Raw genomic sequence first — 57,671 nt, 5'->3', positions numbered from 1 at the left:
ATGGAATTGTAAATGGGTTAGGATGGAGCACTAATGAGGCCAGTAAAGATATCCGTTTGTTACAAAGTGGAAACGTGGGTTTCTATATATTTATGATGGTATTCGGTATCGTCGCATTGCTATTGTATACATTTTTCTACATATAAAAAGGGTTCAAAATAAATAATGGAACAACTTTTACTACTTATATTTTTACCGCTTGTAGGTGCAATTATTACAGCATTTACTGGTAAGTCGGCTAAAATCGTTTCTACCGTTTTTTCGGTGGCTTCTTTGTTGTTGGCTTTGGTTGTCGCCGGTAATTTCATTCCAGATGCAAGTACCCAGTTTGAGGTTAACCTGCCATGGATTGCTGATTTGGGTATTAATTTTAACGCAGGTATTGATGGCATTAGCCTTTTGGTGGTATTGCTTACTAATTTACTGGTACCAATTATCATTTTATCAAGCTACAATCATGAGTATAAAAATCCGGCTGCATTTTATGCGCTGATCTTATTCATGCAAACAGGCTTATTATTGGTGTTTACCGCATTGGATGCTTTCTTGTTCTATATCGGATGGGAGGCAGCATTAATTCCAATCTACTTTATCTGTGCTATTTGGGGTGGAAAAGACCGCATCCGGATCAACATGAAGTTTTTTGTGTATACCATTGCAGGTTCGTTGTTTATGTTGATGGGGATTATTTACCTATATCTTCAAAACCCAGCGCACAATTTTAACATTCAGGCTTTTTATGCTTTAAACTTAGATAGTGCCCAGCAAGGATGGATTTTCTGGGCGTTTTTTATTGCTTTTGCTATTAAGATGCCGATTTTTCCTTTCCATACCTGGCAGCCTGATACCTATACTGCAGCACCTGCACAAGGAACCATGTTATTATCGGGTATTATGCTAAAAATGGGTATCTATGGAGTAATTAGGTGGTTATTGCCAATCGTTCCTAATGGAGTTCATGATTGGGGTCAGTTGGCTATAGTTTTATCAATTATTGGTATTGTTTATGCTTCGCTGATTGCTTTTACCCAGAAGGATGCTAAACGTTTGGTTGCCTATTCGTCTATCGCTCACGTTGGATTAATATCAGCAGGTATCTTCGCTTTTAACCAGCAAGGTATGCAAGGCGCAATGGTACAGATGTTGAGCCATGGTATTAATGTAGTGGGTTTGTTCTTTGCTTTGGATATTATCTTCTCTCGCGTTAAAACCAATAAAATTGAAGAATTAGGTGGCATTGCAAAAGTAGCACCACAGTTGGCGCTTACTTTTCTGATCATTGTTTTGGGCACCGTGGCTTTACCAGGAACGAACGGATTTATTGGTGAGTTTTTATTACTAATGGGCGTTTATAACTACGGAATCTGGGCTGCAGCCATTGCCGGTTTAACCATTATCTTCGGAGCGGTTTACATGTTGCGCATGTACCAGAACGTCATGTTGGGCGAAACCAATAGCTTGACCATCACTTTCACGGATATAAATGGAACCGAAAAATTGGTTCTTTATACCATATGTGCATTAATTATTGTTTTGGGTGTATATCCGAAACCAGTTTTGCATTTAACAGAGGCATCTGTACAACATTTATTAGAACAGGTAAATCAAAAACTAAACACAGTAAATTAAGCAATGAATATTATTATAACCATTAGTATAACAGCTTTTATAGTGCTTTATGCAGGTTTGTTTAAAGCAACTAAAGCATTACTACCACTTACCGTTGTTGGCTTACTTACTGCATTGGGATTTACTTTTTCTGTATGGAATGGCAATGCTGTTCATTTCGGAATGATGCAGACAGATAATTTCGCACTGGCATTTTCAGGGATCTGTATTATTGGTACGCTTTTAATCTTTTTATTAACACAGAACTACTTCCACGCCAAAAGCGATAACATAGCGGAGTATTATACTTTGGTTCTTTTCGCGCTGGCGGGCATGATCATGATGGTGTCGTATAAAAATATGGCTATGTTATTTGTAGGCCTGGAAATCATGTCGGTGAGTTTGTATATTTTGGCGGGTATCCGTAAAAAGGATTTTGCCTCTAACGAAGCTTCATTAAAGTATTTCTTGATGGGGGCTTTCTCAACCGGTTTCCTGTTATTTGGAATCACCTTAATTTATGGAGCTACAGGTTCATTCGATTTAGATAAAATACAAGCTTATCTAGTAAATAATCAGGCAATTTCACCAATATTTTATCCTGGTGTTATCCTAATGATGATCGGTTTGAGCTTCAAGGTTGGAGCTGCTCCATTCCACTTTTGGACGCCAGATGTTTATGAAGGTGCTCCATCCTTAATCACCACTTTTATGAGTACGGTGGTTAAAACTGCAGGTTTTGCTGCATTCTTAAGGTTATTTGCTGATGCATTTGCGCCACTCCACGATTTTTGGGTTGCGCCATTAATGGTGATCGTTTGTTTAACCTTATTTATAGGTAATGTAACTGCACTGTTCCAAAAGAACTTCAAGCGTATGTTGGCATATTCAAGTATTTCCCATGCTGGTTATCTGTTGTTCTCGTTAATTGTACTCACCAAAAACTCTGGAAATAACGTACTGGTGTATGCAGCGGCCTATACTTTCGCATCAATTATTGCATTTGCGGTATTAATATTAGTAAAACAAAAAACAGGAAGCGATAACTTCGAAAGCTTTAATGGTCTGGCTAAACGTAATCCATTCGTTGCATTATGCTTAACCGTAGCGATGCTTTCGTTGGCTGGTATTCCACTTACAGCTGGCTTTATTGGGAAGTACCTGATGTTCCTGAATGTTATGACCGAATATAGAGCCCTGCTTGTTGCATTTGCAATTTTAAATGCACTGGTTGGTTTCTATTATTATTTTAGGGTAATTGTAGCCATATGGTTTAAAGATGGTGCAGAAACAGAACTTTCAACCCCCTCACAATATAAGGTGGTTTTGTTGGTTTCTGTTGTCATAACATTGGTATTGGGTATTTATCCTGCAATTATTTTAAACCTGATATAGGTATGCTGTTGTTTAATAATTATTTGTAGTTTTACGAATAATTGAATATGCACGATTTTTGGAGTAACCTGCATCAGCTACTTGATCCCGAGAAATTATTGAGGGAGGGAGGGTTCTATTTAGTCGTATTTGTTATCTATGCAGAAACTGGCCTGTTTTTTGGCTTTTTTCTTCCTGGTGATTATTTATTGTTTTTAGCAGGAATGTTTGTGGCAACAGGCAAGCTGGATGTAAACATTGCAGTACTCCTGGCTGGTTTATGTGTAGCAGCCATTTCCGGCAATTTTACAGGTTATTGGTTCGGACGTAAAACTGGTCCGGTATTGTATACCAGAAAAGACAGTTTCTTTTTTAAAAAGAGATATTTAAAAGCTGCAAAGGAGTATTATCAGAAACAAGGGGCATTTGCCTTAATAATGGGCAGATTTGTACCCATTGTTAGAACTTTTGCACCGATTTTTGCAGGGGTTGTAAAACTAGACTTTAAAAAATTTGCCTTATATAATGTCTTAGGTGGAGTACTTTGGATCTGTTCCTTAACTTTGCTTGGTTACTTTTTGGGCAGACGATTTGAAAAAGAAATAAACGATTATTTATTATATATTATTATTGGCTTTATCCTTATTACAACTATTCCATTATTAATTACCTTTGTAAAAAGTAAAGTAGTGAGTGGTACTGAAGAGGATAAAACAGATTTAAATTAAAAATGGCAAAAGACGATCATCACGCATGGCATAGCGTATCTCCTGGAGATAATGTTCCAGAAATTGTAAACGCAATTATTGAAATCCCTAAAGGCTCAAAAGCAAAATACGAAATAGATAAAGAATCTGGCTTAATTAAGTTAGACAGGGTCCTTTTTTCATCCGTAATGTATCCTGCAAACTATGGTTTTATTCCGCAAACTTATTGCGATGATAAAGATCCTTTAGATATTTTAGTACTTTGTTCAGTAGATGTTTATCCAATGACATTGATTGAAGCTAAAGTAGTTGGCGTAATGCACATGGTAGATAATGGTGAACAGGATGATAAAATCATCGCTGTAGCTGCTCACGATATGTCAGTAAACTATATCAATGATTTAGATGAGTTGCCTCCACATCAAATGAAAGAGATTGTTCGTTTCTTTCAGGATTATAAAGCATTAGAAGGTAAGAATGTAACTATCGAACATTTACTTGGTGTTCGCTATGCGCATAAAGTAATAAAAGAAAGCATAGAACTTTATAACACAACATTTAGAGAATTAGCATAATGGATTTACCCACGGTCTGTTTGTTTTTAAATTTAGAGCTTAGTGCAATCCTGCCTGCAAACGGAGTTTTGGCTGCAGTACAGGAAACTGATACCACAGCTGTTGGCTGGAGATTATTCCTTGCATTATTTTTGGTGTTACTTAATGGATTTTTTGTTGCAGCAGAGTTTGCGATTGTAAAAGTTAGGGCATCACAGATTGAAATTAAAGCAAAGACAGGCAGTCGGGTTGGCAAAATGGCCAAAGGGATTATTCATAATCTCGACGGATATTTAGCAGCCACACAGCTAGGCATAACGCTTGCATCACTTGGCTTAGGTTGGGTAGGTGAAGGCGTTATGCATACCATTTTCAAAAACCTCTTCGATAGTTTAGAATGGGGTTTAAGTGATGCTTCTATCCATACTGCATCAACAATTGTTGCCTTTTCGCTCATCACGATTATGCATATCGTATTTGGTGAATTGGCCCCAAAATCTTTCGCTATCCAAAGGCCTGTAGCTACAACACTTTTCGTTTCTATACCGCTTCAGTTATTTTATGTAGTATTTAAACCATTTATTTGGACACTTAATAGCCTTGCTGCCATCATCCTTAAACCATTTGGTATTGATACATCTGCCGGGCATGAGTCCATTCACAGTACCGAAGAATTACAGTATTTACTCGATCAGGGTAAAGAAAGTGGTGCATTGGATAATAATGAACATGAGCTGATTAAAAATGTATTTGATTTTAATGAGCGTGTGGTGAAGAATATCATGGTGCCTAGAACGAAAATATCGGGTATTGAACTCACTTCACCAAAAGAAGAAGTGATTGATACCATTATCAAGGAAGGATATTCGCGATTGCCGGTTTACGATGATATTATGGATAAAATTGTAGGAATTATCCATGCAAAAGATATTTTACCATTAGTTGCAGCAGGTAACCAGCACTGGACATTAAAAGATATTATCAGAAAACCATATTTTGTCACAGAAACTAAAAAAATTAACGATCTGATGAGCGAGCTGCAAAGTAATCGAATACAGATTGCTATTGTATTGGATGAGTTTGGTGGTACAGCTGGTATGGTTACCCTGGAAGATATTGTAGAAGAGCTTGTAGGTGAAATACAAGATGAATATGATGAAGAAAAACCGTTGGTTGAAAAGGTTTCTGATAATGAATTTATAGTAAATGCATTCGCTACCGTATATGATGTGAACGAATATCTGCCTCACGATTTACCGGAGGATGAAGACTTCGATACCGTTGGTGGATTGGTCTCACACGTTTTTGAACGTATTCCGGAGGTGGGTGAAAGCAATGAATCATATGGGTACCTGTTTACCATCTTAAAAAAGACAGAGCAAAATATCGAAACCATCAAATTAGAACTGGTAATCAATAAAGAAGATATGGTTGATAATCATTAATTTCAACGATGCACATTTTTTATACACCAGATATCACCCAAGATACTTACACACTTAACGAAGAAGAAAGTAAACACTGTGTTAGGGTGCTTAGGCTAACTATTGGGGCTGTTGTTAATTTAGTTGATGGTAGGGGAGGCTTCTACACTGCTGAAATTACCTCCGATAATCCGAAGAAAGTTTCTTTATCCGTTTTAAAAGTAGAAAAGGAATTTCATAAAAGAAACCATTATTTGCATATAGCTGTTGCGCCAACCAAAAATATCGACCGCATCGAGTGGTTCTTAGAAAAAGCTACAGAACTAGGTATTGATGAAATTACACCAATTATTACTGACAGATCGGAGCGGAGGGTGGTTAAAGAAGATCGCCTCAATAAGGTAATTACCTCTGCCGTAAAACAATCTATTAAAGCTTATCACCCCAAATTAAATGATGCCATTGCCTTTGAGGCTTTCTTAAAAGAACCCTTTGATGGCAATAAATTAATTGCGCATTGCATCGATAACGGAGAAAAACAATTTATATCCGAATTGGTCGTTCCACAACAAAAATATTTAATTCTTATTGGTCCTGAAGGTGATTTCACGCCAGATGAAGTTAATTTAGCTTTGAACAAAGGCTTTAAAGCATTAACTTTAGGTGATAACAGGTTACGCACAGAAACTGCGGCATTATCTGTTTGTTTTGAAATCAATTACCTTAACCGATAATCAGTTTGAAGTTTTCAATTTCCAGTTTTCAGTTTCCCAAATTCATGAGATTGGCTTTTAGCTTTGGTCTTTTAGCTTTTAGCGTTAATCTCACTGCTTTTATTCCACCAACCTATCGTATGGCTAAATTAAAGTATAATGGAGGTGGAGACTGGTACGCAGACAGAACGGCTCTACCCAATTTAATTGCTTACTGTAACGCCAATCTGAAAACCAACTTTTATCCTGAAGAAAGCATAGTTGAAGTAGGCTCAAAAGAAATTTTTAATTATCCGTTTATTTATATGACAGGACATGGAAATGTTGTTTTTGGCGACCAGGAAATTAAAAATTTACGGCAATACCTTACAGGTGGTGGCTTTCTTCATATAGATGATAACTACGGCTTAGATAAATTTATCAGGCCTCAAATGAAGAAGGTATTTCCTGAACTAAATTTTGTAGAATTGCCAGCCAACCACGCTATTTATAATCAAAAATTCAAATTTCCCGCAGGCTTGCCAAAAATCCATGAGCACGATAATAAACGTCCGCAGGGATTCGCTTTGATTTACAAGGGTAGGGTAGTTTGTTATTATACCTATGAGTGCGATCTTGGGAATGGCTGGGAAGACTTTGGTACTTACCCTGAAGATACACAGGAAACGAGAACAAAAGCGTTAAAAATGGGCGCAAATTTGGTGCAGTATGCTTTAACACAATAAGCCATGTATAAGGTAAAAGTAAACAATCAGTTTTTATTCGAAATTGACAATAAAGATTCAGCTTTTTTGGTAAATGGAGAGCAAGTTCATTTCAATCTAAGTAAGATTGGACATGACAATACACATGTGCTCTATAAAAACAGGTCTTTCAATACGGAACTTGTTGATATAAATAAGGTTGAAAAAACATGTAAAATAAAGGTAAATGGAAATATTTATCAGATCAGTATTGAAGATCAGTTTGATGTTTTATTAAAGCAACTCGGTCTGGATAATTTGACTACCAATAAAGTCTCTGAAATTAAAGCGCCTATGCCTGGTTTAGTGCTAAAAATTTTGGTTGAAGAAAATGCCGAGGTGAAAAAAGGCGATAATCTTTTGATACTGGAGGCGATGAAAATGGAAAATATCTTAAAATCATCAACAGATGGCGTGGTTAAAAAGATCTTGATTAAACAGGGAGATAAAGTAGAGAAAAATCAGATCTTAGTTCAGTTTAAGTAGACAACTGGCAACTTTTCTCAAACTGGATTCATGATTGCCTTACAACATACGTTTTTATCACGTACCTATTAATTCCTGTCGTCACCCTGAATTTATTTCAGGATCTTTTAAAATATGTTATTTAGTTAGATTTTTCCACGCATGCACAGGCGGGCATTACGCAACGTAAGAAAAATCGGTAAGCTCCAGTCGAGATGACAATTCCCGACGAAACATAACGCATAAAAAAAGTCCCGGTTTTACCTCGGGACTTTTCTTTATTATCTACCTCTACTTACCCTGTAAGGTTTTTGTGGAGGATTTTTAAAACTTCTTTTACCCGCAGTACTAATTTCAGGAGCACCAAGCATAGTCATGGCACAACGGAAACCGACTTCAGCCGATGATTCATCCTGTTGCATAAAGCGGCGGGTTGCTGGGTTTAACCAGTAAGCCATATCATTCCATGAACCACCCTTATACACTCTTGATTTATCGTTTACGAGTGTTACACCTTCTTCATTTAATAAAGTGTTTTGTCTATCACGATAACCTCTTTGATCGGCTTGATAAGTGGTAGATGCGGCAGGCGATTGTGGATCAGTTGATTTTGAAATCGAATCAGCACGTTTCGCTTGTGCCTGTTTTTCTGCCCAGGTTTGTTTTCTTCCAGCATAGGCGTTTTCTTTAATCGGATTACCATATTTATCCAATGCAATTTTTCCACTTTGCGGATCTGCTAATTTTTTATTGGTAAAATAGTTACCACGATAAGGGTTAAAGGCGTCCGCATCTGTAAATGTACCCGTTCTGTAAACATCATTTACCCATTCATTTACGTTTCCTGCCATATTATATAAACCGAAATCGTTTGGAGCGTATTGAATAACCGGAACAGTTAAATCTCCTTTATCGTTCAATGAACCACCAACACCCATATAATCTCCAGGAGCCCTTTTAAAGTTGGCCTGAATCATACCTCTGGTTTTCTTTTTGGCTGAACTAACACCTAAGCCATTCCAAGGATAAATTTTATTCTGGTTGATGTTCTCATATTCTGTGTTGCCAATCAAGCCCAAAGCAGCGTATTCCCACTCGGCTTCAGTTGGTAAGCGATATGGTTGCATAATTACACCATCTTCTAAGGTAGCTGTTCTTCTCGGCTGATTATTTCTACCGGTGCCTCCTGCCGTTCCTCCCGCTGTGGTTGTTGCGGCACCTGATTTAGTATTGTAATCAATAAATGCATTTTTACCTTTATCGTCATACTGGCCATTTAAATAGGCATCTGTATTAAAAGGTTTATCTGGTTTAGGCGTAACGGCAGCAGTGGTTGCAGTAGTTTTACCTTTTCCATTCCCTGCAAGCGTTTTGTAATCAGTCAAAATTCCTTTTTCACGTAAAATAAACTCATTTGCTCTTGAAGTTCTCCACTCACAATAACGAGAAGCCTGTTCCCAGGAAACACCTACTACAGGGTAATCACGGTAAGCCGGATGTCTTAAATAGTTGTCTACATAAGGTTCATTATAAGATAATGCCTGGCGCCAAACCAAAGTATCTGGAAGCTCATTGTAATAATATTCCTGATCTTCAGGATAATTGTATCTGATCCAGTGTAAGTATTCTAACCAATCGGTATTTGATACCTCGGTCTCATCCATGTAAAAAGAGGGTACAGTTACCTGTCTTTTGTAATTATAAATGTTGGGTTCAACGCCTGGTATTTCGATGGCACTGCCACCAACAACTAAAACCCCACCCTCAATTGGAATTAAACCTGGCCCTGGTGCCCTTTTATACTGAGTAGCTACCGAAAAAGCACCAGATTGGTTGTTTTTGCTTTTTCTATTTGCATAAGGAATGCCTGTTTTGCTCGAACTCGCACTTTTTGAGCTACAACTCGAAAGGATGGCAGCTAATGACAAACAAGTAAAAGAATATAGTATTAGTTTTTTCATATGAAGCGACTGGATATAGCCTGGTGGCCTTTCAACTGATAAAATTAAACAAATTTTAAATGAATATATAAATAATACGGCAATAAATATTTAGTATATTTTTGAATGATAACTCATTATTTTTTTGATATGGCTTCTTTTTCCTTTTAAACGAAACTATTGCTAAATAATTATAAATAAGCGATATAAAGTTATTTATTTGAAAATTTTATTGGCTTTCTTACTCGATTGTAGTTTAGTTTTGTAATGTTTATCATATTATATTTTAATTAATAATCAAATCTCAATTATGATACACGATTGAAATGCATTATAATAAACATCTTAAATATACTTATGTTTAAATATATATTAAGATTAGTCACATTTGATTTTTAACTTTCTAAAGATGAATCTGGTTTGCCACAAGATTTATCGATAATAAATGAATTCATTATTTTTGCTAAACGCCTATTAGTTTTATACTTAGAATTTATGCACGACCAGCCCTATGTAAAAATCGTATGTTTAATTAGTAAATAATCTGAGAATTCGTATTTTGGTGAAATATAAGCTTTGGTTTTACGTTACTGATGTATTCTCCAGTGATTAGTAAATACCAAATCTAAAATTACGTACCTTTAAAAGGATGAATTTCAAGTACATCAGTAAACTTGCTTTTTCTGCACTCTCAATGGCATTGGTGTTTGGTGAAACAAATGCCCAGGTAACCATAGGTAATACCCAAACAAACGGTAGCGAAGCAAACAACATTGTAACAGCAGTTCCATTTCTGCTCATTACACCCGATGCCCGTGCTGGTGCAATGGGTAATGCCGGTGTGGCCGTGGCAGGTGATGTAAATTCATCCAGTATTAACGCTTCTAAACTTGCTTTTTTAGATAAACCTTACGGATTTTCCGTGTCTTATAGCCCATGGTTAAAGAGTTTGGTGCCAGATATTAATCTCGCTTATTTAAGCGGATTTTATAAGCTTGACGACCGCAACACTATTGGTGCAGCTTTAAGGTATTTTTCTTTGGGCTCCATCCAGCTTACCGATATTAACCAACAGGATCTTGGAATTGCCAATCCTAATGAACTTGCTTTTGACGTTTCTTTTGCGCGTAATTTTGGTAAAGAGTTTTCATTAGGTGCTTCATTAAGGTATATTTATTCGAATTTGGCTTCTGGTCAATTTTCTTCATCAGGGCAGGTCCGCGGCGGAAATGCTGTAGCCGTTGATGTTTCTGGTTTGTATAAAACAGCCACTACACTATTTGGCAGGGAGGCTGTGCTTTCTGCCGGTGCCAATATATCCAACATCGGAACAAAAATGAGCTATTCTGATGGTGGGGAGAATTTCTTCTTACCTACTAATTTTAAAATCGGGGGCGCATCCACATTTACTGTTGATGATTTTAGCACTTTCACTTTTGCGCTTGATTTTAACAAATTATTGGTGCCAACACAGCCTATATATGATTCCAACAACAACATTGTAAGCGGAAAAAATCCAAACCGTTCGGTACCTGCCGGAATTTTTGGTTCATTTAGCGATGCGCCCGGAGGTTTTAGCGAAGAGTTGAAAGAGGTAGGAATTTCAACAGGTTTAGAATATTGGTACAATCAACAGTTTGCGGTTCGGGCAGGTTATAACTATCAAAGCCCGATGAAAGGTGATAGCCGGTATTTTACCTTAGGGCTTGGTTTAAAATACAATGTTTTTAACATCGATTTCTCTTATTTAATTGCAAATGCACAGACTAGTCCGCTTGCAAATACCTTACGTTTTGGTCTATTGTTTAACTTTGGCGAAAATAAAGCAAAAGTTAAATAAGATTAAAGCAAATAAACATGAAAATTAGAGTAGGTTTCGGATTTGATGTACATCAGTTAAAAGATCAACATCCTTTTGTTGTTGGCGGTGTTACCTTAGATCATTATAGAGGGGCTTTTGGGCATTCAGACGCTGATGTTTTACTTCATGCCATTTGTGATGCACTTTTAGGTGCAGCTAACCTTCGTGATATCGGTTTCCATTTTAAGAATACAGATAATAGGTGGAAAGGCATCAGTAGTTTGATTCTGTTGAAAGAAACAGTGAAATTACTGGCTGAAAAAGGCTGGCGAATCGGAAATATTGATGCCATGCTTTGTTTAGAAGCACCTAAAATTAATCCCCATATTCCCGCCATGCAACAAAACATAGCTGATGCAACTGGAATTTCTACCGAAGATATTTCTATTAAGGCAACAACCAATGAACAGATGGGTTTTATTGGTAGAGAAGAAGGCGTTGTCTCTTATGCCGTTTGCTTAATCGAAAAATAAAAGATTTTTTCTAACTGAATCAAAGAAGTCAAGTTTTTTATAGCACACTGGCTATTAACTTGACTTCTTTTGAAATTCTATTACGCTACCTGTTCCTTCACATTCCCCGTTCTTTTTATCGTTCCCCAGGTTTCCAGTTCACCTTTAATCGCTTTCCTGAACGAACGGAATAAGACTATATACATTAATTGTCTCCAGAAAAAGCGCTGAGGGAAAATGTAAAGTAAATTGGTATACTTTTCTTTCTCCATCCTAAAAGCAATTGCCGCAAAAATCATATCTACGAAGATGAAAATGATGTAATAGAAGAGTACCTGCCCAAAACCATTATGTAAGCTTAAAATTCCTGAAAATCCGGTTAGTGTTAAATTATTAATAGCGCTTAATGAAAAGAGGCCGCTAATTAATGAAATAAGCATAAAAAGATCGGCAAGAGGCGAAAATAATGGTAAAATAATCTGGTAGATCAAGATATTGGGCATTCCAACCATCCCAAAATAACCATATTTCTTGTTTAGCAATGTTTTCCGGTTTTTCCAGAAACTTTGCATCACGCCAAAACTCCAGCGGAAACGTTGTTTGAGCAGCATATTTACGGTTTCTGGTGCTTCGGTATAGGCAATCGCGCTATCACAGTTTTTTACCTGATAACCAGCCCTTAAAATGCGCATGGTTAAATCACAATCTTCGGCAAGGGTATCTATAGTAAAACCTCCAATTTCAAGAATCACCTTTTTTCTAAAGGCACCTATTGCTCCTGGTACCACAGTAATCGTATTTAATAAATCGAAAGCCCTTCTATCCATATTTTGAGCGGTGATATATTCTATCGATTGCCATCTGGTGATGATGTTGTTGGTGTTTCCAACTTTCACGGTTCCCGCTATCGCTGCTATCTTATCGCTATAGAAATAGCGCATCAGTTCGGTTACCGCATTGTTTTTTAATTGGGTATCAGCATCTATACAAACAACAAATTCGGCAGTTGCTTTTGAAATACCATAATTTAATGCAGATGCTTTGCCACCATTTTCTTTACGGAAAACTTTTACCTGAGGATGATTTCCAAAATGTTCGTTAACGATTTGAAAGGTTTTATCTTTTGAGCCGTCATCAACAAAAATCAATTCAAAATCAGGATAAGTGGTTTTTAAAAGACTATTGATGGTTTGAACTGCAGTAATTTCTTCATTGTAAGCCGGAATGATAATACTCACTTTTTCTGAAGGATGCTGTACTAATTTATTCACGTTGCGTTTTGCTCTTTTACGCTGTCTGATGGCCAAATAGGCAATAAATATGGTCCTTAAGATCGCAAGTACGATGGCAACAGAAAATATGATGTTTAAAATGATGTTGCCGTAGTAAAAGAAATTGATAAAAAAGTAATCGCCAGAACCTGAAAAGCCACTATTTGCTGTTGATTTTACAGCGGGCATGAGCTCTGATCTTTTTTTGCCCATCAAATCGCCCACAGTGGTAAAGGTATAACCTTTGTCTTTAAAGAATTTTATAATCCGGGGTAGGGCTGCAACGGTAGCTTCACGGTTTCCGCCAGCATCGTGCAGTAAAAGGATATTGCCATTATCTTGTTGTTTTACCACCTCATTAAAAATCTGATCGGCAGTTTTGCCCGGCTCCCAATCTTCGGGATCGATATATTCTCCAATGTTGATGTAATTCTCTTTACGGCTTTGTGCAACAGGTAAAATTTCGGAAATGTTTTGTGGCTCTGCATCGGCATTAAATGGCGCACGGAACAAAATGGTACTGTGTCCTGTAACGGCTTCGATTAACCTTCTGGTTGCATTCAGCTCAAATTTTACCCTTTTAGAACCAATTGCCGACATATCAGGATGGAAAAAGGTATGGTTTCCAATTTCGTAGCCATCATTATATTCCTGTCTTAACAACTCCATATTTTTCTCGGCCATAACGCCAACCACAAAGAAACAGCCAGGTACTTTTTCCCGTTTCAAAATGTCCAGGACCTGTGGTGTATAAACAGGATCGGGGCCATCATCAAAAGTTAAAGCAATTTTTTTATCGGCTTCTCCAAACCTCTTAATCACATATTGCTCCGGAAGCCTGGTATACTTTTGATCGGCAATGGAAAAATCTTCTTTATTTAAGGTGAATTTTACGCTGCCTGGTTTGGGAGTAGAAATGAGGTCTAGTATTTCGCCATCACCTAAATAAGAGATGCCTCCCATATTTAATGAGGCAATTTTGCGTAAATCGAATGGTTTTTTCTTTAATGTATCCAAACTGAGGTCATTAGAAATAAATGACCACAAACGTTTGTCTTCAGACCCTAAACGCCACAAGGCTACTCCTGCGACATCCCAATCATCAGCTTTGCGAATTAAATTAAAATAGGTAGCTGCATCAGTAAAATAGACTTTGTGTTCAATTCCGCTGCCATCATTGTAAATATAATTTAAATTGGCAGAAGCGGGATCGTAGTTTATCTTGCTTTTATAAGTAACAGCTCTTGTCATCGCCTGCTCGTATGTAACAGGTTCTCCAACACTATTTTTTGGCCAATCGTAACCATAACAAGCCAAAGCCAGGATTACTTTGTCGGCATCAACTTTGTTGCAGATATCATCAAGCTTTTCCTCAACCCATTCCTGGTGTGAAATATCGCCGGCATTACTTAGTTCAGTATGCTGATCGTAAGCCATTAGTATTAGATAATCGTTGTACTTTTGAAGAATTTCTGGCTGATAATCGTCATTTTCAGGCGAAATATCTTGTGATACGATTAGTTTTTCGGCATGGAACTGTGTATACAGATTTTTCATGAAAGCGTTAAAACTATCGCTATTTTTAAGGTTGAGTTCTTCAAAATCTATGTTGATTCCACGATAGCCATATTTTTTTGTTATCGCTATGAGGTCATAGATCAGTTTTTGCTGAGCAGGCTGATCAGTTAACAATCTTCTTACTGCTGTACCATCCCAATGATCTTGATTATAATTTGAAACTACCGCAAGAGCTGATTTTTTACCGGCATGTATCACCTTTAAGGCTGCAGTATCAACTTTGTTTACAATAGAATCACCATTTATGAAAAACGATTCTGTCGCCACCATATCCAAGTGGCTGATGTTACGTTTTAAATCCGATATTGACGATTCTTTGCTTGCAGCCCAGCTCACATAGAAAGCCATGTTAATGCGCTTATTGTTGCCATGACGGGTTAAAATACGGCGTTCACGGTCTTTTTTGATCTTTTGTAACTTTGACTTTTCGATTGTAAAATCTTTATACCGCTGCGATTTTTTTAACTTCTCTAACTGTTTTTGTGTTAAAGGTGTATTGGTATTGATAAAAGGCAAATTAGGTGACTGTACCGAAGACAGTGTATAAACTACACAAATGATCGCGATAATGAAGACCACAAAAAACGTACGGCTTACCCAGGTAAATGCATGCCATCGTGTTTTAGTCTCAGTTTGAAATATTTGTTTTCCGGACATTTTCTTTTCTGATTGATGACTCAAATGTCACTAACGAATATGAAGATTGGATGAATGATTTTAAGGGAAGCGCCGTAATTTTAGATCGTTAGTTCTGCTCTACGATACTAATTTAATAGTCTATTGAAATTTTAAAAAAGAACCTACCACCCTGACTTATAGCGCAGCGAAAGCTCCAGAGTAAACCGAGCCTTAAGCGAGCTAAACGAAGGTAGCTCATCGCTCGTGCTAAGTATAAGAGGCCAGTGTTTATCAAAAAAGTAATTATGTCAAGTTTCCGGGTTTTGGAAATGAAAGGACAGTGTTCCATCGGGGTATGTACTCCTGCTGTTCGTTGTAGCCCTCATTCCTGCAGGGCGGAGGAACGATGCCCGAAGCGTACAAGCGGAACACAGGAACTGCGTTATTTTCTTGCAGAGTCATTGCGCTCCCAAAGAAGATAAACTAACCATCATCGGGACACGCGACCCACGCTATTCGTTCCAGGCAATGGAAAAATCGGCTCTATAAAAGGTATAGTGTCTTATAATCTGCTTTTAAAATCGCCTCTATGGTGCAATACAAACGCAAAAAAGCCGGTAATTTTATGGGAAATTGCCGGCTTTAAATTCATTTTAAAAAGGTATGAGGTACCAATGATCTATCTACTCATCTAAATACCCAAATCTACCTTGATTGTAATCTTCAATGGCCTGATGAATCTCGGCCTCGGTATTCATTAAAAATGGACCATATTGTACAATGGGTTCATCTATTGGTTCTCCACTCAATACTAAAATGACACTGTTTTCCAGGGCTTCGATTTTAATCGATGTGCCTTTGTTGCTAAAGTGTACAAAATGATCTGCCGCAGCAGTTTCCGATCCATTTATTTTAATCGAGCCCTCAATCATCATCAATCCGGTGTTAAAATATTCAGGAAAGTTAAAAGTCGCCTGTCCACCTTTATTAAGCCGGGCATTGTAGAGTTCTATTGGGCTAAAAGTCTTTGCATTGCCTTTTATGCCTTCATAATTGCCTGCTATAATTTCAATTTTTCCTCCATTTTCTGGGATATCAAAACGGGGCATATCAGCTTGTTCGATAGCTTGATAACCTGGTTTACCCATTTTATATTTGGCAGGTAAATTAACCCATAACTGTACCATCTGGAACGGTCCGCCAGCTAAACTGTAGTTCGCTTCATGATATTCTTTATGCAGTATCCCACTTGCTGCTGTCATCCATTGTACATCACCCGGGTAAATCACTCCACTGTTTCCAGCGCTATCGTGATGTGCAACCGCGCCATGATAAGCAATTGTTACCGTTTCAAAACCACGATGTGGATGGATGCCAACACCCCGTGGTTCTTTCCTTGCAGAAAATTCGATCTTTGAGCCATAATCCATCAGGAAAAAAGGACTCATATTGATTGGATAACTGCTTGGAAAAAAATTATGTACCCTAAATCCATCGCCAACAATATGTGGCGCCGGAGCTTTAAGTACTTTTTCTATTTGTTTTGTTTCCATGATTGGAACCTTTCTGTTATGCGTTTGGCATGCATTACGCTCATCGCCAAACGCCTATCGCTTATACGCTTTTCACAAACTGTAATTCGCCTAAAATTCGAACTTCCTCACTTACCATAACACCACCGGTTTCTAATGCCGCATTCCAGGTTAAACCGAAATCAGAGCGGTTAATTTTTCCACTTAAAGTAAAACCTGCTTTGGTGTTTCCCCATGGATCGGTAGCAATGCCACCAAATTCTGCAGTTAATTTTACCGGTTTAGTTTCGCCCTTAATGGTTAAATCGCCTTTAACAATATAATCACTGCCATCTTTTTCTACTGAATTGGATTTAAATTCGATGTGGGCAAATTTTTCAGCATCGAAAAAATCGCCACTTTTTAAATGGTTGTCGCGATCAGTATTCCCGGTATCAAGCGAAGCGATATCTCCTTTGAAAGAAATCTCTGCATTTTCGAACTCATCACCTTCAGACAATAATTCTGCTGAAAAAGATTTTAAACTACCGGTTACAGTAGTAATCATTAAGTGTTTTACTTTAAATTGTAATTCGCTGTGGGTTGGATCTAATGTCCATTTCTGTTGTGCCATATCTTTTGTTTTTTGAGCTTTTTAATATTAACAACACAAAAGTACAGCGCAGGTTTTTATCACCTATTGATGTATGGTAAGTAATTGGAAATGATTGAATGGTAGATTGATTAACTGAGAGAATATTGAAATATAAGCGGTTGAAAGGTTAGATTTAATTAAGCATTCACCAATTCAAAAGTTCACTTATTCAATTAAGGTCTGAAATGTTTGTTCGCCAGTTCTTTCCTTACGCGGCTTAACGATTCTGGCGTGATGCCCAAATAAGATGCAATCATCCACTGTGGCACGCGAAGGGTGAGGTTAGGATAAAGTTTAATAAAATCGAGGTATCGTTCTTCCGCCGTTGCACTTAATAACATATTAATTCTTTTCTGCATAAAGCGAATCGAATTGTTGAGCAGTCTGATTTGCATGGGCTGTAAACATGGTACTTGCCTGGCTGCTTCTTCCATAAAATTGTTGGGTATTAATACTGCTTCGGTTGCTTCTATGGCATCAATAAAAAATATCGAGGGCTCATTATTCATGTTGTTGCGATCAGAAACCAGCCAGTTTTCTGGTGCGAACTGAAGGATGTGTTCTTTGCCTTTTGCATCAATTGAATAGGCCCGTAATAAACCTTTGCCTACAAAATACCCATGTTTAAAATTATCGCCCGTGTATTGAACGATTTCGTTTTTCTCGAATTTTTTAATCTTTAAAACAGGCGAGATGCTTTCGAATTGTTCATCAGTGATCTCTATTTTTCCCTGTAAGTATTTTTGAAACTGATGAATCATAAAAGGTGGAATATTATTTTTTTACGGGCTTAATATCGGAAAAATCTACTCCACATTTGCAATTTCCACCACATCCATCTTTTTTTACCTGTAGAGATTTAAAAACCAAACGGCCAACATATACCAATGCTACAGCAAAAAGTAAAAAGACCAAAATTGTTTGAATATCCATAATACAAATATAAGGTCTTTTAGTAGCGTGGTCTTCAAATGAATGTAAATTATTGTGATGCAACTATTATTAACCGTAAAGTACACCAAGGTTTTCGAGAAGAACGCTAAGTGGTGTGTATGTTTACCACAGAGAAAACGGCGTTTTACACCGAGGGCAGAGAGGCGTTTTTATGCTTATGTATGCGTTTATTATTAACCGCAAAGTACACGAAGGTTTTCGCGATGAGCGCTAAGTTTTTTTACCACAGAGAGAGCGGAGTTTTACACGGAGTATAAAAGGCGTTTTTATGTGTATGGATGGTCTATCATTAACTGCAAAGTACACGAAGGTTTTCGCGAAGAGCGCTAAGTTTGTTTTTGCCAAAGAGAAAAATGAGTTTTCCACAGCGGACAAAGAGAGCTTGTGATGCGTATGCATCGTTCATCATATTAACACTAGATTATCTTTGTGATCCTTTGTGCCTTTCTTTGCGCACTTTGCGGTTAAAACGCAGAATTATTCCATAAAACCTACTGTACCTCCAACCCAATCAAAATCGGCATTGTAGCGTACGCCGATCATTTTACCACGACTAAGACGGGCAAGATTAATGCATAGTTGGGGTTCGCCGCCATCAGGCCATAAATACATCATCCTGATCTCGGCTTTTACACCGCCATCGGGCGAATGTACTGCAGGCTCATAATTTACTTTCCGCTGTAAAATCCAGTTTTCAGGATCCTTTATATGGGTAATATCTTCTTCACTCACATCAATAATAACGCCCATGCCGGCGAAAGAAAATAAAGGTTTAAGCACATAGTTTTCTAAATCCGCAGGAATTTTTTCTATCTCGTTTAAAAAACGTGTATCAGGTACAAATTCACTTTTCAGGAAAGGCATGGTAAACTTACTGATCCGATAAAACCAGTTGGGATGCGTTACCCATTCCACGTCCAGTTCTTCACGCGGATCGAAACTATGTTTAAAGATTTCGGTGTTATTGGCCACTTCGTCAAAGATCAGGCGGTTATAAATTCTTTTGAGTTGAACCTGCCGGCCGTTTTCTTCATAAAACAATTGTTTGCCTACTTGTTTAATCTCTTCCAGTGCCAAAATTTTAATACCAAGCATTTTCTGGGTTACAAAAAAATCAATGGCTGTTTTCTGGTTTCGGGCATCCACATCCATTAACGCCACTTCTTCGGCTTTGTGCTGACCAATAATAACTTCTTTGAGTAAGGCAATATATTTTTCTTTGTTAAAGCCATTTAAGAAATAATCTACGGAATCATCTATGCCGAAACTGCTTTGAAAAGTTTTACCCAGATGATATTGAAAGCCGTATAAGGAAGGAAATCCCTGCATTTCGATCAGCATGGGCGTAAGTTCTCCTGCTTGATTTTTACATATGCCAAAATCGAAAGTTAAAAAGTGTGGCTGCTCATTTTCACCAGGCACGTTCCAATCAGAAGGAATTGCTTTTTGGGTAAGTGCCTTAAAATTAGGTTGCTTAATCAGTTTTATAATTTCCTCTCCCGCTGCGATTAACTTTTCTTTCAAAGCTTTTGGAACAAAAATAGGCGTTTCTGCAACCCTAAAAGGGATTTCAGGATAACCACTTTGCAATTCAGTGAGGAAGTTTTGGTACTTCTCGTCCGTAAATTGTTGATTGTATTTTTGGCGTTGCGCAGGTATCATAGGTTTTTGTGTCTTATTTCTGTTGCCGAATCCTTCATTACAAAAGCGTAATCATCATTTCGATCGTAGTGCCCGCCCGTACAGCCGCGGAGAATCTATAGGCGTTTATCATATACTTTTTTAATAGATTTCTCTCCCGAATGTTTGGGACTGCGCTCCTGTCGAAATGACGGATATATGCGAAAGATCGCTTCACGCGTTCGCTCAATCCGCTTCTTCAATCCGCTTCAGTTCGCAATGACTACTGTTTTTTGCAAATTCCCAATCGCTTTCTGTAAGAAATTAGGTAAAATAACACTTTGTGTTAATACAATCCTTGCCGGATCGTCTAAACTGTTTAACATATCCAGGTACTTTTGTTCGCCATGCAGATCTACAATTGCTTTTTTTCGCTGTTCTTGGAGCAGATACATTTTCATGCCTACCGGATCTGCCTCTGGATGGAATTGCGTACCGATGATTTCTTCAGAAAAGCGGATCGACATCATGCAGCGTTCTAAATCTACATGTTTACGTTCTTTTTCAATGGCCAATAATTTTGCACCTTTTTTCTCAAAAGCAACAAAATCTGGCTCTATAACCTGCCAGTCTCTACTATCGACCGAAAAGAAGGGGTTCGTAATGCCATTAAAAATTTCGTCTTTTTCTCCATCTTCAGTTAAGGTTATCGGGAAAATACCAAAAGCGTTTGAGCGTCTTTCGGTAACGTTGCCCAAATCATATTTTCTACATGCCAATTGAAAGGAATGGCAGATCAAAAAAGCATACTTTTTTCTTTCGTTGTTTTGATGGTTAAAATCTTCTATCTGATCTAAAAGATTAAAGAAATCATTTTCCCATTGTTCACCTTTACTTTCAATTGGACTGCCCGGACCACCACTTGAAATATAAGCATCATAATCTATGCCTGGTATTTCTCCTTTTTGCCTTAAATCAAAAATATCAAAACTTAAATCGATATTGTTTTCACTTTTAAAACGGGATAAAATTTCCTGAATTCCCCGCATGCCCTGGTTAGGTGCACCATTATTCATGTCGATAACAGCTACCTTTAAACTTCTTTTATCCATTTTTAAAATTACTTTGCGCCTATAAGTGTTTGATTAGTAATGTAATCTACCACCGCCTCAAAGTTGCCGGTTTGTTGGTAAACGGCCAATTGCCGGTCTGCACCGGTACCGTGTTCTAATATTTTATGCACGTAATTGATATCATTGCGACAGCCCAGATCATCCACTACATCATCAACAAAATCCAATAATTCTAAAACCAGGTTACGGCAGTTTACTTCCATTTCTTTCCCAAAATCAATTAGATTCCCATCAATTCCATAACGTGCGGCGCGCCATTTGTTCTCATTAATCAATGCTCTTGAATAACTGATAAACTCCATGTTCTGTAAACGCAATTTGTACAGTTTGGCACACAAAGATTGAAATAAGGCTGTCAGTGCCATGGTTTCATCAATCAGCATCGGGCAATCACAAATACGGAATTCTACGGTATCAAAAAATGGATGCACACGGATATCCCACCAGATTTTTTTGGCGTTATCCATGCAATTGGTTTTGATAAGCAGTTTTACATAATTGTCATAATCTTCGATGCTGTTAAAAATATCAGGAATTCCAGTACGCGGAAATTTGTCGAAAATTTTAGTGCGGAAAGATTTGTAACCGGTATTGCGCGATTCCCAGAATGGAGAATTGGTTGATAAGGCAAAAACGTGTGGTAAAAAATACCGCACCTGATTGGCGATGTGAATAGCCAGTTCGCGCGATTGGAAACCTACATGTACGTGAAGGCCAAAAATAAGATTAGAACGTGCGGCCTCCTGTAGCTCGTTTACAATTTCATTATAACGCGGATGTTCGGTAATCAGCTGTTTTTCCCAGTGAGAAAAAGGGTGCGTACCTGCAGCACCAATTCTTAGACCTTGCTCTCCGGCCAGCTGAGAAACCGTATAACGCAATTGAGCAATTTCCTGACGGGCTTCGGTAGTGGTGCGGCAAATACCTGTACCCACCTCCACCACGGCCTGGTGCATTTCTGCCTTAACCTGGTCTTTGTGTATTTTTTGCGCGGCCTCAACAATTTTTTGTTCGTGAGAAGTAAGTTCTCTGGTAACGGGATCAATTACCATGTATTCTTCTTCTATGCCCAGCGTAAACTCGTTCATCCTTCTATTGATTAAAAATTAAATCCCCACTATTTTTTTGCTGCAGCTTTTTTAGGTTTTGCAGTTGTTTTTCCTGTTGTTGCCGCTTTAGGTTTTTCAGTAGCATTAACTTTCTTAGGCGCGGCTGTTTTAGCAGCTGTAGATCCAGCCTGAGCTATTAAAGGTTTGCCTCCAACTGACGATTTAATGTATTCGCCCCAGGTTAAATTATCTTGTCCGTCTTTTTGCGCTTTCGCTCTTTCTATCGCATAATTTGCAGTGGTTTCCACAACCCAGTCAAAATTTTCCTGACCAACACTTTTGATGTCAGCATCGGGGGCAGGGTTACAGAAATCGATAGCAATGGGTACGCCACTGCGCACAGCGAATTCAACCGTATTAAAATCGTATCCTAAATAATTACATAGTTTTAGGGTATACTCTTCTACTGTTTTAAGCAATTTTGGATCTGGCGATTTACCTTCGGTTGCATAGCGTAAATGATGTGGATTGCGCGGATCGTACTGCATAATACGAACATGTTTGCCACCTATACAATAACACCTAAAATATTCTTCAAAAATAATTTCTTCCTGCAAAAGCATGACTAGTTGTTGGGTACCGCTGTGTTTATCAAAAAAATCTTCTTTGTCATGAAGTTTATACACATCCCTCCAACCACCTCCATCATAAGGTTTCATATAAGCCGGAAAACCAACATACTCAAAAATCTCATCCCAATTTAAGGGCATTTCGAGATTAGAAAATGATTCTGAAGTTGTTCCCGTTGGATGTTCTCTGGAAGGGATCAAGGCTGTTTTGGGTACAGGGACACCGATCTGTTCGGCCAGTGCATTATTAAAAAATTTCTCGTCGGCACTCCACCAAAATGGATTGTTGATTACGGCAGTTCCGGTAATGGCTGCATTTTTTAAGGAGGCGCGGTAGAATGGTACATCTTGCGAAATCCGGTCGATGATTACGGAATAACCTAATGGCGCATTCTGAAATATCTTATCGATTTTGACAGCTTCGGCAGTAATGCCCTTTTCTGCTTTTTGATTAATTCTTTCGATTACAGCTTCAGGAAAAGAGCGTTCCTGTCCAAATAAAATCCCTATTTTCTTCATTGGTATATTTTAAGTTTAATTGCTTAACTGGTTAATCGGTTAATTGTTTGATAATTATATCTTAAATCGACTGAGGACTTAAGACTGCCGACTTTGGACTAAACTAAAGCTGTGCAATGTAATCCGGGAACATTTCTCTCCAGATTGGCCAATCATGATCTGCATTTTGCCTGATATCCAGCCCATGGTTGATGCCTTTTTTAATTAAAATATTAGATAAACGCTCGTTGTCTGGCCTGCACATATCGCGGTCTGTTGTACCCAATACAATTTTCATGTAATGCAGTTCAGGGTTGCTGTTGTTCAATATGAAATCAACCGGGTTGTTAAAATAAACATCATCATTGTAAAAACCATCCAGCTGGCCTGTTATATCGAAAGCACCACTCATACTGAACATATGACTAACTAACCAGGGATGCCTGAAAGCAAAATTTGCAGCGTGATAACCACCAAAACTGCAGCCAGCAGTAATCATTTTACTGTGTCCGGTTTCATGCCTGGCGAGTGGGGCCACTTCCTCTAATAAATATTTATCGTACCAGATGTGGTTTTTGACCCTGTCGGCAGGATGAATACTTTTGTTGTACCAGCTTAGTTTGTCAACGCCATCAGGACAATAAATTTTAATTTTTCCTTCATTGATAAAGCCCTCAACAGAATCAATCAATTTAAAATCCTTGTTTTCAAAATATCGGCCCATGCTTGTTGGGAACAGTAGGATAGGGATGCCTCCATGACCAAAGATGAGCATGTCGATTTCACCACTTAAATTCGGGCTGTACCATTTCTTATGTTCTTCTTTAACCATAATACAAATTGAATGTTTAAGGTAGAAATTTAAATTTACAATAGGAATAGTATAAGTGGTAAAAATGAATTGAATTAGATCGATTTTGTAAAAATTAACCTATGATAATTAATAGTTTATGGAGATTTGTACCTTTGCACCCTAATGCCGAGGCAACAGCCATGTGATAGGGATCCTGATTATGAAGTACACTACAATTTTATCGGTAAAAGTTAATACCAGCAACTTTAAAATATCTTCAAATTATTTAAAACGTGAAGTAGAAATAGATATTTATACACCTGAAGGTATTTTAGGTAATGAGAAAATAGAGCTTCTTTTATTAAATGATGGGCAAGATGTAGCCAAGATGGATTTTAGCTCGATTTTGGAAAATGCCCACCATGCTAAAAGAAACCACAGGTTAATTGTTGTAGCCATTAAGGCATCCGAAGACCGTTTAATGGAATATGGTATTGCGAATGTGCCTGATTTTAAAGGACGCGGTGCAAAAGCTAATCTATACACCGATTTTGTGATCAAAGAACTTTTGCCATTTGTAAAAAAGAAAATTGCAATGCCAATTACCGGTAAAGTGGGTTTTGCAGGATTTTCTCTGGGAGGCTTATCTGCTTTTGATATTGCATGGAATAATCCTGCTGCGTTTGATGTAGTTGGTGTTTTTTCAGGTGCATTTTGGTGGAGAAAAAAAGATCTAAATGAAGGTTATACCGATGCTGACCGCATTATGCATCAGCAACTGGAAAACACGTACAGCAAACCGGATATGAAATTCTGGTTGATGACCGGAACAGAAGACGAAAAGGCTGATCGGAATAAAAACTTAATTATAGATTCCATAGATGATACCATTGATGTGGTTAGAATTCTGTTGAATAAAGGCTACAAACGTCCTGATCAGGTTTTTTACTATGAAAAAGTTGGTGGTAAACATAATGTTCCTACCTGGGAAAGTGTAATGCCTGCTTTTTTAAATTGGGCATTTGAGGTTTAGTTAGGATAATTCGTCCTCGACTGAAACGCAGTGCAATGCCCGCCTGTGCGGACAGGCCTGCCCGTACAGGCGGGGAGAAATCTATTGCATATATCTGCCAACTGAGGTGTGAAGTTACTCATACTTTAAAAAAATACCAGTATCAAATATCGTCCACAAGCAACTGCGTTGTCCACAGCTTTTTAACGAGGCATTAGCCCAGGTATTGCAGGTTTTGAAAATACTATAACTGCCCTTTGCTTCGTAAAAGGCATCGCCAATATCATAATGGATGTTTGATTTAACAGGGATTAAATGTCCTGAATCATCTTTTTGGAAACTGTTTAAAATATAATGGATCAGTTGCTGGTATTGTGCCTTGCTGATCATGATTTTTATACAGCTTGCATCTTCCCTTATATTTTTATAATAAGTAGTGTGCATGGCAGATGTGCTCAGGCCAGAGATTGCCCGCAATCCATTACTCAGTTTAAGATCTGAAAATTCCGGGGTTTCCAGATAGAATTTTTTATCTCCCCAGCCCATGGCCAGGTATTGATAACTGCTGTCTGCTTCTAAAGTGTGCTGATAACGGATTTCTTTTGTCCAGTTTATTTCTGCGCTAATAGCCGGAACCACAATATCAGTGTGCACACCATTCGTCATAATATAGATGGTAACTTCTTTTGCATTGGTTGGGTTGGCATTTATGGTTATACGCGAGCAGCAAAATGCAGTAACGAAGTAAATGCCAATCAATGCCATAAAAACAATTAAAAATCTGCCTGTATACTTTAGAGTCTTTTTGTTCATCCCAACTTTATAGTTTCAGTTAATACATCAACTGCATTTTTGGTAGTCCAATTTATAAAATAATTATGTTAATTGATTTTATTGATGTTATATCGAAAAACATGATTTTTTGCTTGTATAAGTTATCCCTACCTTGACAGCATGATAAAAGGATTGTTTGAAACGCATATTGATGTGGAAGATCTGGAAAGATCAGTTGATTTTTACAGCAATGTTTTAGGTTTAACGCAATGCCATTATGAAGCGGAACGCAGAATCGCGTTTTTCTGGATTGGTAAACCGCAGGAAGCCATGCTGGGGATTTGGGAAAAGCCAAAAGCAGAAATTGATGTAAGACATTTTGCATTTCGCTGTGAGGTGGATGATGTATTAAATAAATCAGTTCAGTTTCTAGAATCTAAAAACCTTCGGCCTTATAATTTCCTTAAGAGTGACAATCCCGAACCCATGGTTTTTGCCTGGATGCCTGCTGTGGCGATTTATTTTAATGATCCTGATGGGCATGCGCTGGAGTTTATTGCCATTTTGGAAGGGGAAGCAAGACCAGAATTAGGCGTGATTTCTTATCCGGATTGGCTAAGGGTAAACTTATAAATTGGAATTTATGAATGTTATTCTAATGCCTCAATAGTTTTAATTAACAGGCATTATTATTGTAAAGTTCAAATAATTAATCTGTTAATTAACTTCTTTGTCTTCAACCATAATGGCGCCGCCTTCGCAATGAATCAACACAGTGCATTCATCCCGTTTATCTTTTACCAGAACTTTGGTGTTGATTTTACAAAGTTTTTCAGCCAATTCATCCTGGATTTCAGACCACTCCTGGCTGAGGGTTTCCAGTTCCTTTTCTTTGCGTTCCCTTTCTATACAGGCAATAAGATGTTCGTCGGCCTGTGGGGCAGTAATGTACTCTTCCTTTGATAAATCTGGTACTTCAGCCGCGTCCATGGCCCTTTTTGCTGCTTCTACTTGAAGCGACTTTTCTTCATACTGATCAAATAATTCTTGTATCGATTTTTCCATTTACATAATACCCTCAAATTGTTCATTTGTTTTGTTCATTCGAACTTGAACGATTTTTTAAAACAAGCTTTGGTTTCTAAACCTGAAGGAAACGGCTGCCCAGAATTTTTTATGAGGGCTAAAGTATAGAGTGGGACAGATTAGACCGAAGTGCTACTGCTATTGCTTTTCTAATTAAAAATGAGACTATTGCAACGTTATTAAAGCATTAAATAGTAAGCGTTATAGTGAAAAATCCATTTCTAAACACTATCTTTGCGCCAAATTTGAGGCGCATTTTATGCAAAAGATTAGAAATATAGCTATTATAGCACACGTTGACCACGGTAAAACCACGTTGGTTGATAAGATTTTACACTCTTGTTCTATTTTTCGTGACAACGAACAGACAGGTGAGTTGATATTGGATAACAACGATTTAGAGCGTGAGCGTGGTATCACAATCGTATCTAAAAACGTTTCTGTTAAATATAAAGACGTAAAAATTAACATTATCGATACACCTGGTCACGCGGATTTTGGCGGTGAAGTAGAGCGTGTTTTGAAAATGGCAGATGGTGTACTTTTACTTTGTGATGCTTTTGAAGGTGCAATGCCTCAAACTCGTTTCGTAACACAAAAGGCTTTGGCATTGGGTTTAAAACCGATTGTGGTGGTAAACAAAGTAGATAAAGAAAACTGTCGCCCTGAAGAGGTTTACGAACAGATTTTTGAATTGTTTTTTAACCTTGAAGCTACTGAAGAGCAATTGGATTTCCCGGTTATTTACGGTTCATCTAAACAAGGATGGATGAGTACTGACTGGCAAAAACCAACAACAGATATTTTTGCTTTGCTAGATGCTGTGGTAGAAAACATTCCTGCTGCACCAATTAACGAAGGTACCTTACAAATGCAGATTACTTCATTAGATTATTCTTCTTTCGTAGGCCGTATTGCAATTGGCCGTGTTCATCGTGGTACCATTAAAGAAAACCAGCCGGTTACTTTAATTAAACGCGATGGCAAAATCGTAAAATCCAGAGTAAAAGAACTTTATACATTCGAAGGTTTAGGTAAGGTAAAAGCTACAGAAGTAAGCTCTGGCGATATTTGTGCGGTAGTAGGTATTGATGGTTTTGAAATTGGCGATACCATTGCTGATTTTGAAGTACCGGAACAATTACCGGTAATCAGTATTGATGAGCCAACAATGAACATGTTGTTTACCATTAATAACTCGCCATTTTTCGGTAAAGAAGGTAAACTGGTAACTTCTCAGCGGATTAAAGACCGTTTAATTAAAGAGATGGAGAAAAACCTGGCATTGAAAGTTGTTGAAACTCAAGGTGCAGATTCATGGTTGGTATATGGCCGTGGTATTCTTCACTTATCGGTATTAATTGAAACGATGCGTCGTGAAGGTTATGAGTTGCAAGTTGGTCAGCCACAGGTTATTGTAAAAGAAATCGACGGCAAAAAACATGAGCCGATTGAAACGCTAATTGTTGATGTACCTGCTGAAGTTTCTGGTAAAGTAATCGAATTGGTTACCCAACGTAAAGGTGAGTTATTGATTATGGAGCCAAAAGGCGATTTACAACACCTAGAGTTCGAAATCCCTTCTCGTGGTATCATCGGTTTGCGTAACAACGTTTTAACAGCTACAGCTGGTGAGGCAATTATGGCACACCGTTTTAAAGCTTACGAACCTTGGAAAGGCACAATTCCTGGCCGTTTAAATGGTGTATTAATTTCAATGGATAAAGGTACCACTACTGCTTATTCAATTGATAAATTACAGGATAGAGGTCGTTTCTTCGTTGATCCGGGAGTTGATATTTACGAAGGACAAATTTTGGGAGAGCACATCCGTGATAATGATTTGGTAATCAATATCGTTAAAGGTAAAGCTTTGACCAACATGCGTGCATCAGGTACGGATGACAATACCCGTATTGCACCAGCAATTAAATTCTCATTGGAAGAAGCAATGGAATATATTCAGGCTGATGAGTACATCGAAGTTACTCCGGTAAGCATGCGTTTACGCAAAATCTTCCTAACGGAGCAAGAACGTAAGGTTAAAGGAAAGCAATTCGCTTAATCCAAATATCTCTGAGAAAGAGATCAAGTATATTTTGCTAAAGCCCTGATTTTAAATCGGGGCTTTTTTTGGTTTTAAGGGTTGATTTATATTTCTATTTAATCACATTAACCATTTTGTGTCAGCCATTTTTCATAAAACTTGCGGGAATAGAAAGTTAACAATTTGGTGGCAATCAGATTTCCAGGCGCTTTTAATTTTGTGTCTTATCAAACAAATTAATTGTATTTATCTTGATTAATAAAGGACTATCCAAGGCGGGTATATTTTTATTAAATGTGCTCTCTCTATTGCCGCTATTTGTATTGTACAGGCTGGCAGATACTTTTTATGTAATAATCTTTTATGTTTTCGGTTACCGCAGAAAAGTGGTTAAAGAGAATCTGCTTAATGCTTTTCCTGAAAAAACCGTTACTGAAATTTATGCAATAGAAAAGCAGTTCTATAAATTTTTGGCTTCACTTTTTATCGAAGTGATCAAAATGAAAAGCATCTCCAAAAGAGAATTAAACAAGCGGGTAAAATTTAAAAATGCCGATCTGGTTGAAGCTTATCTAAAAAATAAAGAAAGCGTACTTTTCTGCTCATCACATTATGGTAATTATGAATGGGTTTGTATGGCTATTGGTTTAAACTTTTCGGGTGCACATTTTCCGATTTATAAACCGCTAAGCAGCGAAGCTTTCGATAACTGGTTTCTGAAGATGAGAAGCAAATTTGGCAACCAAATGGTATCGATGCGACAAACTTTAAGGGCTATCCAAGCCAATAAGCATCAACCAACCGTGTTTACCTTTGGTAGCGATCAGGCACCCTCAAAAGATGAATCAAATTATTGGACAACTTTTTTGAATCAGCAATCTTCTATACAGTTGGGGGTGGAGAAAATTGCGAGGAAAACCAACCGTCCGGTTTTTTATCTTAAAATCAATTATTTGAAAAGAGGATATTACGAAGTTGACTGTGTGCCAATCTGTTTAAAGCCATCCGAAACAGCCGAGTTTGAAATTACCAATATGCATACTCTTTTTTTAGAAGATATCATTAGAGAAGCACCTGCGTACTGGTTATGGAGTCATCGGAGATGGAAATATAAGCCTGAACCGAAGATTTCATCTATTTTTGAAAAAGATTACAATTTGATAAATGAACTGGCTTAATCAGGGTCATTGTATAATTATGAAATCTAACATTTTTGTGGCAAAATTTCTCCAGGTGCTTCATAAATTAGCGTTTCAACTACCCTGATGATTAAAACGTGGATTTCCCATTTGGGGATATTTCTATTAAGCGTATTATCCCTGCTTCCATTATCTGTATTGTACATTTTGGCTGATGGAGCCTATCTATTGCTGTATTTTGTGTTTCGCTACCGTAGGGAAGTGGTGAGGGAAAATCTGTTAAATGCACTTCCGGCTAGAACGTTACAAGAGATTGTAATTATAGAAAAGCGATTTTACCGTTATCTGGCCTCGCTGATCTTCGAAATTGTCAAAATGAGTAGTATTTCCAAAAAGGAAATCGAAAGGCGTTTTATATTTAAAAACAAAGAGCGTGTTCAAGAATACTTAGACCACGGCCAAAGTATATTATTCTGTTCAGCACATTATGGCAATTGGGAGTGGGGAACTTTGGGTTTAGGACTTAATTTTTCTGCAGATCATTATCCAATTTACAAGCCCTTAAGTAATCCAACGTTTGATCATTGGTTTAAAAAAGTGCGAAGTAAATTTGGTAATAAATTAGTTGCCATGCGACAAACCATGCGTGCGTTGCAGGCTAGTAAGGGTAAGCCAAGTATGTTTAGTTTTGGAAATGACCAGGCGCCAGCTAAAGATGAATCGCATTATTGGACTAATTTTATGCACCAGCCCAGTTCTATACAATTAGGGATTGAAAAAATAGCAGTGCGTACTAATCAGCCTATATTTTATCTCAAAGTGAAAGTGTTAAAGCGCGGTTTTTATGAGGTTGATTGTGTACCGCTTTGTTTAAATCCGGATGAAACTGCTATGTTTGAAATTACCGAAATGCATACCCGCTTTCTGGAAAAAATAATTGATGCAGAACCCGAATATTGGCTGTGGAGTCATAAACGGTGGAAGTATAAACCTCAACATTAATTACTTTTTTGAAAGGGATAAGCGAAAGCAGGTATAATTTTTTAAATATTTTATATTTGCTATTACAACACCTACCCATGAGAATATTCAAAAAAATACTATTAATTCTGATTTATTCGTTTTTTTTATCATTGCTGGCCTTATTCCTTTGGAAACCATATTTGTTGAATGTATTAAAATACAGAACCCCAAATGCTGAAACGTATAAGATTTTTCCACAGGATGTTTCGCGTAAGAGTGATTCGGTTTTTCATTTTATACGATCAGTAAAACAAAGGAATGACTTAGATACCTTACATGTTTTGAATGGGAATAATCAATCTATTCCTTTGAGAGAATATTTAAAAAATGGACAGATCAATGCTTTTATCGTGATCAGAAATGATAGCATGTTGTATGAAAGATATGACAAAGGTTATAGCGACAGTACCTTGACCAGTATATTTTCTGGAGCTAAAAGTATGATTTCTATTGCAATTGGTCAGGCCCTGGCAGATCGCAGCATTAAAAGCTTAGATGATAAAGTCACGCAGTATATTCCCGAACTAAAATCTAACCCTGCTTTTGCACAGATTACCTTGAAAAATCTGTTGGATATGAAATCTGGACTTGAGTTTCATGATGCATTAGGTGGCATAGTAAAAGCATTTTTTTCTGATGAGGCCAAGTACTATTATACCGATGATATGACAGCTCAACTGCTGAAAGTTAAGTTGGTAAATAAGCCAGGCACAGTCTGGAAATATAAAAGTGTCGATCCGATTTTGTTGGGCTGGGTTTTAAAAAAGGCAACAGGGAAATCTGTAGCAAAATATTTTGAGGCTCGTGTGTGGAAAAAGATAGGTGCCGCATATAACGCAACCTGGGGTTTAGATCAGGTTAACGGCCTTGCCAATACCGCAAGCCGTTTTCAGGTTACGCCCATTGATTTTGCAAAGATAGGGCGGTTATACCTAAACAAAGGTAAATATAATGGAAAGCAGATGGTTCCAGAAAGTTGGGTAGAGCAATCAACACACATTGGCACAGAAACGCCTTCATCGGCTAAAGGATGGCAAAAATCGGCACATCATTATCTCTGGTGGATTCCGCAAGAAGGGGATCATGGCGATTATGCGGCAGAAGGGATGCTGGGGCAGAGGCTGTATGTTGATCCGAAAACAAATACTATCATTGTGCAGTTTGCAGATCACGGCGCAGGAAATTATCCTTACCGGAAAATCAGCAGGTATCTGGCTGGATTGCCGTTTAGTTACCCGAAAGATTAATAACCACAGAGCACACCGAGTTTTTACAAAGAAAAAAGAGTGCTCAAGTACTGTATATTATTTCACTTTTCCGCTATTCTCTGTTTCCTCTGTGTTATTTCTTTGCGAACTTTGTGGTAAAAGATCTTCCATAAAATAGTACATTGCCTTTAAATGGAAAACAACGACGTAAAAATTTCAAAAAAGAAGCCGATTTTTCCGGTAACACCTGCTTTGCAGAAATATTTACGTCTCTACCAGCGTGAAGCGAAATTGCCTATCGGCTATAATGATCTGATGCAGTTTAACGAAGCTTTCCCTTTAATGGATAAGTTTGGGAAAGATTCGCTTTGGGAAGGCCCTATATATGCGCAGGATTTAATCGAAAGATTACATGATGGTTTAAAAGAAATCTACGCAAACCTTAAAGCGTCGGGTAACTTGCGCATTGTTGAGCATAAATATATCGATAAAATAGAGTATTGTACTTTTGGTAATACCCATCCTTTCCGTATCCGCATTGTGAACCGTTTGAATGATGTATATGATTACTTCTATATTAAAAAGGCTGATGCTTCGCGTATTTATGGCCTCGAAATGGAAGAAATACTGTCTCCTAACCAGGTAAATTATCTGGTAGATGGGAATACCCTGGTAGAAGAACACATTGCCGGGATTCCGGGTGATGTTTTTACAAAGGGCCAGTTGTATACACCAGAGTTTAACCCTACCCGTATCGCAAAAGAATTTGTAAAGTTCAATGAACGCTGCTTGATTATGCTTTTGGGTGATATGCGTGCCTATAATTTTGTGGTCCAGATTACACCCGATTTTGACGATATTCAGTTCCGTATCCGTGCTATAGATTTTGATCAACAGTTTTACGAAGGCAATTTAAAGGTTTACCTACCACAGTTTTTTAAGGAAAACCTACCTTATGTAAAAATGAGTATGGAGCAACTGACAGAGAAAACCGTATTGCAGTACCAACAGGAAGAACGTTCATCAATTGTACACCGTGTAAGGAGTGAACGGCACCGTTTAACCGATCTTAGGGATGTGTCGAATAAAGAAGAGCTTACCACACCAGAAAACATTGCCTTACTTAAAAAGGGTATGAGCGATTATTTTAAGGATACCAATTACCTGCGGTGTAAAACTATGACCGATATTATTGAATTGAATATTAAAAATATTATCAGGCAGGTTAAGCTATAAATGTTATATTTGATTAAAAATCAAAATCTTATGAACAGATTTATTTTTACAATGGGTATTTGTGTGCTGCTATTAATCTCAGCCTTTAAAAATGATACACCTCCAACTGCCGATCAAGTCTTAAAAACAGCGCTGATAAAAGCCAAAAAAGAGAAGAAGCATGTTTTTATTATATTTCATGCCTCTTGGTGCGGTTGGTGCCATAAAATGGATGAATCTATCAATGACCCGGAAATCAAGCCTTTATTTGACAAAAGTTATGTTATAGAACACTTAACTGTATTGGAACATGATCCGGCAAAGAAACCTGATCAAAATCCCGGATCAGAAGATCTAATGAAAAAGTACAATAGTGAAGGATTTGGAATTCCGTTGTGGTTCATTTTTGATGCAAATGGAAAATTAATATCTGATTCTCACATCCGTCCGCCAAGTACAGGTTTTGAAGTGAAAGGAGATAACATTATTGGTTGCCCAGCGTCTGAAGATGAAGTGAAAGCTTTCCTGATAGAACTTAAAAAGACATCCAAATTAAAAGATACAGAGTTGGAAAAAATTGCAGCGCGGTTCAGAAAAAATGATCCAAAATATAAAGGTTAAATAAAACGGTCAGCTAACTGCCAACCGTTTTTGAGTGAATCTAGAAAGAGCGTCCAAAGTTTTTAGGCGTGTTGCCCTTCATGAACTCCTTCGGCAAATTCCTCTACGATTTTATCGTTAAACGCTGGTAAATCTTCTGGTGTACGGCTAGTTACCAGGCCTTGGTCTACTACTACTTCTTCATCTGACCATATGGCTCCAGCATTAATTAAATCTTTTGAAATATTTTTTACTGAAGTTAATTTTCTGCCCTGTACTACATCTGCATTAATCAGAGTTTGTGGGCCATGGCAAATGGCAGCAACTGGTTTTCCATCAGCAAAGAAAGATTTTACAAAAGCCAATGCATCCTCATTAACACGTAACTCATCTGGATTAATTACACCGCCCGGTAAAAGTAATCCGTTGTAATCATCAGCATTCGCTTCTGAAATGGTTTTATCTACATCAACTTCTATCGACCAGTGATCTTGGTCCCAGGCTTTTATTTTTCCACTTTTTGAGGAGATGATGTGAACGGTTGCGCCCTCTTCTTTTAACCTTTTAACTGGTTCGGTTAATTCCACTTCTTCAAATCCGCTTTCTGAAAGTACAGCAATTGTGCGGTTACTTAATTGTCCCATAATCTTTTAATTTTAATAGGTGATATATTAAAAGACAGTTGGGGAATATTATTGTTTTTAGAAATTTAAGATTCCATCATGGTATTGGCGCCAATAGTATAGGCGTACGATGATGCTGGAATAAAGTTTAATTCTATATTGTCATATATAATAACTTTTTGTAAGGATATTGTGGTGATCAGAGCCTTTGAAAGGCTGTTTTCTTTGCAAAATTTTATTAAACTTTTTAGTTCTTGTGGCTTAGATACATATCTGTCTGTCCATTTAATTTCTAAGCTCCAAAGTGCCTGAAGATTTTTAGCACTTATCCCGACCATATCGACTTCCCCATTATTCCATCGGGCATACCAGGGGGTAAAGTTTAACCGATGCAGCCATTGTGCATAAATTGCTGTTTCAGTCATCTGTCCCATATCATCATCTGTTGCTTCAATTGGTGAAAAAAGAGCAGCTCTGAGAGATGGATTTGTTAAGTAGATTTTGAAAAAATTGTCTCTTAAAAACCTTTTTCCAGAGTGATCTACTCTTTTTATTGTTTTAATTAGGAAGGCTGCTTCCAAATATTCGAGGTATTTTTTTATTGTATTTTTGGGAATAGCCGATTGTTTACTAAGCGTATCCAGTGAAAATTCGTTTGCGGTATTGTACGCTATAGTAGTGAATAATGAATTGAGTTGTTGCACATCACTAATACCATATAAACTAGGTAAATCTCTTAATAAAACTTTATCTACTACGTCGCTTCGGATAAATCGTTGAGGATTATTCCTGATTATTTCTGAAAATATTGCTTCTGGGTAACCACCGTGATTAATATAATCTAAAAACAGCTTATTAAGATATTTGATGTCGGCCGCTGTGTAGAAATTTACCTGGTTTTCTCCCCAAGGTAATTGCGTTGGCTGTACAATATGATTTAGACCCTGCATTTCAATAAATTCGTAAAAAGTGATCGGTGGGAGCATAAAGTCCGTAAAACGCCCTGCTCCACTTTCTTTACTTTTATATTGTAATGCTGCTGCAGCCGAGCCTGAAACAATAAATTTAATGTTTCTATAACTCTCTACTAGAGATTTTAAATGAATTTCCCAATCTTTAAGGTACTGAATTTCGTCAAATATGATATACCACCTATCGTCTGGATTATTAGCCGATCCTGTTGCAACCTTGCCGTTCTTTACCAGTTCTTCAAGGGAAATTTTAATATAAATTGGATTTTCGACAGTTATAAATAGTATACGTTTTGGATTAAAACCTGAATCGATTATGTTTTGAACAAAATGATATAAAAGTACAGTTTTACCAACCCTTCGTGGCCCCATTAAAACAATTGCTCGATTTATACTTGTTTCTGATGCAAGTTTACAAAAGGATTTGTAATAAGCTCTCCTAGGCATTTCGTTAAAATAGCTATCTATACTACTTGAAGTCCACCATGGATTTTCAAATCTAAGTCTATCTAATACCTGTGAAATAGCGATATTTTTTAACATAAAAATTGTTATTTTAATATGATTCGTAAAATAAGATCAAAGTTTTGATTCTATTTTAACTTAAATTCAAATATAACAAATTATGCTAAAATAATGTTTCTTATTTAATCATTTGTTTTTCTATACCTAATAAAGTACCATGCTAAATTACCAGCAATAACAATATGATTAAAGATATTGGGGATCAAACCATAATATTTGGTAAAAATTTTAAACCGTTCTTTTAAGCTTTCGCGGTGTTTTTTCTTACTCATTCCGCCAACGAGGTATTTGGCTACATAACGGTGTACGTTTACGATATTTGAGGCTTTTTTTGCGGCTTTGATAATCCAATCGATATCAGCACTGTATTTATAGGTTAAATCGTAAGGGGTAATAATGCTGCGGCGGATATAAATAGCCTGATGGCTAATGTTCATGCCATATTTAAAGCTTGTCCAGTCGAACTCATCTGGCGCTTCGTGCCTTCTGCGGCCTAAATTTTCCCAGTTATCATTATACATTTCGGTTTCGCCGTAATAAATATCGGCACCTGGAGCAGTTGCAAATACATCTGCTACCGTATGGTTGTCATAAATCTCATCCCCTGAATTCATAAATAAAACATAATCGCCTGTTGCCAATGCTAAACCTTTATTCATGGCATGATAAATACCTTTGTCGGGTTCTGATACGATTTTCGAAATCTGATTTTTATATTGTTCCACTACCTGCAGCGTCCCATCTGATGACGCACCATCAATTACGATATATTCTATGTTTGGATGAGTCTGATTTAAAACAGATTTTATCGTACGTTCAATATCGCGAACGTTATTGTACACAATGGTGATAACGGTTAATTTGGGCATGGGTTAGTCCATTAATTTTTTAAAGGTTTCGGCATCGGGGATTAAACCTTTAAATGCTTTTGGTAGTGTTGTTGTGGTCTTGTAGGTAGAAACACCCATTGCTTTGTTAAAATCACGGAATGAAAACTCTACAATTTTATTTTTCTTTTCTTTGCAAAGTATGATTCCTATTGAAGGTTGTTCATGTGGCTGTTTAACATATTCATCGAGAGCGGATAGATAGAAATTCATTTTGCCCAGATACTCGGGTTTGAATTTTCCTGTTTTTAGTTCGAAAACCACCAAGCATTGTAAACGGCGGTTAAAAAACAAAAGATCTATAAAGTATTCCTCATCTTCAACAATCAATCGGTACTGGTTACTAATAAAGGCGAAATCAGTTCCTAATGACATTAAAAACTTCTTGATGTTGTTTACGATTCCACTTTCTAAAACCCGTTCATCTTGCTCATCAGAGTCTTCTAGATTAATAAAATCCAGAAGGTATTCATCTTTAAAAGACTGCAACGCTTTGTCCCTTAATTCTTCATTAGAAATTGTTTTCGAAAAATTATTTTGTAAACTGCCAGAGTTGCTATACAACTTATTTTTGAGGTGATGTTTTAAAGTTGTTAAACTCCAGAATTCTGTAGCTGTTTTCTGAATATAATATATCTTTTCAGCTAGCGTTTCCGTAGCAAGAATGAGTTCAATATGATGCGAAAAACTTAACTTAAAAAAATAACGTCCTATTTGGTCCAACACTGTTGGACTAAATTCAATATCCTCTACGTCAATAAGTTGTATTTGGTCCAACACTGTTGGACTAATTATAATTTCGTCAGTATAGATGACAGATAGCTGCTCTGTTACTGACGGTTTAATATAAATATGTTCTTCCCAGGATTCAAAAAAAAACCTCATCCTTTTAATTCCTGTTGCTGAAAAGCCTCTTAAACCAGGTAATTCTGCCTGTAAATCCGCAGAAAGGTTATCAATAACTTTTGCACCCCATTTTTCCTTTTTTATCTTTTCGGAAATGAATTTACCTACCGTAAAATATAGCAACAAAAGCTCTTTGTTTACAAAAGTAGCTGCTTTATACCGGCTCGATAAAATAGCCGATTTTAATGCTTTAATACTTTCGGAATAGTTCGCAATGTTTTCCATTTAACAGTTTCAGTCGGTATAAATTTAATAAAGATTGACCAAATTTTAATTAAAATATAGCATTATTTCGGCTGTAAATCAATTAAGGTTTCGTAAAGATGGATGTGTTCCGCGGCAATAACTTCCTCCGAAAAATCGGTTAAAATACTTAATCTTGCTGCTTTTTGGATTTCTTCTTTATTAGGGCGGTGATATAGCCATTCAATACCGTTTGCTAAATCTTTCGCATTTTGATATTCGGCCAGGTAGCCGTTTTGCATGTGTTTAACCATATCCGGGATCCCGCCAGTGGTAAAAGCAATAACGGGTGTAGCGCATGATAAGCTTTCCATTACCGTATTGGGCAGGTTGTCCTCTAACGAAGGTGTAATGAATGCATCAGCGGCAGAATAACACTTTGCTAAATGATCATCTTTATTAATGGTGCCCAGGAATGTGGTTTTGAAAGGAAATTCTGGCATTTCTGCATTCTCTTTATTGCCAAAAATAACCAATTCAATGTTTTCATTTTGAATTCCACTCCTGCGCGAGAGGATTTCCAAAGCTTCAATTAAATAGGGCGTTCCTTTATGTTTATCATTTTTTGAAGGCATAAATCCGCTCATCAATACAAATTTATCTGGATTAATCTTCAAAAGTTTCTTCGCTTCCGATTTAACATAAGGCTTAAAAATCTTTGTTTCAATCGTATTCGGAATAACGGTAGTTTTTCTGGTACCCAACAAACTGCTAAATTTTATCGAAGCAGCCATCCATTTGCTTGGCGCTACAATATGGAAATTCAATTCCGAATAAGCTTTTTGTTTGTGCACCCAGGTTTTGTGCGAAATATCGTTTTTACCACTAATTTTCAAAATGGGACAATTACCACATTGCTGGTGAAAATGCTCACAGCCATAGCGCACATGACAGCCACCGGTAAAAGCGTTACTATCGTGAAAAGTCCATACAATCGGTTTTTCCAGTTCATCTAGCTGCGCCAGGAACTTAGGATTGAGAAAACCATGATTTACCCAATGTAAATGAATAATATCTGCGTTTTTAATGTCAGGATGGTTGATTACCGAACGGCCGAACCATTGCAAACTAAAAGGTGTTTTTACCGATTTGCTTAACCACTTGGCAAAATATCGCTCTGATAAAATGTTATAAATGGCTTTGGCTTTCTGTAAAGGTGACTTGCTAAAGGTATCTACTTCAGGGTTTTGGCCAAATTTATAATAAACCAATACTTTTGAATCGATTCCACTGGCCTTTAAAGCATCGCTTAAGCGTAAACAGGCTCTCCCTGCTCCGCCATTCCCGTCATAGGTATTTAGGTGTACTACTTTCAAATCAATCAAAAATACATTTTATTGTTTACGAATATAAAATCTGTTGCGTAATTTCATCCATAAATTTTATCGTTCTTAAGGTTAAGTTGTTTTTGCAAAAACAACTGCCTTTCCGGAGCCAAACTAACTTAATTATGATCAAATCCTTTGTAAAATCACTTGCAGTACTGGCTTTTTTATGGCCTATACATTCATTTGCTCAAAATCAAACTTATTTCGCGGCATATCCAGCTTTAACGCCCGATGCGCAGACCATAGTATTCAGCTACGATGGCGATATTTGGAAAGTTCCTGTAAAAGGTGGCGTAGCATCGCGCATTACGGCCATGCAGGGTGAAGAAATTAATCCTAAAATATCTCCCGATGGAAAGTGGCTGGCTTTCTCCTCTAATCAGTTTGGTAACTATGATATTTATGTAATGCCATTAGCTGGTGGTGATATTAAACAGTTAACCTTTAACGATGCCAGCGATGAAGTAGATAACTGGAGCTGGGATTCGAAAACCATTTATTTTACCTCTGGCCGTTATAATTCTTTTTCAAGTTATAAAGTAAATGTAAACGGTGGAACAGCGGTACGTTTATTCAATAATTATTTCAATACCACACACCACATCGCCGAATCGCCAACCGGAGAGTTGTTTTTTAACGATACCTGGGAAAGTATGCGCTTCGCCAACCGCAAACATTATAAAGGAGCCTATAATCCCGACATTCAATCATACAACCCAAAAACAAAAAGTTATAAGCGTTATACCGATTATATCGGGAAAGATTTCTGGACGAGTGTTGATCAAAAAGGCAATATCTTTTTTGTATCGGATGAAAGCAATGATGAATATAACCTCTATACTTTTATCAATGGCAAAAAAACCGGTTTAACAAATTTCGATACCTCCATTAAACGTCCGTTCGTTTCGGCCAATGGAACTACGGTCGTGTTCGAGAAAGATTATCAGTTATACACCTATGATGTGGCTTCGAAGAAAACGGCGAAAATCAATATGAGTACTTCGCGCAATCAGGTGTTAAGCAAGGAGCAGGAGTATGATGTCCGCGGAAATATTTCTGCATTTGATGTTGCAACAGATGGAAAAAAAATGGCATTCATTTCGCGTGGTGAAGTATTTGTGAGCGATGCCGATGGAAAGTTTATCCGGCAAATTACCAATAGTGGCGAACGTGCCCTGGAATGTAAATGGCTGGCCGATAATAAAACAATTCTGTTCAGTCAAACCATTAATGGTTACCAAAACTGGTTTATCATTACAGGTGATGGAAAAGGTACGGTAAAACAGCTTACAAAAGATAAAGCGAACGTCCGCGATATCACTTTAAACAAAAGCAAAACCATGGCCGTTTATTTAAGCGGCAGGAATGAGCTCAAACTGATGGACCTAAAAACTTTTGATGCCAAAACTTTGGTAACCGATGAGTTTTGGGCCATACAGAACGCAACACCAAGTTTTTCTCCAAATGACGAATATGTGCTTTTCACGGTATATCGGAATTTTGAACAGGATATCATGGTGCATCACATCAAAAATAATAAAACCATTAACTTAACGAACACTGGTGTTACCGAAACCAGTCCGGCATGGTCTCCAGATGGCAAATATATTTTTTTTACCAGTGCCCGTACCAAGCCGTCTTATCCAACGGGGATGCAAAATGCACATATTTACCGCATGGCTTTAAACAACTACGATGAGCCTTATCGTTCTGATAAATTCGATGATCTGTTTAAAGAAAGTAAGCCAGCGCCAATGGATGTTAAGCCTGCAGCGCCTGAAAATAAAAATGACAAAAAGGCCAAAACCGATACGGCCAAAAAGAAAACCGAAGTTAAACCTACACCTAAGCCAGCCAATGTCATTACTATTAATACTGAAGATCTACTAGATAGAATAGAATTGATTGGCCCTTCTTTTGGTGGCCAGTACGGAACAGATGTTTATGCAAAGGGCGATAAAACTTATGTTTTTTATTCATCTAATCACGAAGGTGGTACGCCAGGCCTATATCGTACCACGATCGAGCCATTTGAAGCTAATAAAACTGAAAAAGTTGCTGATGGTGGTGATTACTCCATTATTTCTGCAGGGGATAAATTTTTCGTTTTATCAAGAGGTGCAATTAACAGATATACCCTGGAAGGAAATAAGCTCGATCGGGTAGATCATGGCTATAAATTTACCAGAAACCTAAATGCCGAGTTTAACCAGATGTTTTATGAAACCTGGGTAGGTTTAGACGAAAATTTTTACGACGAAAAATTTCATGGTGTAGATTGGGATAAAATGAGAGCACGTTACGCCGCATATCTGCCTTATGTGAATAACAGAAGTGATTTAAGGATTTTATTAAACGATATGCTCGGCGAACTCAACTCTTCCCACATGGGTTTTAACAGTGCAGGTGCAGAGGAGCGCAAAAACCTCACTTATATTACCAATGAAACCGGCATTATCTTCGACAATGAAAATCCTTTAAAGGTAGAACGTATCGCAGCTAAAAGTAATGCTGCCCGCGCTGGAAACAATATTTTAGCCGGCGATATTTTAACGGAAGTAAACGGGGTTAAAGTAGATGAAAAAATAGATCGCGATTATTATTTCAGCAAACCATCATTAGATCGGGAAATGACATTAACATTTAAACGCAATGGAAAGGATGTTTATGTTAATATACATCCTGAAAGTGCGGGTACACTACGGGGAAATCTTTATGATGAATGGATTAGCCAAAACCATAAAAATGTAGATAAATGGAGCAATAACCGCATCGCTTATTCTTATATGAAAAATATGGGTAGTGGTGAACTAGAAAATTTCCTTTTGGATATGGTGGCCCAGGAAGAAAATAAGGAAGCCATTATTCTCGATCTGCGATACAATACCGGTGGAAATGTGCATGATGACGTGTTAAAGTTCCTTTCACAGCGTCCTTACCTGAAATGGAAATACCGTGGTGGTAAAATGGCTCCGCAAAGTAATTTTGGTCCGGCTGCGAAGCCTATCGTATTGCTCATTAACGAACAAGCTTTAAGTGATGCAGAAATGACGGCTGCAGGTTTTAAGCAATTGAAACTGGGTAAGATTATTGGTACAGAAACTTACAGGTGGATTATTTTTACTTCGGCTAAGGGTTTGGTTGATGGTTCTTCTTACCGTTTACCATCTTGGGGCTGTTATACCATGGATGGTAAAAATATTGAAAAGGAGGGCGTTAAGCCCGATATTTTTGTTAAAAATACTTTTGAAGATCGCCTCGCAGATAGAGACCCTCAACTGGAAAAAGCAGTGGCGGAGATTTTAAAAGATTTAAAATAACAGGCAATTGTTTTATTGTTGGATTGCTTTACTGTGCCTGATCCAACAATAAAACAATTTGATAATTCAGCGATAGAACCTTTCGGGTTTGAAACACTTCATCATTAAACAATTAACCATTTTAGGCACTTAACCAAATTTTTCCGTTTCTTTGAACCTGGAATTGTTTAAAACATGGCAAATTTATTAACCGACAGGGCTTTTTGGGTAAATTATTGGGAAAGTAAAAAAGGACTAGCGGTTCAATTACCTGCTAACTATCTATTTCACAAGCAACTGGCTGATGTTATCCGGAAAGATCAGGTGAAGACGGCCATTGAGTTAGGTGGTTTTCCTGGTTATTACGCTGTGTTCCTGAAAAAATATTTTAAACTTGACGTTACCCTTCTTGATTATTTTGTTCATCCGCCAGTGGTAAAAGAACTTTTGGAAAAGAATGATCTGATAGAAAAGGATATTCATATTATCGAAACCGATCTTTTTAATTACACACCCGAAAAGCAATACGATCTTGTACTAAGCTGCGGTTTAATTGAACATTTTAACGATACAGCCGATATCATTAACAGGCACATAGCTTTTGTGAAGCCTGGTGGAACGTTGTTTATTACGCTACCAAATTTTAAGGCGGTTAATGGCTGGTTTCAAAAGAATTTCGATAGAGAAAATTACAACAAACACAATATTGATAGTATGGATCCATCCCTGTTAAAATCAATTTGTGAACAGGCTGGTCTTAAAGAAGTAAAATCGGGTTACTTTGGACGCTTCAGCGTTTGGTTGGAAAACGAAGATCAAAAATCAGCAGGTGTTCGTCTATTTAAAAAAACGGTTTGGCTGGCTGGTAAAGTATTTACAAAGATTATCCCATTCGAAAGCAAAAATCTATCTCCTTATATTATCTTAGTAGCGAAAAAAATCTAATGCGCTATGTTGTTCAGTTGGGGTTACTCACCTAAGATTGAGAAGCATATTCCTTTGGCCGATTTTCGTATTTAATTGTCGAAAACAAGCTATCAAAAATCCTGGTTGGAGTTTAAATCATTTTTTAGTGAAAGGTATTCGAAATCATTTATAAAGTAGAAGAATAAGGGCTTTACTGAGCTTTTCTATACAGCCCAATTTCACTAAGTGTAATACAAACAGGCGATTTCGTAATGTTTATTTTTACTTTATTGGTTGTAACAGGTTTATCCAATTTAACCAGGCGTTTCGCTCCAATACTTGTGCCATCATAAACCTTTTTCCAGGCGCTGTTTTGGAATATTTCAATGGTATAGGCTTCTATCCGCTGACCTAAGGAAATGTACTCTTGCAGGCTAATAATATCAAAGGTTTTAGCCGTTTTCAGATCCAGTTCTAAACTTGCATGGTGCATAGCATCTTGAGTGGCCCAGTAAGTCTCTCTATTGCCATCCAGAAGCATAGCAACATCATACTTTTTCCCTCTGCTATTGCTTGCTTTAATCGATGCATTTTTGGCCAGGTTATGCCCGAAAGTATGTTTAACCATGTCGCCAAAAGTTTTCAGTGCAGTAACATCATCATCATGAAGTTGACCACGGTTATCGGGTGCTAAACCCAGGTCTAAACCTGCCCCACGACCAACGCTTTTTAAATACAGATCAAATAACTCTTCTGGGCTTTTTGGCTTTTCATTAGGGTGATAGAACCATCCTTTTCTAAGCGGAACATCACATTCTGCCGGCATCCAAAATTTTCCATTTCTGATTCCTTCAGGGCTTTGGGGGTAATTTGCCTGTCCGGGTACTGCTACACTTTTGCCGTCCGGAGCCATAGGGGTGAAAGTTGCCCAGGAGGTTGGTGCAGCATGTCCGTCTTCATTGCCTACCCAGCGGATATCTAAACCGATATCGCTAAATATATTTGCCATTGGTTGCATTTTGCGTGTAATGGCCCAGGTATTTTTCCAATCGTAATAGGTGGTATTGTCTATGGAACGTTTTTCTTTGGCGCCACCATAATAGCCGTCTCCACCGTTAGCACCATCATGCCAGCTCATAAAAAGTTCTCCAAAATTGCTGTAAAGTTCTTTTAATTGTGCCTGATAAACAGCCAGATATTTATCTGTACCGTATAGGGGGTTATTTCTATCCCATGGCGAACAGTAAACCCCAAACTTTAAACCGTTTTTACGTACGGCCAGTTCTACTTCTTTAACTAAATTTCCTTTTCCTCCTCTGAACGGACTTTTGCTGATATTATATGTTGTAGTATTAGTTGGCCACAAAGCAAAACCATCATGGTGTTTGGCCACCAAAACAATGCCCTTCAAACCACCTGCTTTAGCCGCTTTAATAATTTGGTCGGCATTAAAATCTGTAGGGTTAAATATTTTTGGATCAGCGTCACCAAAGCCCCATTCTTTATTTTCAAAAGTAGTTGGTGTAAAGTGCATGATGCCATAAACTTGCACATCATGCCAGGCCAATTGCCTTTTTGATGGTAGCGAACCATAGGGTTGAGGTGGTGTTTGGGCATAAATTGCTGAGGAAAGAAGTAAAAAAAGGATCAATAAGGGTTTCATATGCTTATAGCTTAGATTCAACTAAAGTACAAATAATTAATATTGCTGATGGTAAGTGTTAACCAATATTTAACCTGTTGAAAATGTGAATATGAAATTATTTTTACATCTTGAGTGTTACACTGATCTGTCAAACATTTATTTTCATCATACGTTAACTAAACATGAGTGCTTTCAATCAAAATCCTCCTGATGGAGGTACAGTATATGCAGAGACCAATCTGAGCCAATTGTTTCCAGAGCCTTTAAACACCCTAACAAGTTGCTTTTTCCTGGCTATAGCGATATATTGGACAATTAAACTGTGGGGTAATTTTAAACAGCATACCTTCTTAAGTATTGCATTGGTGCTGCTTTATATTGGTGGTATTGGAGGCACTACTTACCATGGGTTGAGGCGCTGGCCGATCTTTATTATGATGGATTGGATGCCGATTATGCTTTTGTGCCTTTCGGCCGGTGTCTACTTTCTGTCCAAGCTGACCAAATGGTATTTTGCGGTTTTAATTGTAGTGGCATACGCCATTTTTCAGTTTTACGTACGGAGGCTTTTTAATAATGGCGATTTTCAGATTTTTATCAATATCAATTATGCTTTTATGGCCGCGCTGGTTTTATTTCCGGTAGTTGGTTATTTGATCAAAACAGGTTGGAAAAATGGCAAATGGGTTGGCTTTGCCTTAATTACATTCATCTTTGCCTTGACTTTCCGCATTGCAGATAAATGGGATGTGTTGAGTATCGGCACACACTTCTTATGGCATACCTTTGGAGCGGTAGCTTCTTTTTGTATGCTGAATTATATTTATTTGGTTACCAAGAAAACAAATAAGGCTTAAAATATTGTTATATTCAGAGAAGGGATAAGTTGAGCTTGCCAGTTAACTATTGGCAAGCTCAACTTAAATTAAAATTTTGAATGGGCTTTACTGTAGTCCAATTTCTTTTGTCCGCCTATGGCGTATTCAATGCCTCCCCATAAATGTTTTTGGAATTTATCGTCAGTCCAGCCTTCTTTAGTATGGCCCATACAAGTATAAAAAGCTCTTCCGCCATCAAAATTGTGGTACCAGGCAAATGGATGGAAATCACCATTTTTACCGCCAGTGTACGATTTTTCGTCTAAGTTAATCAGCACTTTAATGTCTGGGTTGATATTCTTAAAATTATACAGTTCATCTTTTCTCATCCACACGGAATCGGTAAGGAATTTTGTCGAAGGGTGTTTTTTATCTTTAACCACAAATCTGGCTTCCTGAACAGCTGGATGGCTGATAAAATAAGCACCAGCCAATTTGCCATACCAAGGCCAATCGTACTCCGTATCTGTTGCTGCATGAATGCCCACGTAACCTCCGCCTGCCTGGATGTATCGTTCGAAAGCGACCTGTTGTTTGTCGTCCAATACATCGCCTGTGGTATTCAGGAAAATAATGGTAGCATATTTTTTTAGGTTATCTTCGGTGAAAACGGCAGCATTTTCTGTTGTATCAACTTCAAAATGATGTTCATTACCTAATTTTTGAATCACCTCTTTTCCTGTTTCGATGGAGTTGTGTCTAAAGCCTTTTGTTTTGGAGAAAACTAAAACTTTTGCCGATTTCTTCGCTGTGGTATAGCTTTGAAATAAAATTACTGTTGCAACTAATAAGCATATGGACAGGTATTTTTTCATTTTTTCTTTTACTTGGTTAGTATGATAGATTATAAGCTTTAAATTTAAGAAAGTTGTTTGATAATCTCCATACATCTTTCTTCAACTTGCTTACAAACTGGGCTAAATAGGCTATTATCCCAGTATGGGTCTGTAACTTCGCCGTTATCTAGAAAAAGTTTAACCTTTTTCCGCTCTCCATCTGTTTTGGCCAGGTTTTTAACGTCTGCCAAATTTTTCTTATCCATAACCAAAATCAGGTCATAATAGTCGAACATCGAAGGGTTAAACTGCTGCGCCCGTTGTTTGCTGATATCATAACCCAACGCTTTGGCTGCGGATACACTTCTGTGGTCTGGTGCCTGACCAATATGCCAGTTGCCCGTTCCTGACGAAGCGATTTCCCAGTTTAAGTTTTGTTCATCTGCCAGATGGCGCATAATGCCTTCAGCTAAAGGCGAACGGCAGATGTTACCAAGGCAAACCATTAAAATTTTCATTGTTATTGTGCTTTAAAAGTAAACAATAGTCCTTCAAAGGTTATCTGTGATGGATTACTATAAATAATAGTCATTGCGAGGAGGAACGACGAAGCAATCTTTCGAAGCAGGGCTTTTTGTTTTACAGATTGCTTCGCCGGCTGAAAAAGCCTTCTCGCAATGACGATAAGTCTTAGGGACTTATCGTCATTGAAATTGTCCTGTAACTTATTCTTTATGCGTAAATATCATTCAGCATTTTAGCTAAACGTACACCACCTTTTAATAACTGCTCGTTAAGGGTTTCCACCCAGTCGAAATTATAGCGGTAGCTCAATTTAGCATCTGGTTTAGTAGTTTCGTAAATCTTATTGCAGATGCCATAAGATTCATAAACACAATCTCTGAGACTTGTATTTTGCCAGTTATATAACTGCATGGCCGAAGGGTGATTAATGGCCTTTGCAAATTCTGTATAACTTAACTGTTGGTATTCGATCAACTGTTCATCCCAAACCCTGTGGATATTTGATTTCTCATTGAACCATAATACCGAAACGCGGTTACCACCCAAGTCTTCTTTACGGGCAACGTGCATGGGCTGGCATAAATCTCCGGCAAGATGAACCAACATGCGCAAGGCCAGTTTCTTTTCGGAAGCCGTACTGCCTGTTTTCTTTAAAATGGCAATTAGATCAGGGATTTTGTTGTAAAGATTTGGCTTTTTATCAGTTTCTAAAAATTGATATACCCCATTTTTATCTAATCCTGCCGGAAGATTAACAAAATGCCAGTTGTACATATAGTTATAAGTAGAATCTGATTTGATAAAATCGCCCCAATTGGCCGACATGGCCAAAGTTTCGTAGCCTAAAATACTTTGAATGGCCTTGCGTGTTTTCGCTTTTAAATAACCATCAGCAATTTCGCCAACTACACGATGGCCGATGGTGCCCCATGCATTTGCCTGGATAGGAAAATAGGCTAAAAAACCTAGGGTTAAAGTAATGGTTAATTTCTTTTTGATTGATGTTAAAATCATTTTTATAATTCTTTTGGTACGCAGGTAATTTTTTCTTTAAGTGTTAGTTTAATTTCGCGCTGATCGTTTAAACTTTCCAATAATAATGTATCTGCAGATTTTTTATTGATCAGGAAATTTTTTTCGTATCGGCCGATGCGGTAGCAACCTGATATTTTTTGTTTATAATTAGCATGTGTAAAGGTTGCACCTATAAATAACGTATCACCTTTTATTACATATACACCTTTTGCATATTCTTTCCAAATACCATTATTGTAACAGGAATCCTCATAAAAATTTACTTTACTATGGGTAACCATATCGATATAAACTGAATCGCAGGTAAACTTAAAATGGTGTTGTGTATAATTGCTCAATTTATGACTAAAAGCAACAGCATCTTCATTCCAAACGCCTTGCATAAAATCCTCACCCTTGCCCTGAATATTCGGACGTGGGCTACAGGCCAAATATAAAATGGATAATGTAAAAAGAAAGATGTAACAGTGCCCTAATCCTAATTGCGGTTTACTCATGGTTATAATCTGTGCTTTTTGCGAACTGATCGGAGATGGCCTTATTCTTTTTAACGGTATTAATAACCAAGATTAAAAATCCTGCAGCGAAACAGATTCCGTCCATAAAACCGATAATACCACCAATAGAATAGTATTTTGTAATTTCTGTAAGTTTCAAATTTTGCGCTGCCAGGAGCGATGGCACAAAGGTATACAGTATATTAATTATCAGGCTAATGCCAGATCCCATAGCCATCAACATGGCTTCGGCAGAAGATTTTTTTATTAGAAGAAAGCAACAGGCTCCAAATACAATAAAAGGTGGAATGATGGATATCAAGCTTAAAAGGTTAGCAAGTATTGAACTCATATTACCTGTGTTTATTTAACCGTATTGATTTGGAAAATAATTTTAAAAGTGACGTCGTTCCCGCGCAGGCGGGAATCTTAAAACGTATCGCATTAAGATTCCCAATCGGGTTGCGAATGACGACCCGTCTAATTTATTTCAAGCTGCCAACCATATCTTCCGGGCGTACCCACTCATCAAACTGCTCATTGTTTAATAATCCCAACTCTACAGCTGCTGCTTTTAACGTTTTATTTTCTTTATGGGCTTTCTTCGCAATTTTAGCTGCATTTTCATAACCCACATGTGGATTCAAAGCCGTAACCAACATTAAAGAATTTTGAAGGTGTTTTTCAATTTCAGGTAAATTAGCGGTAATTCCTTCCGCACATTTATCTGTAAAAGAAACACAGGCGTCACCAATTAAACGTGCCGATTGTAACACATTAGCGGCGATTAAAGGTTTAAATACATTCAGTTCAAAGTGACCATTTAAACCACCTACTGAAACTGCAACATCATTACCGATTACCTGGGCACAAACCATGGTTAAAGCCTCTGGTTGCGTAGGATTCACTTTTCCTGGCATGATAGACGATCCCGGTTCATTATCTGGAATTACAATTTCGCCAATACCGCAACGTGGACCAGAACTTAACATTCTCACATCATTGGCTATTTTCATCAAGGCAACCGCTGTGCGTTTTAATGCGCCAGAAAGTTCTACCATAGCATCATGTGCTGCTAAAGCCTCAAATTTATTAGGAGCGGTAACAAAAGGCAACCCCGTTAAATCTGCAATTTTTTTAGCCACCAAAACATCGTATCCTTTTGGGGTATTTAAGCCTGTACCAACAGCAGTTCCGCCTAAAGCCAGTTCGGCAACCATAACCAAAGCATTTTTTATTGCCCTGATGCTGTTATCAATCTGTTGTACATAACCCGAAAATTCCTGACCTAAAGTTAACGGAGTTGCATCCATAAAGTGCGTACGGCCTGTTTTAACAATCGTACTAAACTCTTCTACTTTTTGGGCTAAGGTATTTCTTAGTTTTTCTAAACCCGGAATGGTATTTTCTACCGTAAGTTTATAGGCTGCAATGTGCATTGCAGTTGGATACGTATCGTTTGATGATTGTGATTTATTTACATCATCATTTGGGTGAAGTATTTTTTTGTCGTCAGCTAGTGAACCACCGTTAATCACATGGGCACGGTTTGCAATTACCTCATTACCATTCATGTTACTTTGTGTACCCGAACCTGTTTGCCAGATTACCAAAGGAAACTGATCATCTAACTGTCCGGCAATAATTTCATCACATGCTTTGGCAATTAAATCTGCTTTTTCTGCCGATAATACGCCAAGTTCGGTATTAGCAAGTGCTGCTGCTTTTTTCAGGTATCCAAAAGCGTGTATAATTTCTTTTGGCATCGAACCTTCCGGACCGATTTTAAAGTTATTGCGTGAGCGTTCGGTTTGTGCACCCCAGTATTTGTCTGCAGGTACCTGTACCTCGCCCATGGTATCGTGTTCTATTCTGAAACTCATTATATTTTTGATTTTGTTGTCGCAAATTTAGGTTTTTTGCCTTTTAAAGCGTTGGATTTATGTAAGATATTTAATGGATAAGAAAATATATAGCGGAAATGTTTGTATTCCTTTTTATTCTCCATCATTAATATACAAACTTTATCAAGGCCAGCTACTTCTACCAATGAAATCATATTCATACCTTTACTGCAAATATGCAGGGATTAGTTATTAAATCTACAGGGAGCTGGTATAGTGTTCTGGCCGATAATGGTGAGCGCTATGATTGTAGGATTGTAGGCAAATTCAGGATTAAAGGACTTAAAACCACCAACCCGATTGCGGTTGGTGACCGTGTGAAATTTGACCTGGAAAAGGATAGCAACCAGGGTTTGATCAACGAGATGTTGCCCCGTAAAAACTACATCATCCGCAAATCGATAAACCTGAGTAAGCAGGCGCAAATATTGGCTGCTAACTTAGATATGGCCATGCTGGTGGTTACACTTGCTTCACCCCGTACCTCTTTAGGCTTTATAGATCGTTTTTTGGTTACCGCAGAAGCCTATGATGTACCGGCGGTATTGGTATTTAATAAACTTGATCTGTTTAGTAAAGAAGGTTTGGAAATTCTGCAGGAATTTAAAGATATCTATGAAAATATCGGCTACGCCTGTTACGAAGTTTCCGCGCTAAAGGGTATTAATATTTCGGTCATCCAGGAATTGATTACTGATAAAATTACTTTAATATCGGGGCATTCAGGTGTCGGGAAGTCAAGCTTAATCAATGCATTAATGCCTGACCGGGATTTGAGGACAGGAGAGGTTTCTGACTGGAGCGATAAGGGGCAGCATACCACTACTTTTGCCGAAATGTTCGAACTGCCACAAGGTGGTTTCATTGTAGATTCTCCGGGAATCAGGGAATTGGGTGTAATCGATATCGAAAAAGAAGAATTGGGGCATTTTTTTAGAGAAATTTTCAAAACTTCGCACAATTGCCGCTTTAACAATTGCAGGCACATTAACGAGCCAGGCTGTGCTGTTATTGAAGCCGTAAATGAAGGTGAAATTGCGGTTTCGAGATATGAAAGTTACCTGAGCATTTACCACGGGAACGATACGCGACATTAGTTGAGTCAGAAGTCAGAAGTCAGAAGTCAGAAGTCGGAAGTCAGGAGTCCGAATGATTGAATCAATGAATTAGATTGAAAACCCTTGCCAAAAAGCTATATGATCAAAGTAGTAAGTAGGTTCATGCAAGACATTTTAATACAAACTGCTTATAATCTTTGTGTACTTTGTGCCTTTGCGGTTAAAAAATAATAGAAATGAAATTTAAACTGGGAGATTTTGTGCGTTTTGTTGATGAAAAACGTGAAGGTTATGTAACCAAAATTATTGATGCACAAACTTTGGGAGTTACCGATGAAGATGGTTTCGAAATACCTGTTGCAGTAAGTAATTTAACTTCTGTGCATGGTCATGGTGTGGTTGCTGAAGAATTAGATTCTCCTAAACCCATCCAGGTGAATATCCCGAGCACTAACGAAATCGAAAATGGCATTTATGTGGCCGTTGCTACCGATGATAAAGCAGGTAATGTGGTACACTTTCATCTCCAGAATCATTCGCCAAACATTTTATTGGTAGGCTTAAGCACTGATCGTAAAGGGAAATATGCCGGTGCTTTTCATGGGATAATTGAATCTTACAGTTCCACTTTGGTTTATTCTGCATCCTTAGCAGATCTTGACCTTTGGCCAGAATTCAACTTTCAGGTTTTAGTATTTAGTAAAGCTGATGTGAAACCTATCGATCCATTGGTGATCCGTAAAAAGTTCAGGGCAAAAGATTTTAGTACCGAGCAAAAGGAATTGCCTCAGTTGAGGAATAAAGGTTGGCTGATCCGCTTGGATGATCTAGTTCCGGTATTCATTGATCCGCAGAAGTTAAAGGAAAGTTTCTTTAAATCATCGGAGGAGAAAAGAACAGTTGAAGCGCCACAAAAAGAAATTGATCTGCACATCGAAAAGCTAAGAGATGATCATCATTTTTTAGAAGCTGATGAAATGCTGCAAATCCAGATCAATCATTTTCAAACGGCGATGGATGCTGCTGTGGTACATCATTTTGATAAGATCGTTTTTATCCATGGTTCGGGTAACGGTACCTTAAGAGATAAAATCCATAAACTGATCAGTAAAAACCCGCATGTAAAAACTTACATGGACGCCAGAAAAGAAAAGTTTGGTTATGGTGCCACTGAGGTGGTTTTTAAATGATGGAAGAGGGAATATTGAGGATGAGTGATGGAGGAGTTCTTTTACATGCAATCCGCCATTCTGAACTTGTTTTCAGAATCTATTTAGTAAGTTAAAGATTCTTGACTGTGTTCAGAATGGCCGTATAAAAACTAAAATCCAAGTTCCAGCACAAACACAATCGCATTATTACTTAATGCTTCCAGTTCTACCTGCTCAATATTCCAGAGTGCCAGGCCGTCTCTTGCATGCATTAACCGACCTTCAATTTCAAAGGCACCGTCAATAATAAAAGTATAAAGCTGGTGGTTTGGACTTTGCAATTTATAAATCACCTCTTCTCTGCCAGCGAAGATCCCTGCACTTAACTTAAAGGGTAGTTTTGTGTTGGCAATAATCTCGATCAAATGGTTTTGCTCAAAATCGAAGTCGAAAAGCATCTCACTAGCCCGCATTAAAAACATATCCGTTTTAATCCCAAACTGAATGTAGTTGATCATGTCATTCTGATAGGGATTGCTGATTCCCAGCACCTCGCCTTTTCCCATGTTCAATACCTGTATCTGTCCGGTGTCTACAGCAAATTCTTTTCCATTCGCAACAAGATCTATTCCGCCTGTAATTGGTATAAATACCTGAAGTGAATTCTCTTTGCAAAGAAAGAAAGTAATTTTTCCACCTATAATCGACTCGTCATTACATAAAAATAAATTTCCAAAAGGTTCTTTATGCTCGTTGTAGTAATTTTCGAAATTAAAGGTGCTGTATCTTCTTAATACCTGCGTTTCAGTCAACCCGCGCTGATCTGCTAAATATATTTTGCCGGGAATTAATTCCATAAATCACTCAATTGTCTGAATAGCGTAAATGCTTACAAATTTTTGGATGGGAAAAAGATTAGTCAAAATTTCTTTTTCTTCATTTTCTTTAAACCGGGATACGAGCAACTGATCGCCAATTGTATCATGCCACACCATCGGTGTAGAAAAAAAGTTAACGCCAACTTTGTGTTTTCTAATATCATTGATATCAGAATTAATAATTTCAAACTTAAAATTTTCAAATGTTAAAAAACGTTTTCCTAAATTATCGAGTACATCGGGAATAATGTTTTTTAATTGTTGTAAGTAACCTGTAATGGATGCGCTAACCAGAAAATCAAGTTTTTCAGCAGCAGGAACATTTAAAACTAGCTCGGCAAACGTATTGTATTGCCCTTTCCGGTTATAAAGCTGAGCCTGCATTTTAAATTCTGTATAACTGTCTTGGTGTACATACTTATCCCACAAATTTGTGTTTTCAGCATCAATTATTTTGCGGTAACACAAGGTGATTATTTTTTTTGCCATTTTGAGAGATAGAAAAAGACGTTAAGCATAATACTCAACGTCCGAATAAAAACAAACAGTGAAATTTATTATGCTTTGACGTTTAATTTAAAGGTCAGTTCAAAACCAGCAGCTATTGTTCCGGTGACATTTGCAATTTGTACTCCTGTTTTGTCGTCACTAAAAACATTATCTGCATTATTGTAAGTATATCCGTTCATGCCCTTAGCGTAACCGTTTACCAGTGCCAGTGCAGTACCGCTACCTTCAGGAAAAGCAATTTGTGTTACATTTAAGGAAGTTCCCGAGGCATTGTAAACATGTACATGTATGTGCGTTGCCCGACCGGTATACCAGCCTGGAAAAATCGAAGTAAAGGTTACTAATCCATTTGAATCGGTAATTTGGCGGCCTCTTAAAAAATGAACCGACTGGTAATTAGTGTTTTGCATGCCTGATCCGCCATATTCAGAATAATTTCCCTCTGCATCACAATGCCAGATATCTACTATCGCACCAGCCAAACCAGCGCAACTGTTATTCAAGTTGCCAATCGTAATTTTAGCTGTCATTTTGTAACCTGTACGTCCATCGGTAATATCACTGCGAACGTATGATGCAGGTACTTTTGTGGGAAAAGGCCCTTCCGTTTCAGTTGGTGCTACAGTACAGGTTCCGTTTGTACTTGTAGTTGTTCCCGCTGTTCCCGAACCTGCTGAAGTTTCATCTGTAACACTGTTTTTTTTACAGGCGTCAATTATTACAGGAGTAGAGATTGCTCCAATCATTAAACTCCGAATAAAATTTTTTCTTTCCATTGCTGTTATCTTCTTGTTAGTTACAGATTCTAAATTCGAAAGATTCTATAAAACAGACAAGGGTGTGCCGACGTAGAGAACTTTTGTATCGATAAACTGAGTTTTAGTTAAAAAGTGTTAAGAAATAGCCTAACTGTTTTTCCATTCGTTTATCACTTCTACATAACTGTCGCTAACAGGTAATACTTCCCCGGTAATTAGCTCTATTTTACGATTGTGTATGGCTTTGATTTTTTGTAGCGATACTACAAAACTTCGGTGTATGCGTTTGAAGCGATCAGCAGGTAATTTCTCCGTTATTTTTTTTAATGGCATTAAAGTTAAAACCATTTTGCTTCCCTGCAGATGTATTTTGATATAATCTTCCAGGCTTTCAATGAATAAAATATCAGGTAGATTTATTTTAATAAGCCTGTATTCCGAATGAACAAATATGCTTTCTATAAAGTCTTCATGCTGCTTTTCATTTTGATAATGATAAAATTCTTTTGCCTTATTTACCGCTTTTTTAAACCTTGGGTAATCGATCGGTTTAAGCAAATAATCAATGGCTTCGAGTTCAAAACCTTCAAAGGCAAAGTTTTTATAAGCTGTTGTAAAAATTAACATAGGTTTATTCTTTAACGATTTAAATAAATCTATCCCCGTAATGTCAGGCATGTTTATGTCCAAAAAGAGCAGGTCTGTTTTATGCTTGTTTAAATATTCAGCCGCCGCAATGGCGTCTTCAAACACACCTCCGATTTGAAGATTATCAGAAGCCTCTATATAACTTCTGATCAGCGCAGCTGCCAATGGCTCGTCGTCAACAACCACACATTTTAAGATTTTGGTCATTATAATTGAATTGTTAAATTAACAGTAAACAGGTTCTGGCTGGTATCAATAGTTAAAATGTGCATGTTTTTATAGATATGATTTAAACGTCGCCTTGTATTTTCTAAACCTATCCCGCTTCTTTCGGTATTGATCTTCTCAGGATATAAATTGTTTTGGCAGAATAAGATTAACGAATTTTGCCGGCTGAAAATTTTAATAATTAATTTGTTGCTATGATGGTTGCTGATGCCATATTTAAAAACATTTTCAGTAAAAGCCATCAATATGAGGGGGGCAATTTTTTTATTTTCAAAATCACCCTCCAGTTCAAATAATAGTGTTGTTTTTTTAGTTAGCCTTAATTTTTGTAAATCAATAAAATTTGTAATACAATCCAGTTCCTGTTGTAACCTTACAAAATCGTTTCCTGTCTCATCAGTGATGTAACGCATAATACTGGATAGTTTCATGATGGAAGGTGCTGTATTTTCATCTTTGATTATGGCAAGTGTGTAAATGTTATTTAATGTATTAAACAAAAAGTGTGGATTGACCTGTGCTTTTAGAAAAGATAGTTCAGCCTGTGCTTTTTCTGCTTCTGCAATAAGTGCTCTTTGGGTTGTCAGGCTTAATTGTTTATTTGTTTCTTTTGTAAAACTGATAATAATCGTCAGGAAAAAAAGAAAAACACTTGCTACATCAACGCTTGGTCCTGTATTGGTGCCTCTTTCATGACCAGGAGGAAATCGCTGACCTTCAAATGGCGGAACCTGTTTATGATCTGGAGGCGACGGAGGCCGATCGAAACCCGTAGTATGTTCAGTAAAATTTCGGTTTTGGAAAATGAATTTATCAAAGGGCCTTAACCATATGATGCCGGCTAGGATGATGAGTAATCCTAACACGTATAAAATGTGCCGAGATTTGCCGTACAATTTTGGAAACAGATATAGGCTATGTAGAAAGTAAATCGAAATAAAAATCAGGCAAAAAAGGATATATTGAACTAAGCCGGGCCCCGTAACGATGTATTTGATGTCGTGATCTGCAATGATAAAAAGTGGCAGACTTAACAAAAATACAGCAGCAACGATCTGAATAATTATTCTGAAATTTATTTTCTTAAGCATAAACAAATTAACATATATCTCCAAAATTTATGAGTAGGGTATCGGTAATTTACGCTTTTGTATGGATGATTCCATTATTCAAGATTGTGATGTAATTGTTTTGTGAGGGAAGGCTAAAAATTGAGGTATGCTTTTTGCAACGCAGTA

The 57,671-nt window shown here is 37.5% G+C and carries 54 protein-coding genes (1 of these 54 cut by a window edge); 24 read left to right on the top strand and 30 right to left on the bottom strand.

Annotated features, from left to right (window positions below):
* The 9 genes in view from nuoL to PGN18_RS02170 are tightly spaced (at most 47 nt apart) and all read left to right on the top strand, a layout consistent with a single transcriptional unit that may run on beyond the window.
* Positions 1 to 146 carry the final stretch of an NADH-quinone oxidoreductase subunit L gene (gene nuoL / locus PGN18_RS02210; RefSeq protein ID WP_442955332.1) on the top strand. 1,756 nt of this gene lie to the left of the window's left edge, so only the last 146 of its 1,902 coding nucleotides appear in the window; its start codon lies beyond the left edge, outside the window; its stop codon occupies positions 144 to 146.
* Between the two features lie 19 nt (positions 147 to 165).
* Positions 166 to 1,629, top strand: coding sequence for a complex I subunit 4 family protein (locus PGN18_RS02205; RefSeq protein ID WP_335317735.1), 1,464 nt, complete (start codon positions 166 to 168; stop codon positions 1,627 to 1,629).
* A 3-nt stretch (positions 1,630 to 1,632) separates the two neighbouring features.
* Positions 1,633 to 3,003, top strand: coding sequence for an NADH-quinone oxidoreductase subunit N (locus tag PGN18_RS02200; RefSeq protein ID WP_335317734.1), 1,371 nt, complete (start codon positions 1,633 to 1,635; stop codon positions 3,001 to 3,003).
* Positions 3,004 to 3,050: 47 nt separating this feature from the next.
* A complete protein-coding gene (locus PGN18_RS02195) occupies positions 3,051 to 3,710 on the top strand; it encodes a DedA family protein (protein ID WP_335317733.1) in 660 nt (219 codons plus the stop codon).
* A gap of 2 nt (positions 3,711 to 3,712) precedes the next feature.
* Positions 3,713 to 4,264, top strand: coding sequence for an inorganic diphosphatase (locus PGN18_RS02190; protein ID WP_335317732.1), 552 nt, complete (start codon positions 3,713 to 3,715; stop codon positions 4,262 to 4,264).
* Positions 4,264 to 5,688: a hemolysin family protein gene (locus tag PGN18_RS02185; protein ID WP_335317731.1), complete on the top strand. Its 1,425-nt coding sequence runs from the start codon at positions 4,264 to 4,266 to the stop codon at positions 5,686 to 5,688. Before PGN18_RS02190 ends, PGN18_RS02185 begins: the two co-directional genes overlap by 1 nt.
* 8 nt (positions 5,689 to 5,696) lie before the next feature.
* Entirely contained in the window at positions 5,697 to 6,401 is a 705-nt protein-coding gene (locus tag PGN18_RS02180) for a 16S rRNA (uracil(1498)-N(3))-methyltransferase (protein ID WP_335317730.1), read from the top strand.
* Between the two features lie 44 nt (positions 6,402 to 6,445).
* The gene (locus PGN18_RS02175; RefSeq protein ID WP_335317799.1) at positions 6,446 to 7,105 is read left to right on the top strand and encodes a DUF4159 domain-containing protein; all 660 of its coding nucleotides are present in this window, start codon (positions 6,446 to 6,448) and stop codon (positions 7,103 to 7,105) included.
* Between the two features lie 3 nt (positions 7,106 to 7,108).
* Entirely contained in the window at positions 7,109 to 7,609 is a 501-nt protein-coding gene (locus PGN18_RS02170; protein WP_335317729.1) for an acetyl-CoA carboxylase biotin carboxyl carrier protein subunit, read from the top strand.
* Between the two features lie 260 nt (positions 7,610 to 7,869).
* Here the strand turns inward: PGN18_RS02170 and PGN18_RS02165 are convergent, their stop codons facing one another.
* The gene (locus PGN18_RS02165) at positions 7,870 to 9,549 is read right to left on the bottom strand and encodes an SUMF1/EgtB/PvdO family nonheme iron enzyme (RefSeq protein ID WP_335317728.1); all 1,680 of its coding nucleotides are present in this window, start codon (positions 9,547 to 9,549) and stop codon (positions 7,870 to 7,872) included.
* A 628-nt stretch (positions 9,550 to 10,177) separates the two neighbouring features.
* On the opposite strand from PGN18_RS02165, the gene porV reads away from it, so the two are divergent.
* Complete coding sequence (gene porV, locus PGN18_RS02160; RefSeq protein ID WP_335317727.1) at positions 10,178 to 11,368, top strand: type IX secretion system outer membrane channel protein PorV; 1,191 nt, start codon at positions 10,178 to 10,180, stop codon at positions 11,366 to 11,368.
* Between the two features lie 17 nt (positions 11,369 to 11,385).
* The gene (gene ispF / locus PGN18_RS02155; RefSeq protein ID WP_335317726.1) at positions 11,386 to 11,862 is read left to right on the top strand and encodes a 2-C-methyl-D-erythritol 2,4-cyclodiphosphate synthase; all 477 of its coding nucleotides are present in this window, start codon (positions 11,386 to 11,388) and stop codon (positions 11,860 to 11,862) included.
* A gap of 80 nt (positions 11,863 to 11,942) precedes the next feature.
* On the opposite strand, the gene PGN18_RS02150 is transcribed toward ispF, so the two are convergent.
* From PGN18_RS02150 to PGN18_RS02105, 10 genes are all read right to left on the bottom strand, one after another.
* On the bottom strand, positions 11,943 to 15,347 hold the full coding sequence (locus tag PGN18_RS02150) for a glycosyltransferase (protein ID WP_335317725.1): 3,405 nt from the start codon (positions 15,345 to 15,347) through the stop codon (positions 11,943 to 11,945).
* 644 nt (positions 15,348 to 15,991) lie between these two features.
* Positions 15,992 to 16,861: a pirin family protein gene (locus tag PGN18_RS02145; RefSeq protein ID WP_335317724.1), complete on the bottom strand. Its 870-nt coding sequence runs from the start codon at positions 16,859 to 16,861 to the stop codon at positions 15,992 to 15,994.
* Positions 16,862 to 16,922: 61 nt separating this feature from the next.
* Positions 16,923 to 17,453, bottom strand: a complete 531-nt coding sequence (locus PGN18_RS02140) for a YceI family protein (RefSeq protein WP_335317723.1) — start codon at positions 17,451 to 17,453, stop codon at positions 16,923 to 16,925.
* A gap of 194 nt (positions 17,454 to 17,647) precedes the next feature.
* Entirely contained in the window at positions 17,648 to 18,235 is a 588-nt protein-coding gene (locus PGN18_RS02135) for a Crp/Fnr family transcriptional regulator (protein WP_335317722.1), read from the bottom strand.
* 13 nt (positions 18,236 to 18,248) lie between these two features.
* Positions 18,249 to 18,407 (bottom strand): FeoB-associated Cys-rich membrane protein, encoded by a 159-nt coding sequence (locus PGN18_RS02130; protein ID WP_082458743.1) that lies wholly within the window; start codon positions 18,405 to 18,407, stop codon positions 18,249 to 18,251.
* A gap of 498 nt (positions 18,408 to 18,905) precedes the next feature.
* Positions 18,906 to 20,090, bottom strand: coding sequence for a hypothetical protein (locus PGN18_RS02125; RefSeq protein ID WP_335317721.1), 1,185 nt, complete (start codon positions 20,088 to 20,090; stop codon positions 18,906 to 18,908).
* Positions 20,091 to 20,317: 227 nt separating this feature from the next.
* The gene (locus PGN18_RS02120; RefSeq protein WP_335317720.1) at positions 20,318 to 21,160 is read right to left on the bottom strand and encodes a type 1 glutamine amidotransferase; all 843 of its coding nucleotides are present in this window, start codon (positions 21,158 to 21,160) and stop codon (positions 20,318 to 20,320) included.
* A gap of 8 nt (positions 21,161 to 21,168) precedes the next feature.
* On the bottom strand, positions 21,169 to 22,269 hold the full coding sequence (locus tag PGN18_RS02115; RefSeq protein ID WP_293787562.1) for a carboxylate-amine ligase: 1,101 nt from the start codon (positions 22,267 to 22,269) through the stop codon (positions 21,169 to 21,171).
* Positions 22,270 to 22,298: 29 nt separating this feature from the next.
* Positions 22,299 to 23,378, bottom strand: coding sequence for an ATP-grasp domain-containing protein (locus PGN18_RS02110; RefSeq protein ID WP_335317719.1), 1,080 nt, complete (start codon positions 23,376 to 23,378; stop codon positions 22,299 to 22,301).
* Between the two features lie 103 nt (positions 23,379 to 23,481).
* Positions 23,482 to 24,189: an esterase family protein gene (locus PGN18_RS02105; RefSeq protein WP_335317718.1), complete on the bottom strand. Its 708-nt coding sequence runs from the start codon at positions 24,187 to 24,189 to the stop codon at positions 23,482 to 23,484.
* 181 nt (positions 24,190 to 24,370) lie between these two features.
* Here PGN18_RS02105 and PGN18_RS02100 point away from each other — a divergent pair, with 181 nt between their 5' ends.
* Complete coding sequence (locus PGN18_RS02100) at positions 24,371 to 25,183, top strand: alpha/beta hydrolase (RefSeq protein WP_335317717.1); 813 nt, start codon at positions 24,371 to 24,373, stop codon at positions 25,181 to 25,183.
* 114 nt (positions 25,184 to 25,297) lie between these two features.
* On the opposite strand, the gene PGN18_RS02095 is transcribed toward PGN18_RS02100, so the two are convergent.
* A complete protein-coding gene (locus PGN18_RS02095; protein WP_335317716.1) occupies positions 25,298 to 25,975 on the bottom strand; it encodes a TIGR02117 family protein in 678 nt (225 codons plus the stop codon).
* 141 nt (positions 25,976 to 26,116) lie between these two features.
* On the opposite strand from PGN18_RS02095, the gene PGN18_RS02090 reads away from it, so the two are divergent.
* A complete protein-coding gene (locus tag PGN18_RS02090) occupies positions 26,117 to 26,569 on the top strand; it encodes a VOC family protein (protein ID WP_335317715.1) in 453 nt (150 codons plus the stop codon).
* Between the two features lie 84 nt (positions 26,570 to 26,653).
* Here PGN18_RS02090 and PGN18_RS02085 read toward each other — a convergent pair whose 3' ends face one another.
* The gene (locus tag PGN18_RS02085; protein WP_335317714.1) at positions 26,654 to 27,001 is read right to left on the bottom strand and encodes a hypothetical protein; all 348 of its coding nucleotides are present in this window, start codon (positions 26,999 to 27,001) and stop codon (positions 26,654 to 26,656) included.
* Between the two features lie 280 nt (positions 27,002 to 27,281).
* On the opposite strand from PGN18_RS02085, the gene typA reads away from it, so the two are divergent.
* The 6 genes from typA (at position 27,282) to PGN18_RS02055 (ending at position 34,275) form a co-directional block, all read left to right on the top strand.
* A complete protein-coding gene (gene typA / locus PGN18_RS02080; protein ID WP_335317713.1) occupies positions 27,282 to 29,087 on the top strand; it encodes a translational GTPase TypA in 1,806 nt (601 codons plus the stop codon).
* 233 nt (positions 29,088 to 29,320) lie between these two features.
* Positions 29,321 to 30,247: a lysophospholipid acyltransferase family protein gene (locus PGN18_RS02075; RefSeq protein ID WP_335317712.1), complete on the top strand. Its 927-nt coding sequence runs from the start codon at positions 29,321 to 29,323 to the stop codon at positions 30,245 to 30,247.
* Positions 30,248 to 30,334: 87 nt separating this feature from the next.
* Positions 30,335 to 31,210, top strand: a complete 876-nt coding sequence (locus PGN18_RS02070) for a lysophospholipid acyltransferase family protein (protein ID WP_335317711.1) — start codon at positions 30,335 to 30,337, stop codon at positions 31,208 to 31,210.
* Positions 31,211 to 31,287: 77 nt separating this feature from the next.
* The gene (locus PGN18_RS02065; RefSeq protein WP_335317710.1) at positions 31,288 to 32,478 is read left to right on the top strand and encodes a serine hydrolase domain-containing protein; all 1,191 of its coding nucleotides are present in this window, start codon (positions 31,288 to 31,290) and stop codon (positions 32,476 to 32,478) included.
* Positions 32,479 to 32,631: 153 nt separating this feature from the next.
* The gene (locus PGN18_RS02060) at positions 32,632 to 33,675 is read left to right on the top strand and encodes a hypothetical protein (RefSeq protein WP_335317709.1); all 1,044 of its coding nucleotides are present in this window, start codon (positions 32,632 to 32,634) and stop codon (positions 33,673 to 33,675) included.
* A gap of 9 nt (positions 33,676 to 33,684) precedes the next feature.
* On the top strand, positions 33,685 to 34,275 hold the full coding sequence (locus PGN18_RS02055) for a thioredoxin family protein (RefSeq protein WP_335317708.1): 591 nt from the start codon (positions 33,685 to 33,687) through the stop codon (positions 34,273 to 34,275).
* Positions 34,276 to 34,337: 62 nt separating this feature from the next.
* On the opposite strand, the gene PGN18_RS02050 is transcribed toward PGN18_RS02055, so the two are convergent.
* The 5 genes from PGN18_RS02050 to PGN18_RS02030 all read right to left on the bottom strand — a co-directional run bounded on the left by PGN18_RS02050 (position 34,338) and on the right by PGN18_RS02030 (position 39,725).
* Positions 34,338 to 34,898 carry a type 1 glutamine amidotransferase domain-containing protein gene (locus PGN18_RS02050; RefSeq protein WP_335317707.1) on the bottom strand — a complete coding sequence of 187 codons (561 nt, stop codon included), beginning with the start codon at positions 34,896 to 34,898 and terminating at the stop codon, positions 34,338 to 34,340.
* A gap of 65 nt (positions 34,899 to 34,963) precedes the next feature.
* On the bottom strand, positions 34,964 to 36,391 hold the full coding sequence (locus tag PGN18_RS02045; RefSeq protein WP_335317706.1) for an ATP-binding protein: 1,428 nt from the start codon (positions 36,389 to 36,391) through the stop codon (positions 34,964 to 34,966).
* Between the two features lie 104 nt (positions 36,392 to 36,495).
* Positions 36,496 to 37,242 (bottom strand): glycosyltransferase family 2 protein, encoded by a 747-nt coding sequence (locus tag PGN18_RS02040; RefSeq protein ID WP_335317705.1) that lies wholly within the window; start codon positions 37,240 to 37,242, stop codon positions 36,496 to 36,498.
* Positions 37,243 to 37,245: 3 nt separating this feature from the next.
* Entirely contained in the window at positions 37,246 to 38,391 is a 1,146-nt protein-coding gene (locus PGN18_RS02035) for a PDDEXK nuclease domain-containing protein (RefSeq protein ID WP_335317704.1), read from the bottom strand.
* 62 nt (positions 38,392 to 38,453) lie between these two features.
* Complete coding sequence (locus PGN18_RS02030; protein WP_335317703.1) at positions 38,454 to 39,725, bottom strand: glycosyltransferase; 1,272 nt, start codon at positions 39,723 to 39,725, stop codon at positions 38,454 to 38,456.
* Positions 39,726 to 39,859: 134 nt separating this feature from the next.
* Between PGN18_RS02030 and PGN18_RS02025 the strand changes: the two genes are divergently transcribed.
* Together PGN18_RS02025 and PGN18_RS02020 are read left to right on the top strand one after the other, a co-directional pair.
* Entirely contained in the window at positions 39,860 to 43,057 is a 3,198-nt protein-coding gene (locus PGN18_RS02025; RefSeq protein ID WP_335317702.1) for a S41 family peptidase, read from the top strand.
* Positions 43,058 to 43,231: 174 nt separating this feature from the next.
* Positions 43,232 to 43,981 (top strand): class I SAM-dependent methyltransferase, encoded by a 750-nt coding sequence (locus PGN18_RS02020; protein WP_335317701.1) that lies wholly within the window; start codon positions 43,232 to 43,234, stop codon positions 43,979 to 43,981.
* A 172-nt stretch (positions 43,982 to 44,153) separates the two neighbouring features.
* Here PGN18_RS02020 and PGN18_RS02015 read toward each other — a convergent pair whose 3' ends face one another.
* A complete protein-coding gene (locus tag PGN18_RS02015) occupies positions 44,154 to 45,605 on the bottom strand; it encodes an alpha-L-fucosidase (RefSeq protein ID WP_335317700.1) in 1,452 nt (483 codons plus the stop codon).
* 164 nt (positions 45,606 to 45,769) lie between these two features.
* Between PGN18_RS02015 and PGN18_RS02010 the strand changes: the two genes are divergently transcribed.
* Positions 45,770 to 46,444, top strand: coding sequence for a hypothetical protein (locus PGN18_RS02010; RefSeq protein ID WP_335317699.1), 675 nt, complete (start codon positions 45,770 to 45,772; stop codon positions 46,442 to 46,444).
* A gap of 68 nt (positions 46,445 to 46,512) precedes the next feature.
* On the opposite strand, the gene PGN18_RS02005 is transcribed toward PGN18_RS02010, so the two are convergent.
* The 6 genes from PGN18_RS02005 to fumC all read right to left on the bottom strand — a co-directional run bounded on the left by PGN18_RS02005 (position 46,513) and on the right by fumC (position 51,181).
* Positions 46,513 to 47,280, bottom strand: a complete 768-nt coding sequence (locus tag PGN18_RS02005; protein ID WP_335317698.1) for a ThuA domain-containing protein — start codon at positions 47,278 to 47,280, stop codon at positions 46,513 to 46,515.
* Positions 47,281 to 47,324: 44 nt separating this feature from the next.
* On the bottom strand, positions 47,325 to 47,759 hold the full coding sequence (locus PGN18_RS02000; RefSeq protein WP_335317697.1) for a low molecular weight protein-tyrosine-phosphatase: 435 nt from the start codon (positions 47,757 to 47,759) through the stop codon (positions 47,325 to 47,327).
* 214 nt (positions 47,760 to 47,973) lie between these two features.
* Complete coding sequence (locus PGN18_RS01995; RefSeq protein WP_335317696.1) at positions 47,974 to 48,780, bottom strand: S1/P1 nuclease; 807 nt, start codon at positions 48,778 to 48,780, stop codon at positions 47,974 to 47,976.
* Positions 48,781 to 48,782: 2 nt separating this feature from the next.
* Positions 48,783 to 49,298: a fumarate hydratase gene (locus PGN18_RS01990; protein ID WP_335317695.1), complete on the bottom strand. Its 516-nt coding sequence runs from the start codon at positions 49,296 to 49,298 to the stop codon at positions 48,783 to 48,785.
* The gene (locus PGN18_RS01985; RefSeq protein ID WP_335317694.1) at positions 49,291 to 49,650 is read right to left on the bottom strand and encodes a hypothetical protein; all 360 of its coding nucleotides are present in this window, start codon (positions 49,648 to 49,650) and stop codon (positions 49,291 to 49,293) included. Before PGN18_RS01985 ends, PGN18_RS01990 begins: the two co-directional genes overlap by 8 nt.
* A gap of 133 nt (positions 49,651 to 49,783) precedes the next feature.
* Positions 49,784 to 51,181, bottom strand: coding sequence for a class II fumarate hydratase (gene fumC / locus PGN18_RS01980; protein ID WP_335317693.1), 1,398 nt, complete (start codon positions 51,179 to 51,181; stop codon positions 49,784 to 49,786).
* Positions 51,182 to 51,378: 197 nt separating this feature from the next.
* On the opposite strand from fumC, the gene rsgA reads away from it, so the two are divergent.
* The gene (gene rsgA / locus PGN18_RS01975) at positions 51,379 to 52,299 is read left to right on the top strand and encodes a ribosome small subunit-dependent GTPase A (RefSeq protein WP_335317692.1); all 921 of its coding nucleotides are present in this window, start codon (positions 51,379 to 51,381) and stop codon (positions 52,297 to 52,299) included.
* A 197-nt stretch (positions 52,300 to 52,496) separates the two neighbouring features.
* Positions 52,497 to 53,450, top strand: a complete 954-nt coding sequence (locus PGN18_RS01970) for a Smr/MutS family protein (protein WP_335317691.1) — start codon at positions 52,497 to 52,499, stop codon at positions 53,448 to 53,450.
* Positions 53,451 to 53,581: 131 nt separating this feature from the next.
* Here PGN18_RS01970 and PGN18_RS01965 read toward each other — a convergent pair whose 3' ends face one another.
* The 5 genes from PGN18_RS01965 to PGN18_RS01945 form a co-directional block, all read right to left on the bottom strand.
* Entirely contained in the window at positions 53,582 to 54,268 is a 687-nt protein-coding gene (locus PGN18_RS01965; RefSeq protein WP_335317690.1) for a pirin family protein, read from the bottom strand.
* 3 nt (positions 54,269 to 54,271) lie between these two features.
* Positions 54,272 to 54,778 carry a hypothetical protein gene (locus PGN18_RS01960; RefSeq protein WP_335317689.1) on the bottom strand — a complete coding sequence of 169 codons (507 nt, stop codon included), beginning with the start codon at positions 54,776 to 54,778 and terminating at the stop codon, positions 54,272 to 54,274.
* Positions 54,779 to 54,846: 68 nt separating this feature from the next.
* Complete coding sequence (locus PGN18_RS01955) at positions 54,847 to 55,575, bottom strand: dioxygenase family protein (RefSeq protein WP_335317688.1); 729 nt, start codon at positions 55,573 to 55,575, stop codon at positions 54,847 to 54,849.
* A gap of 129 nt (positions 55,576 to 55,704) precedes the next feature.
* Entirely contained in the window at positions 55,705 to 56,412 is a 708-nt protein-coding gene (locus PGN18_RS01950) for a LytR/AlgR family response regulator transcription factor (protein ID WP_335317687.1), read from the bottom strand.
* Positions 56,412 to 57,524 carry a sensor histidine kinase gene (locus PGN18_RS01945; protein ID WP_335317686.1) on the bottom strand — a complete coding sequence of 371 codons (1,113 nt, stop codon included), beginning with the start codon at positions 57,522 to 57,524 and terminating at the stop codon, positions 56,412 to 56,414. The genes PGN18_RS01950 and PGN18_RS01945 overlap by 1 nt, the downstream gene beginning before the upstream one ends.
* Between the last annotated feature and the right edge of the window lie 147 nt (positions 57,525 to 57,671).

The sequence above is a fragment of the Pedobacter terrae genome (assembly GCF_036946585.1).
GTDB lineage: Bacteria > Bacteroidota > Bacteroidia > Sphingobacteriales > Sphingobacteriaceae > Pedobacter > Pedobacter terrae_C.
Note: the sequence above shows the minus strand (reverse complement) of the source record. Positions and strands in the feature narration are given on the sequence as shown.

Excerpts from the sequence above, each read along its gene's own strand:
- PGN18_RS02205 (WP_335317735.1), top strand. The coding sequence starts at position 166 with ATGGAACAACTTTTACTACTTATATTTTTACCGCTTGTAGGTGCAATT.
- PGN18_RS02200 (WP_335317734.1), top strand. The coding sequence starts at position 1,633 with ATGAATATTATTATAACCATTAGTATAACAGCTTTTATAGTGCTTTAT.
- PGN18_RS02195 (WP_335317733.1), top strand. The coding sequence starts at position 3,051 with ATGCACGATTTTTGGAGTAACCTGCATCAGCTACTTGATCCCGAGAAA.
- PGN18_RS02190 (WP_335317732.1), top strand. The coding sequence starts at position 3,713 with ATGGCAAAAGACGATCATCACGCATGGCATAGCGTATCTCCTGGAGAT.
- PGN18_RS02185 (WP_335317731.1), top strand. The coding sequence starts at position 4,264 with ATGGATTTACCCACGGTCTGTTTGTTTTTAAATTTAGAGCTTAGTGCA.
- PGN18_RS02180 (WP_335317730.1), top strand. The coding sequence starts at position 5,697 with ATGCACATTTTTTATACACCAGATATCACCCAAGATACTTACACACTT.
- PGN18_RS02175 (WP_335317799.1), top strand. The coding sequence starts at position 6,446 with ATGAGATTGGCTTTTAGCTTTGGTCTTTTAGCTTTTAGCGTTAATCTC.
- PGN18_RS02170 (WP_335317729.1), top strand. The coding sequence starts at position 7,109 with ATGTATAAGGTAAAAGTAAACAATCAGTTTTTATTCGAAATTGACAAT.
- PGN18_RS02165 (WP_335317728.1), bottom strand. The coding sequence starts at position 9,549 with ATGAAAAAACTAATACTATATTCTTTTACTTGTTTGTCATTAGCTGCC.
- porV (WP_335317727.1), top strand. The coding sequence starts at position 10,178 with ATGAATTTCAAGTACATCAGTAAACTTGCTTTTTCTGCACTCTCAATG.
- ispF (WP_335317726.1), top strand. The coding sequence starts at position 11,386 with ATGAAAATTAGAGTAGGTTTCGGATTTGATGTACATCAGTTAAAAGAT.
- PGN18_RS02150 (WP_335317725.1), bottom strand. The coding sequence starts at position 15,347 with ATGTCCGGAAAACAAATATTTCAAACTGAGACTAAAACACGATGGCAT.
- PGN18_RS02145 (WP_335317724.1), bottom strand. The coding sequence starts at position 16,861 with ATGGAAACAAAACAAATAGAAAAAGTACTTAAAGCTCCGGCGCCACAT.
- PGN18_RS02140 (WP_335317723.1), bottom strand. The coding sequence starts at position 17,453 with ATGGCACAACAGAAATGGACATTAGATCCAACCCACAGCGAATTACAA.
- PGN18_RS02135 (WP_335317722.1), bottom strand. The coding sequence starts at position 18,235 with ATGATTCATCAGTTTCAAAAATACTTACAGGGAAAAATAGAGATCACT.
- PGN18_RS02130 (WP_082458743.1), bottom strand. The coding sequence starts at position 18,407 with ATGGATATTCAAACAATTTTGGTCTTTTTACTTTTTGCTGTAGCATTG.
- PGN18_RS02125 (WP_335317721.1), bottom strand. The coding sequence starts at position 20,090 with ATGATACCTGCGCAACGCCAAAAATACAATCAACAATTTACGGACGAG.
- PGN18_RS02120 (WP_335317720.1), bottom strand. The coding sequence starts at position 21,160 with ATGGATAAAAGAAGTTTAAAGGTAGCTGTTATCGACATGAATAATGGT.
- PGN18_RS02115 (WP_293787562.1), bottom strand. The coding sequence starts at position 22,269 with ATGAACGAGTTTACGCTGGGCATAGAAGAAGAATACATGGTAATTGAT.
- PGN18_RS02110 (WP_335317719.1), bottom strand. The coding sequence starts at position 23,378 with ATGAAGAAAATAGGGATTTTATTTGGACAGGAACGCTCTTTTCCTGAA.
- PGN18_RS02105 (WP_335317718.1), bottom strand. The coding sequence starts at position 24,189 with ATGGTTAAAGAAGAACATAAGAAATGGTACAGCCCGAATTTAAGTGGT.
- PGN18_RS02100 (WP_335317717.1), top strand. The coding sequence starts at position 24,371 with ATGAAGTACACTACAATTTTATCGGTAAAAGTTAATACCAGCAACTTT.
- PGN18_RS02095 (WP_335317716.1), bottom strand. The coding sequence starts at position 25,975 with ATGAACAAAAAGACTCTAAAGTATACAGGCAGATTTTTAATTGTTTTT.
- PGN18_RS02090 (WP_335317715.1), top strand. The coding sequence starts at position 26,117 with ATGATAAAAGGATTGTTTGAAACGCATATTGATGTGGAAGATCTGGAA.
- PGN18_RS02085 (WP_335317714.1), bottom strand. The coding sequence starts at position 27,001 with ATGGAAAAATCGATACAAGAATTATTTGATCAGTATGAAGAAAAGTCG.
- typA (WP_335317713.1), top strand. The coding sequence starts at position 27,282 with ATGCAAAAGATTAGAAATATAGCTATTATAGCACACGTTGACCACGGT.
- PGN18_RS02070 (WP_335317711.1), top strand. The coding sequence starts at position 30,335 with ATGATTAAAACGTGGATTTCCCATTTGGGGATATTTCTATTAAGCGTA.
- PGN18_RS02065 (WP_335317710.1), top strand. The coding sequence starts at position 31,288 with ATGAGAATATTCAAAAAAATACTATTAATTCTGATTTATTCGTTTTTT.
- PGN18_RS02060 (WP_335317709.1), top strand. The coding sequence starts at position 32,632 with ATGGAAAACAACGACGTAAAAATTTCAAAAAAGAAGCCGATTTTTCCG.
- PGN18_RS02050 (WP_335317707.1), bottom strand. The coding sequence starts at position 34,898 with ATGGGACAATTAAGTAACCGCACAATTGCTGTACTTTCAGAAAGCGGA.
- PGN18_RS02045 (WP_335317706.1), bottom strand. The coding sequence starts at position 36,391 with ATGTTAAAAAATATCGCTATTTCACAGGTATTAGATAGACTTAGATTT.
- PGN18_RS02040 (WP_335317705.1), bottom strand. The coding sequence starts at position 37,242 with ATGCCCAAATTAACCGTTATCACCATTGTGTACAATAACGTTCGCGAT.
- PGN18_RS02035 (WP_335317704.1), bottom strand. The coding sequence starts at position 38,391 with ATGGAAAACATTGCGAACTATTCCGAAAGTATTAAAGCATTAAAATCG.
- PGN18_RS02025 (WP_335317702.1), top strand. The coding sequence starts at position 39,860 with ATGATCAAATCCTTTGTAAAATCACTTGCAGTACTGGCTTTTTTATGG.
- PGN18_RS02020 (WP_335317701.1), top strand. The coding sequence starts at position 43,232 with ATGGCAAATTTATTAACCGACAGGGCTTTTTGGGTAAATTATTGGGAA.
- PGN18_RS02015 (WP_335317700.1), bottom strand. The coding sequence starts at position 45,605 with ATGAAACCCTTATTGATCCTTTTTTTACTTCTTTCCTCAGCAATTTAT.
- PGN18_RS02010 (WP_335317699.1), top strand. The coding sequence starts at position 45,770 with ATGAGTGCTTTCAATCAAAATCCTCCTGATGGAGGTACAGTATATGCA.
- PGN18_RS02005 (WP_335317698.1), bottom strand. The coding sequence starts at position 47,280 with ATGAAAAAATACCTGTCCATATGCTTATTAGTTGCAACAGTAATTTTA.
- PGN18_RS02000 (WP_335317697.1), bottom strand. The coding sequence starts at position 47,759 with ATGAAAATTTTAATGGTTTGCCTTGGTAACATCTGCCGTTCGCCTTTA.
- PGN18_RS01995 (WP_335317696.1), bottom strand. The coding sequence starts at position 48,780 with ATGATTTTAACATCAATCAAAAAGAAATTAACCATTACTTTAACCCTA.
- PGN18_RS01990 (WP_335317695.1), bottom strand. The coding sequence starts at position 49,298 with ATGAGTAAACCGCAATTAGGATTAGGGCACTGTTACATCTTTCTTTTT.
- PGN18_RS01985 (WP_335317694.1), bottom strand. The coding sequence starts at position 49,650 with ATGAGTTCAATACTTGCTAACCTTTTAAGCTTGATATCCATCATTCCA.
- fumC (WP_335317693.1), bottom strand. The coding sequence starts at position 51,181 with ATGAGTTTCAGAATAGAACACGATACCATGGGCGAGGTACAGGTACCT.
- rsgA (WP_335317692.1), top strand. The coding sequence starts at position 51,379 with ATGCAGGGATTAGTTATTAAATCTACAGGGAGCTGGTATAGTGTTCTG.
- PGN18_RS01970 (WP_335317691.1), top strand. The coding sequence starts at position 52,497 with ATGAAATTTAAACTGGGAGATTTTGTGCGTTTTGTTGATGAAAAACGT.
- PGN18_RS01965 (WP_335317690.1), bottom strand. The coding sequence starts at position 54,268 with ATGGAATTAATTCCCGGCAAAATATATTTAGCAGATCAGCGCGGGTTG.
- PGN18_RS01960 (WP_335317689.1), bottom strand. The coding sequence starts at position 54,778 with ATGGCAAAAAAAATAATCACCTTGTGTTACCGCAAAATAATTGATGCT.
- PGN18_RS01955 (WP_335317688.1), bottom strand. The coding sequence starts at position 55,575 with ATGGAAAGAAAAAATTTTATTCGGAGTTTAATGATTGGAGCAATCTCT.
- PGN18_RS01950 (WP_335317687.1), bottom strand. The coding sequence starts at position 56,412 with ATGACCAAAATCTTAAAATGTGTGGTTGTTGACGACGAGCCATTGGCA.
- PGN18_RS01945 (WP_335317686.1), bottom strand. The coding sequence starts at position 57,524 with ATGCTTAAGAAAATAAATTTCAGAATAATTATTCAGATCGTTGCTGCT.